This window comes from Halomonas sp. 3F2F, from assembly GCF_014897805.1.
Classification (GTDB): Bacteria; Pseudomonadota; Gammaproteobacteria; order Pseudomonadales; family Halomonadaceae; genus Vreelandella.
The window spans coordinates 1-56,475 of the sequence record NZ_JABUZE010000188.1; the positions used below are offsets into that span (position 1 = coordinate 1).

Annotated in this window: 56 protein-coding genes (1 of these 56 only partly in view); 26 read left to right on the forward strand and 30 right to left on the reverse strand. The window is 51.2% G+C overall.

What is annotated here, in order from left to right; genetic code table 11:
• From INT21_RS19040 to INT21_RS19050, 3 genes are all read right to left on the reverse strand, one after another.
• A partial coding sequence (locus INT21_RS19040; protein WP_226930697.1) for a helix-turn-helix transcriptional regulator occupies positions 1–749 on the reverse strand: 749 nt, incomplete at its 3' end.
• 45 nt (positions 750–794) lie between these two features.
• Complete coding sequence (locus tag INT21_RS19045) at positions 795–1,820, reverse strand: GlxA family transcriptional regulator (RefSeq protein ID WP_226912328.1); 1,026 nt, start codon at positions 1,818–1,820, stop codon at positions 795–797.
• Entirely contained in the window at positions 1,795–2,361 is a 567-nt protein-coding gene (locus INT21_RS19050; RefSeq protein ID WP_193067541.1) for an isochorismatase family protein, read from the reverse strand. The genes INT21_RS19045 and INT21_RS19050 overlap by 26 nt, the downstream gene beginning before the upstream one ends.
• Before the next feature lie 341 nt (positions 2,362–2,702).
• Between INT21_RS19050 and INT21_RS19055 the strand changes: the two genes are divergently transcribed.
• Positions 2,703–3,125, forward strand: a complete 423-nt coding sequence (locus INT21_RS19055) for a Replicative DNA helicase (RefSeq protein WP_095604212.1) — start codon at positions 2,703–2,705, stop codon at positions 3,123–3,125.
• Between the two features lie 10 nt (positions 3,126–3,135).
• A complete protein-coding gene (locus INT21_RS19060; protein WP_193067540.1) occupies positions 3,136–3,621 on the forward strand; it encodes a DUF1456 family protein in 486 nt (161 codons plus the stop codon).
• 79 nt (positions 3,622–3,700) lie between these two features.
• On the opposite strand, the gene INT21_RS19065 is transcribed toward INT21_RS19060, so the two are convergent.
• Positions 3,701–4,444, reverse strand: a complete 744-nt coding sequence (locus INT21_RS19065; protein ID WP_226912330.1) for a class I SAM-dependent DNA methyltransferase — start codon at positions 4,442–4,444, stop codon at positions 3,701–3,703.
• Between the two features lie 142 nt (positions 4,445–4,586).
• Complete coding sequence (locus INT21_RS19070) at positions 4,587–5,444, reverse strand: FadR/GntR family transcriptional regulator (RefSeq protein WP_226912327.1); 858 nt, start codon at positions 5,442–5,444, stop codon at positions 4,587–4,589.
• A 178-nt stretch (positions 5,445–5,622) separates the two neighbouring features.
• Here INT21_RS19070 and INT21_RS19075 point away from each other — a divergent pair, with 178 nt between their 5' ends.
• The 5 genes from INT21_RS19075 (at position 5,623) to INT21_RS19095 (ending at position 10,224) form a co-directional block, all read left to right on the forward strand.
• On the forward strand, positions 5,623–6,288 hold the full coding sequence (locus tag INT21_RS19075) for a DUF1028 domain-containing protein (protein ID WP_193067537.1): 666 nt from the start codon (positions 5,623–5,625) through the stop codon (positions 6,286–6,288).
• A 214-nt stretch (positions 6,289–6,502) separates the two neighbouring features.
• Entirely contained in the window at positions 6,503–7,756 is a 1,254-nt protein-coding gene (locus INT21_RS19080) for an allantoate amidohydrolase (RefSeq protein ID WP_193067536.1), read from the forward strand.
• A 71-nt stretch (positions 7,757–7,827) separates the two neighbouring features.
• Positions 7,828–9,237 carry a YfcC family protein gene (locus INT21_RS19085; protein ID WP_226916954.1) on the forward strand — a complete coding sequence of 470 codons (1,410 nt, stop codon included), beginning with the start codon at positions 7,828–7,830 and terminating at the stop codon, positions 9,235–9,237.
• Positions 9,238–9,407: 170 nt separating this feature from the next.
• Complete coding sequence (locus INT21_RS19090) at positions 9,408–9,815, forward strand: DUF4019 domain-containing protein (RefSeq protein WP_193067432.1); 408 nt, start codon at positions 9,408–9,410, stop codon at positions 9,813–9,815.
• A gap of 91 nt (positions 9,816–9,906) precedes the next feature.
• Positions 9,907–10,224, forward strand: coding sequence for an antibiotic biosynthesis monooxygenase family protein (locus INT21_RS19095; protein WP_193067434.1), 318 nt, complete (start codon positions 9,907–9,909; stop codon positions 10,222–10,224).
• Positions 10,225–10,692: 468 nt separating this feature from the next.
• Here INT21_RS19095 and INT21_RS19100 read toward each other — a convergent pair whose 3' ends face one another.
• Complete coding sequence (locus INT21_RS19100) at positions 10,693–11,304, reverse strand: LysE family translocator (protein ID WP_193067570.1); 612 nt, start codon at positions 11,302–11,304, stop codon at positions 10,693–10,695.
• A 142-nt stretch (positions 11,305–11,446) separates the two neighbouring features.
• On the opposite strand from INT21_RS19100, the gene INT21_RS19105 reads away from it, so the two are divergent.
• Positions 11,447–11,932, forward strand: coding sequence for an Lrp/AsnC family transcriptional regulator (locus INT21_RS19105; protein WP_193067573.1), 486 nt, complete (start codon positions 11,447–11,449; stop codon positions 11,930–11,932).
• Positions 11,933–11,976: 44 nt separating this feature from the next.
• Here the strand turns inward: INT21_RS19105 and INT21_RS19110 are convergent, their stop codons facing one another.
• Entirely contained in the window at positions 11,977–12,108 is a 132-nt protein-coding gene (locus INT21_RS19110; protein WP_226912334.1) for a DUF1206 domain-containing protein, read from the reverse strand.
• 111 nt (positions 12,109–12,219) lie between these two features.
• Between INT21_RS19110 and INT21_RS19115 the strand changes: the two genes are divergently transcribed.
• Entirely contained in the window at positions 12,220–13,134 is a 915-nt protein-coding gene (locus tag INT21_RS19115) for an AraC family transcriptional regulator (protein ID WP_226912333.1), read from the forward strand.
• Here the strand turns inward: INT21_RS19115 and INT21_RS19120 are convergent.
• A complete protein-coding gene (locus tag INT21_RS19120) occupies positions 13,099–13,692 on the reverse strand; it encodes a LysE family translocator (RefSeq protein ID WP_193067569.1) in 594 nt (197 codons plus the stop codon). The genes INT21_RS19115 and INT21_RS19120 overlap by 36 nt on opposite strands.
• A gap of 182 nt (positions 13,693–13,874) precedes the next feature.
• On the opposite strand from INT21_RS19120, the gene INT21_RS19125 reads away from it, so the two are divergent.
• Positions 13,875–14,735 (forward strand): bifunctional transcriptional activator/DNA repair enzyme AdaA, encoded by an 861-nt coding sequence (locus INT21_RS19125; RefSeq protein WP_193067568.1) that lies wholly within the window; start codon positions 13,875–13,877, stop codon positions 14,733–14,735.
• Positions 14,736–14,742: 7 nt separating this feature from the next.
• On the opposite strand, the gene INT21_RS19130 is transcribed toward INT21_RS19125, so the two are convergent.
• Positions 14,743–15,663, reverse strand: a complete 921-nt coding sequence (locus INT21_RS19130; RefSeq protein WP_193067567.1) for a glutaminase — start codon at positions 15,661–15,663, stop codon at positions 14,743–14,745.
• Positions 15,664–15,840: 177 nt separating this feature from the next.
• Here INT21_RS19130 and INT21_RS19135 point away from each other — a divergent pair, with 177 nt between their 5' ends.
• Positions 15,841–17,292, forward strand: a complete 1,452-nt coding sequence (locus INT21_RS19135; RefSeq protein WP_193067566.1) for a cobyric acid synthase — start codon at positions 15,841–15,843, stop codon at positions 17,290–17,292.
• Between the two features lie 20 nt (positions 17,293–17,312).
• Here INT21_RS19135 and INT21_RS19140 read toward each other — a convergent pair whose 3' ends face one another.
• A complete protein-coding gene (locus tag INT21_RS19140; protein ID WP_193067565.1) occupies positions 17,313–17,705 on the reverse strand; it encodes a RidA family protein in 393 nt (130 codons plus the stop codon).
• A 169-nt stretch (positions 17,706–17,874) separates the two neighbouring features.
• Between INT21_RS19140 and INT21_RS19145 the strand changes: the two genes are divergently transcribed.
• Positions 17,875–18,435, forward strand: coding sequence for a hypothetical protein (locus INT21_RS19145; RefSeq protein ID WP_193067564.1), 561 nt, complete (start codon positions 17,875–17,877; stop codon positions 18,433–18,435).
• Between the two features lie 121 nt (positions 18,436–18,556).
• Positions 18,557–19,087, forward strand: a complete 531-nt coding sequence (locus INT21_RS19150; protein WP_193067563.1) for a cytochrome b — start codon at positions 18,557–18,559, stop codon at positions 19,085–19,087.
• Between the two features lie 97 nt (positions 19,088–19,184).
• Here the strand turns inward: INT21_RS19150 and INT21_RS19155 are convergent, their stop codons facing one another.
• The 3 genes from INT21_RS19155 to INT21_RS19165 all read right to left on the reverse strand — a co-directional run bounded on the left by INT21_RS19155 (position 19,185) and on the right by INT21_RS19165 (position 23,311).
• On the reverse strand, positions 19,185–20,363 hold the full coding sequence (locus INT21_RS19155; RefSeq protein WP_193067562.1) for a vWA domain-containing protein: 1,179 nt from the start codon (positions 20,361–20,363) through the stop codon (positions 19,185–19,187).
• A 3-nt stretch (positions 20,364–20,366) separates the two neighbouring features.
• The gene (locus tag INT21_RS19160) at positions 20,367–21,221 is read right to left on the reverse strand and encodes an AAA family ATPase (protein WP_030069180.1); all 855 of its coding nucleotides are present in this window, start codon (positions 21,219–21,221) and stop codon (positions 20,367–20,369) included.
• Between the two features lie 104 nt (positions 21,222–21,325).
• Complete coding sequence (locus INT21_RS19165) at positions 21,326–23,311, reverse strand: sigma-54-dependent Fis family transcriptional regulator (RefSeq protein WP_193067561.1); 1,986 nt, start codon at positions 23,309–23,311, stop codon at positions 21,326–21,328.
• A 396-nt stretch (positions 23,312–23,707) separates the two neighbouring features.
• Here INT21_RS19165 and INT21_RS19170 point away from each other — a divergent pair, with 396 nt between their 5' ends.
• From INT21_RS19170 to INT21_RS19180, 3 genes are read left to right on the forward strand one after another with little or no spacing between them, the layout of a single operon-like run.
• Positions 23,708–25,522 carry an NAD(P)/FAD-dependent oxidoreductase gene (locus INT21_RS19170; protein WP_193067560.1) on the forward strand — a complete coding sequence of 605 codons (1,815 nt, stop codon included), beginning with the start codon at positions 23,708–23,710 and terminating at the stop codon, positions 25,520–25,522.
• Positions 25,523–25,580: 58 nt separating this feature from the next.
• On the forward strand, positions 25,581–26,357 hold the full coding sequence (locus tag INT21_RS19175; protein WP_193067559.1) for an SDR family NAD(P)-dependent oxidoreductase: 777 nt from the start codon (positions 25,581–25,583) through the stop codon (positions 26,355–26,357).
• A 26-nt stretch (positions 26,358–26,383) separates the two neighbouring features.
• Positions 26,384–27,433 carry a 2,3-butanediol dehydrogenase gene (locus INT21_RS19180; protein ID WP_193067571.1) on the forward strand — a complete coding sequence of 350 codons (1,050 nt, stop codon included), beginning with the start codon at positions 26,384–26,386 and terminating at the stop codon, positions 27,431–27,433.
• Positions 27,434–27,888: 455 nt separating this feature from the next.
• Here the strand turns inward: INT21_RS19180 and INT21_RS19185 are convergent, their stop codons facing one another.
• The 6 genes from INT21_RS19185 to INT21_RS19210 all read right to left on the reverse strand — a co-directional run bounded on the left by INT21_RS19185 (position 27,889) and on the right by INT21_RS19210 (position 34,390).
• Complete coding sequence (locus tag INT21_RS19185; RefSeq protein ID WP_193067464.1) at positions 27,889–28,245, reverse strand: hypothetical protein; 357 nt, start codon at positions 28,243–28,245, stop codon at positions 27,889–27,891.
• Between the two features lie 24 nt (positions 28,246–28,269).
• Positions 28,270–28,785 (reverse strand): AidA/PixA family protein, encoded by a 516-nt coding sequence (locus INT21_RS19190; RefSeq protein ID WP_089038077.1) that lies wholly within the window; start codon positions 28,783–28,785, stop codon positions 28,270–28,272.
• Between the two features lie 57 nt (positions 28,786–28,842).
• Entirely contained in the window at positions 28,843–29,358 is a 516-nt protein-coding gene (locus INT21_RS19195) for an inclusion body family protein (RefSeq protein WP_193067463.1), read from the reverse strand.
• Between the two features lie 30 nt (positions 29,359–29,388).
• Positions 29,389–30,786: a TULIP family P47-like protein gene (locus tag INT21_RS19200; protein WP_193067462.1), complete on the reverse strand. Its 1,398-nt coding sequence runs from the start codon at positions 30,784–30,786 to the stop codon at positions 29,389–29,391.
• A gap of 22 nt (positions 30,787–30,808) precedes the next feature.
• A complete protein-coding gene (locus tag INT21_RS19205; protein WP_193067461.1) occupies positions 30,809–32,971 on the reverse strand; it encodes a TULIP family P47-like protein in 2,163 nt (720 codons plus the stop codon).
• 66 nt (positions 32,972–33,037) lie between these two features.
• Positions 33,038–34,390 carry a TULIP family P47-like protein gene (locus tag INT21_RS19210; RefSeq protein ID WP_193085591.1) on the reverse strand — a complete coding sequence of 451 codons (1,353 nt, stop codon included), beginning with the start codon at positions 34,388–34,390 and terminating at the stop codon, positions 33,038–33,040.
• A 963-nt stretch (positions 34,391–35,353) separates the two neighbouring features.
• On the opposite strand from INT21_RS19210, the gene INT21_RS19215 reads away from it, so the two are divergent.
• A complete protein-coding gene (locus INT21_RS19215; protein WP_193067703.1) occupies positions 35,354–35,827 on the forward strand; it encodes a GAF domain-containing protein in 474 nt (157 codons plus the stop codon).
• 531 nt (positions 35,828–36,358) lie between these two features.
• Positions 36,359–36,967: an OmpW/AlkL family protein gene (locus INT21_RS19220; RefSeq protein ID WP_193067704.1), complete on the forward strand. Its 609-nt coding sequence runs from the start codon at positions 36,359–36,361 to the stop codon at positions 36,965–36,967.
• Between the two features lie 84 nt (positions 36,968–37,051).
• Here INT21_RS19220 and pepQ read toward each other — a convergent pair whose 3' ends face one another.
• From pepQ to INT21_RS19260, 8 genes are all read right to left on the reverse strand, one after another.
• Positions 37,052–38,341 carry a Xaa-Pro dipeptidase gene (pepQ, locus tag INT21_RS19225; protein WP_193067705.1) on the reverse strand — a complete coding sequence of 430 codons (1,290 nt, stop codon included), beginning with the start codon at positions 38,339–38,341 and terminating at the stop codon, positions 37,052–37,054.
• An 85-nt stretch (positions 38,342–38,426) separates the two neighbouring features.
• Entirely contained in the window at positions 38,427–39,338 is a 912-nt protein-coding gene (locus INT21_RS19230; protein WP_193067706.1) for a LysR family transcriptional regulator, read from the reverse strand.
• Between the two features lie 49 nt (positions 39,339–39,387).
• A complete protein-coding gene (locus INT21_RS19235; protein ID WP_193067707.1) occupies positions 39,388–40,449 on the reverse strand; it encodes an ABC transporter ATP-binding protein in 1,062 nt (353 codons plus the stop codon).
• Complete coding sequence (locus INT21_RS19240) at positions 40,446–41,462, reverse strand: ABC transporter ATP-binding protein (RefSeq protein ID WP_038483575.1); 1,017 nt, start codon at positions 41,460–41,462, stop codon at positions 40,446–40,448. Before INT21_RS19240 ends, INT21_RS19235 begins: the two co-directional genes overlap by 4 nt.
• Before the next feature lie 7 nt (positions 41,463–41,469).
• Positions 41,470–42,414, reverse strand: a complete 945-nt coding sequence (locus tag INT21_RS19245) for an ABC transporter permease (RefSeq protein ID WP_193067708.1) — start codon at positions 42,412–42,414, stop codon at positions 41,470–41,472.
• Positions 42,411–43,460: an ABC transporter permease gene (locus INT21_RS19250; RefSeq protein WP_193067709.1), complete on the reverse strand. Its 1,050-nt coding sequence runs from the start codon at positions 43,458–43,460 to the stop codon at positions 42,411–42,413. The genes INT21_RS19245 and INT21_RS19250 overlap by 4 nt, the downstream gene beginning before the upstream one ends.
• Before the next feature lie 151 nt (positions 43,461–43,611).
• Positions 43,612–45,183 (reverse strand): ABC transporter substrate-binding protein, encoded by a 1,572-nt coding sequence (locus INT21_RS19255; RefSeq protein WP_193067710.1) that lies wholly within the window; start codon positions 45,181–45,183, stop codon positions 43,612–43,614.
• Positions 45,184–45,508: 325 nt separating this feature from the next.
• Positions 45,509–45,895, reverse strand: a complete 387-nt coding sequence (locus INT21_RS19260; protein WP_193067711.1) for a glutaredoxin — start codon at positions 45,893–45,895, stop codon at positions 45,509–45,511.
• Positions 45,896–46,137: 242 nt separating this feature from the next.
• Here INT21_RS19260 and mpl point away from each other — a divergent pair, with 242 nt between their 5' ends.
• From mpl to INT21_RS19275, 3 genes are read left to right on the forward strand one after another with little or no spacing between them, the layout of a single operon-like run.
• Positions 46,138–47,523: a UDP-N-acetylmuramate:L-alanyl-gamma-D-glutamyl-meso-diaminopimelate ligase gene (gene mpl, locus INT21_RS19265; protein ID WP_193067712.1), complete on the forward strand. Its 1,386-nt coding sequence runs from the start codon at positions 46,138–46,140 to the stop codon at positions 47,521–47,523.
• Positions 47,520–48,185 (forward strand): flavin prenyltransferase UbiX, encoded by a 666-nt coding sequence (locus INT21_RS19270; protein WP_193067713.1) that lies wholly within the window; start codon positions 47,520–47,522, stop codon positions 48,183–48,185. Before mpl ends, INT21_RS19270 begins: the two co-directional genes overlap by 4 nt.
• A gap of 2 nt (positions 48,186–48,187) precedes the next feature.
• Positions 48,188–48,811, forward strand: coding sequence for a LysE family translocator (locus INT21_RS19275; RefSeq protein ID WP_193059891.1), 624 nt, complete (start codon positions 48,188–48,190; stop codon positions 48,809–48,811).
• 10 nt (positions 48,812–48,821) lie between these two features.
• Here the strand turns inward: INT21_RS19275 and INT21_RS19280 are convergent, their stop codons facing one another.
• Genes INT21_RS19280 through INT21_RS19290 form a run of 3 tightly spaced genes read right to left on the reverse strand, consistent with a single transcriptional unit; the run spans position 48,822 to position 52,023 of the window.
• The gene (locus INT21_RS19280) at positions 48,822–50,213 is read right to left on the reverse strand and encodes a bifunctional DedA family/phosphatase PAP2 family protein (protein ID WP_193067922.1); all 1,392 of its coding nucleotides are present in this window, start codon (positions 50,211–50,213) and stop codon (positions 48,822–48,824) included.
• Positions 50,214–50,240: 27 nt separating this feature from the next.
• A complete protein-coding gene (locus INT21_RS19285; RefSeq protein WP_193067923.1) occupies positions 50,241–51,173 on the reverse strand; it encodes a diguanylate cyclase domain-containing protein in 933 nt (310 codons plus the stop codon).
• A complete protein-coding gene (locus tag INT21_RS19290) occupies positions 51,166–52,023 on the reverse strand; it encodes a hypothetical protein (RefSeq protein WP_193067924.1) in 858 nt (285 codons plus the stop codon). Before INT21_RS19290 ends, INT21_RS19285 begins: the two co-directional genes overlap by 8 nt.
• Before the next feature lie 186 nt (positions 52,024–52,209).
• On the opposite strand from INT21_RS19290, the gene INT21_RS19295 reads away from it, so the two are divergent.
• The 5 genes from INT21_RS19295 to mrdA form a co-directional block, all read left to right on the forward strand.
• Positions 52,210–53,517 carry a glutamate-5-semialdehyde dehydrogenase gene (locus INT21_RS19295; RefSeq protein ID WP_193067925.1) on the forward strand — a complete coding sequence of 436 codons (1,308 nt, stop codon included), beginning with the start codon at positions 52,210–52,212 and terminating at the stop codon, positions 53,515–53,517.
• Entirely contained in the window at positions 53,514–54,173 is a 660-nt protein-coding gene (nadD, locus tag INT21_RS19300; RefSeq protein WP_193067926.1) for a nicotinate-nucleotide adenylyltransferase, read from the forward strand. Before INT21_RS19295 ends, nadD begins: the two co-directional genes overlap by 4 nt.
• A gap of 107 nt (positions 54,174–54,280) precedes the next feature.
• Complete coding sequence (rsfS, locus tag INT21_RS19305; RefSeq protein ID WP_038483599.1) at positions 54,281–54,667, forward strand: ribosome silencing factor; 387 nt, start codon at positions 54,281–54,283, stop codon at positions 54,665–54,667.
• The gene (rlmH, locus tag INT21_RS19310; RefSeq protein ID WP_038483601.1) at positions 54,664–55,131 is read left to right on the forward strand and encodes a 23S rRNA (pseudouridine(1915)-N(3))-methyltransferase RlmH; all 468 of its coding nucleotides are present in this window, start codon (positions 54,664–54,666) and stop codon (positions 55,129–55,131) included. The genes rsfS and rlmH overlap by 4 nt, the downstream gene beginning before the upstream one ends.
• Before the next feature lie 35 nt (positions 55,132–55,166).
• Positions 55,167–56,475: the 5' portion of a penicillin-binding protein 2 gene (gene mrdA, locus INT21_RS19315; protein ID WP_193067927.1), read on the forward strand. The gene runs 599 nt beyond the window's last position; the window shows 1,309 of its 1,908 coding nt (coding positions 1–1,309); it begins with the start codon at positions 55,167–55,169; its stop codon lies off the right edge, out of view.

The window sequence follows — 56,475 nt, forward strand, 5'->3', positions numbered from 1 at the left end:
ATTTTAGCGGGGTGGCAGAACGTCGCGGAATGGACGCTTACATAGTAGCCGCATTGCAGCGCTATTTCCGCTAGGGGCAGCGCGGTTTCAAGCAGTCTATGGCGGGCACGGTCTAGTCGGGCATAGGCGACTAATTGGCCTGGACTAACGCCCACCTCGCGTTTTAATTTGCGTTCCAGGGTGCGCCTAGTAACCCCTAATGTGGCACCTAACTGTTGGGGGGGAAGCTGTAGTTTTCCAATGGCTTGAACAATCGTGGGGGTACGGCTATTGACCAGTGGCTGGCTCTTTAGTTGGTGTAATAACCATGTTTCTAACAGGCGTAAACCCTGTTGTGCATCCAGGTGGTAGAGGTGCTCCACCACGGGCATTAACCCTTGTAACGCCGGTGTTTCAAGTTCGTTATCTAAGCGCTGCGGTTTATCTGCGAATGCTTCGGGTAGCAAGCCTAACAGGCAGTGAACGCCTGCTGCTTTAAAGCGAATCCCCAGGCAGGGAGTGTAGGCGTCGAGTGTTTCTATTAACGTGCGCCTGTTAAAGCAGAGCGTGATGATGGGGTGAGAGCTATCAAGCTTGATACTGAGACTAGCGCCGGCATCGGGATAGAATTTTTCGGTTCTGGGTTCAGTAACATCCCCTGAGCCACCCATTGACCAAAGGCACTGTACCCACGGGGCTAAGCGCTTATCAGGTAGGCGATGCCGAAAATTGAGATAGTTAGCGTGGCTTGGCAGGATAAGATCGGTCATGGGGGCAATCAGCGATATGTTTTCCTAATGGTAGCTCGTATTGTCTCAATCCAGCAGCTTTTGAGAACTGGACCGGCGCCATACACTTGGTGATACTTTCTCGTGGCGAGCCCAGATACGCCTTAGTTGCCGTTCATCACCAAATCCAGATGCTTCGGCAACCCTTGCTAGTGTCCATGGCGTCTCGGTCATTAATGTTTTAGCGCGTTGCAGGCGCAACCCCATAATGTATTCACCCACCAGCATACCGGTGAGGCTTTTGAACTGGCGCCGAAAATGGCGCTCACTCATGGCTGCTTGAGTCGCTAATGTTTCAATACGCCAGGTTTGCGAGGGGGCGGCACATATTGCATCTTGAACGCGATGCAGCCGTTCATCCACATGATTGCGGCCCTCAAGCCAGGCTCCCAACTGGGGCTCCTGTCCACTGCGGCGAAGATATAGCACCATCTCTCGCGCCACCGCTAGCGCTAATGAATGGCCGCAAGCGCGGGTAAGCCAGTAGAGCATGGTATCTATACCGGTTGAAATCCCCGCGCTGGTTAAATAGCGGCCATCTTCAATAAAAATACAATCGCTTTGCACCCTAGCCTTTGGTGCTTTGGCCTGTAACTGTTCGATTAACGTGTGATGCGTGGTGCAGCGTCGCCCCTCCAGCAAGCCTGCGTCAGCCAGTAATAGCGTGCCGGAGCAAACCGTCATCAGTGTGTCCGCATAGCATGCGTTTGCCTTAAGCCAACTAACACACTCTTGCTGTGCCAATGGCTCAACGCTATTGCGATACTGTCCTGGAATTAGCAGTAGGTGTTGAGGAGGAAGTTGTTCGGGTAACGGGTCAATGCCACTAAGCGTCAGCGGTCCTAACCACGGCATAGCGGTCTTTGGGCCGACATAGCAAACCTCAACATCGATTGAAAGCCGGTCGGCACACTGCAAGACCTGAAGAGGCCCGACCAAGTCAAGGGGCACTTGGCCAGGCATCATCAATACCGCAATCCGCAGGGTGTTGGCTCTTTGGGAGAGCGGTTGACTGTTTTGTTGCTCTTCACTCACGCGTGTTTTGCCACTCATTGATCAAGTCTTGTGTGCTGATAATACGCGCAAAACGGTCTTCAAGTACCAGTTCGGTACGTGCCTTAATATCATCAGCTGACCATGTAATGCCGTTACGCGTCATAGGGAACGTTAGCGTTGCATCGCTGACAAAATCAACGCTAAAACCTAAATCTGACGCTACCCGGGTGGTTGTCTCGCAGCATTGCTCTGTGCGAATACCGCTAATCGCAAGTTGCGTAATGTCGCGTTCGCGTAACCAATTTTCAAGCTCAGTATCGCTGAATGCATTATGAACACGTTTATGGAAGGTCACCGCCGCTTTATCGTCAAAACCATCAAGCGGGCGAATTAGGCCATTAGCGGGGTCAAAAGCGCCTTGGCTACCGGGTTCTTCATGAAAAATGCGCACAACAGGTATGTTATTTGCCTGCGCCGCGTCTAGCACTGCTCGTTGCTTGGGGCGCCATGCTTGCGCCAGAGATTCTACCCAATAATCGCGGGCCGGGAAGGAGGCTTGAACGTCAATTAATAGCAGAGCGGTTTTAGACTGGGTCATGGCTAATCTCATCGTGTTGAAGTGAGGCTACAGATTAGCTATTCCTATTTCAGCCAACGATACCTTGTGCGGTCTAAAAGCGGTCAATTTCGGCCAAGTATTGGCTGATGGCGGAAAGTGTCGGCAAGAAGTGAAAAGCCGCCTTGCGGATATCGAAAGCTGTAAAATGATCACCCGGTGGTGCGCTATCAAAGGCTATAATAGCGTGATTATGGTGGAATACCGCTACCGTGACTTTTAACTATCAAGCTGGCTTCCATGGTTTTTATCGAAGATACCTAGATAAGTCGGCTTGTTGGTTGATTTTGATGTTTGTTTTAATGAAAGGAAGGTGGCTGGTAATGATTAACACCAAAATATATAAAGCGGTTTATGAGCTAGCTGAGCGGCTAATGAAAGCTGCGGCTAAAGATGACAGAGAAGCGTTTGATCCGCTCTATGCCGAGTTGCAGGCGATTTGCACCGATAACGAAAACACCGATAAAGACCACCCAGAGCAGTGGGAAACCTTGGCTGACTTTACCGAAGAGTTAGAGGATGCGCTGCCGATTTACCAAAAGGCGCTTGAGAAAGCCATTGCTAAGAACTCGAAAGACCATATGGCCTCTATCGGTTTTTCCATGGCAACGTTGCAAGTACAGTTAGGTCAAACGGATGACGCCATCGAAAGATTGCAACATGCGAAAGCCAGCGCCGATGGCATTGAAGATGATGAGCTGAAAGCAGAAATCGATCAGCTGCTTGAAACGCTAACGACCAACTAGGAAGCCTATTTTGACGAATAATGATATTTTTCGCCGCATCCGCTACACCTTTGATTTAAAAGACAGCACCATCGTGGATATCTTCTCACTGGCTGACGTCAGTGTGAGTCAAGCACAGGTCACTGCTTGGCTGAAAAAAGACGAAGATGATGCTTTTGTCACGATGAAAAATAGAGAGTTGGCGGCGTTTCTGAATGGCTTTATCAGCTTTAAACGTGGCAAGCGTGAAGGCCCGCAGCCTGCGCCTGAAGCACAGCTAAACAATAATATGGTGTTCCAGAAGCTGCGCATTGCACTGAATTTAAAAGCAGACGATATCTTGGCAGTGTTTGAACAGGTGGGCTTACCGCTGAGCCACCATGAACTCAGCGCCTTTTTCCGTAAGCCAAGCCATAAAAATTACCGTGAGTGTAAAGATCAAATGCTGCGTAATTTCTTACTCGGTATTCAACGCCAGCTACGGCCTGGCTCGAACGACACAGGTTCTGAGTCTTAAGTTCAGCGCTTTACACCACGCTTTATGTCACACGGTAACGGTAGGAGAGGTAGTACAAGGCCTCTCTGCCTTATCGACGCTAACGCTTCACGCAGACGAAAATCGCATTGCCTGAAAGCTTATCCCAAGGGGTAATGGTCTGATAGTTGTGCTCAAATACATGCACCTCAAAATAAGGCGCCAGTAGGGCGGTTAATTCCGTAAAGCTGACCGCTACCATCGGATGCTCGTCGTTCCAGACTTGCGTGGCGCCTGCGGTGGTTTTTTCAATACTCAGCCTAAGCGACTGCTTTTCGCCGTGCCCGCCGTAGTGCCAACCTGAGCTGAACGTGAAGATATTGTCATCTTGTCTGGCGCTGTGTTTAACGCACAAATCGTTATTGATTTTGTTTTTATCGACCACGTTAAAATAGAAAACGCCGCCTGGTGTTAGCGCGCGATGGGCGCTGGAAATACACCCTTTTAGTTTTTCAATCCCATCGTTGTAGTGGATCGAGTACAAAAAGCAGGTGATCAAGTCGAGGGGTTCGCTGGTTTCGAATGCACTCATATCTTGCCGTGAAAAGAGCGCTTCCGGGCAACGCTTGGCGGCGATATCCAGCATGGGCTGGTTAATATCAAGACCACTGCTGAGATAACCAAAATCAATAAAATGGCGGACATGAGGGCCCGTGCCACAGGCTAAATCAAGGTGCGCATGCCCGCCGTTGCCGAAAATCTGATGGAGTCGACGAATGGCGTTGCTTTGCGCTTGGTAGTCGATATCGACGCACATCAAATCGTAGTAGCCAGATAGATCGGTATAGAGTGCGTTGGCGGACAGATTGGCGGACATAGTAGCCTAATGGTGGGCGCTAAAATATTGGGGTGGCGCATAGTAAACGAGCGAGCAAGGTTTTAGAAGCGAGGACAAGGCGACACCCGCTTTTTTTCAAAAAGCGGGAGATACCATAGGTAAATTGTGTTTATTTAAGAGAGTTACTGCCGCCATTTTGCTCAGCTAACTGCTTAGCTTGCGTGTACCCTGTTAGCGCTAGATAGTCACGATTGCTATCGATAGCGCCGTCATTGCCAGCTTTAAAGAAGGCTTTTTCAAGCATTGCCTCTCGAGCTTCCATAAGTGTTTGCGCCATCTGCATGTGTTCGCTGACAATCTTGCAGCCGAGCTCAATGTCTCCTTTACGCAACGCCTCTAATAATTGATGTTGATAATCATAGCCTTGGCGGCGTAACTCAGGGTTGGGCTGTGCGTAGATTCGCTGACAGACGGTCATATTCATCAGTAGGCGTACTGGAAATCGGCACATCAAGGCCAATAGAGGGTTAGGGCAATAATCAATCAGAACTAAGTGAAACTCCAATTCCTTCAATCGCTGCTCGCGCTCTTCTTCTAGCGATGCTGGCGGGTGGTCATAAAAGGTCATTACTGATGCCAGTCGATCAAAGGCATCCGCATCGAGCACACCCTCAAGACTCTTTACCAGGGCTGGCCAGAGCGCTTTACGTGCTTCATAGATGTTATGAATAGTGGGTGAGTGAAAGAAAAAATAGTTACCCAGCAAGGTCATCGCTCGATCATCACTGACTTCGCTGATAAAGGCACCGCCACCTGGGCCTGTTCGCGTTTGAACCAACCCCTGGGCTTCAAGCCCCTTGAGAGCTTCACGCACCGTGCCTTTGGATGCATCTAGCGCCTGGATCAGTTCTTGTTCCTGCGGAAGTCGATCGCCGGGCTTTAATTGATGTTGCGCAATGTATTCCTTTATCGCCTCACTGATTACGTCGGTACGCTTAGGCTTAGCAGGTTGGCGTGCTTGCTTCATGGTTGTCTCAGCTAACATTGAAAGAGGCTGTTTTAGTAAGAATCATCCCCTTGAAGTGGCGTGATGTCTAGCAAATGTCGCCTCGTGTATAGCTGCGTTAAGCCGCTAGAAGAGAGGTGAAAATAATTTATAATTATAAATTCCAGGCTTCTTAAATTTGCTAATTGAGTAACCCATCATGACCTACAGTTTGATCGCACTGGATAAACAATCTGACACTTTCGGTATCGCATGTGCCACCGGAGGGCCTGCACTGGGTGGTTTTGTTCCCCATTTGCTACCGGGCATTGGTGCCGCTATTACCCAGGGCTTTAGCACCAATGTATTCAGTGCAGAACAAGGGCTGCAGCGCTTAGCCAACGGCGAAAAGGTGGTGGATATTATCGGTAGCCTGCAACAACAGGACAAAGGCGCTGCGTGGCGACAGGTGGCGTTAATGGATCGGCATGGCGTTGCCGCAGGCTGGACAGGCGATGAAAACGTCCCGATTGCTGAGATGCGAATCAGTGATGGTTTGCTGATTGCAGGCAATATGTTGGCCAGTCGAGATGTTATTCCCGCCATGGAGGCGGCCTATCTTGAGACTCGTCAGCGTAATGACATGGCTAGCGCTTTGATAGCCGCGCTAAGTGCTGCTCAGCAGCAGGGCGGGGATCATCGTGGCACGCTCTCAGCGGCTCTGAAAGTACGCGCCCCAGGCGGATTGCCCTACGATTTGCGAATCGATTATGCCCCCAACGCGATTACTGCACTGAGCGAACTTCATTTACGTATCGAGCAGGATGGCGATTTTCAGTCATTTCTTGCTCGTCTGCCCACGGCTGACTATCCGCATCGTTATTAATCATCACTACATGATTTAGACATAAGTCTAAAAGCCGAGCATCCCCAAAAATTTAACCTTTTATTCTGACTGAGTTTTTTGTTTTCCCAGTTGGAATGCTTTCTCGTCCACCTCTTTAAGGGTTTGACAGCATGTTTGACGCTCTCATAGTCTATTTATCATGATAAATAGCCGTGCTGAGCAGCTAGCCAAACAATAACCCCTTGAGGCAACCATGACGCTTTCTTTAACCCAGGCCGGAGAACAGGCATGGAAGTGGCTGGAAGATGCCGCTAAGTTCAGTGAAACCGACAATATTGAACGCGATGGCGTTACCCGCCGCTGCGCCACCCCTGAACACCGCGCTGTGCTCGATGAACTTGCAACGTGGATGAAAAGCGCGGGTATGTCTGTGCGCATGGATAACGCCGCGAACCTGATCGGTCGTTATGCCAGCCCACACGCCGGTGCCAGTACGTTGTTGCTCGGCTCGCATCAGGACACAGTTCCTAATGGAGGCAAATACGATGGCATGATGGGCGTTATTCTGCCGCTTGCCTTGGTTAGCTACTTGCATGAAAACGCGATCGAAATGCCCTTTCACATTGATGTGGTGGCGTTTAGCGACGAGGAGGGGACACGTTTCAGTTCTACCTTGCTTGGTTCTAAAGTGCTGGCGGGCACGCTTAATCCAGAGATGCTTAAAGCCCGCGATAGTCAGGACATAACGCTTGGGCAGGCACTGGCTGACTTCGGTTGTGACACTCAACGAGTCGATGCAGATCGCTATCTACCGGAAGACGTGATTGCTTTTATCGAAACACATATCGAGCAGGGCCCTCAGCTTGAGCAGGCTGATGTGCCGGTGGGGGTGGTAAGTGCAATTACCGGGATCGAACGCCACGAGATAATGGTCAAGGGCATGGCAGGTCACGCCGGAACTGTGCCTATGCACATGCGCCAGGATGCACTGGTGGGTGCTGCCCACGTTATCCAGCTGGTCGATACGTTATGCAAAAGCACCGATGAACTCGTCGGTGTTGTGGGCAAGATTGAGAACGCACCTAATGGCGTCAATGTTATCCCTCAGACCACAACCTTGAGCATTGAGTTGCGCTCACCGGATGATGCACTTCGTCGTCAAGCAAGAACTCAACTGTTAAGCCAAATTGACGCGTCTCTGAAAGCCTTGAACCTTGGCTTTGAGCATCGTCATACCTATGAACAACCTGCTGTTCAATGTGCTCAGCACCTTATCGACACCATGCGGAGTGCGCTTAAGGATACGCGAATTGAGCCACGGGTACTGTTCAGCGGCGCAGGCCATGATGGGTTAGCCATGACTGACTTGTGTGACATCGGCATGTTGTTTGTTCGTTGTCGCGGCGGTATCAGCCACCACCCCAGCGAAGCTATCAAGCCTGAGGATCTCGTCGTTGCCATTGAGGTTCTCTTAAACACCTGCCAGCGACTTGCCCAAAAGCAATAGCTGGCAGCCTCGTATCACGACGTTTGTCCAACTAGCTCAACATAAAGCCACAAAAATCATAAGGGTTGATTATGAGCCAACAACAGCAAGTTTCAGACACAAAAGCTCCTGCATCAGGTAAGTGGTACAAACAAATACCGGACCCGATGGTGCTGATTTTCTTCATTTTGGTCGCCGCCTACCTAATGACGTTTATTGTGCCCGCAGGCGAGTTTGAGCGTCAGACTGTCGATGGTCGTACGACAGTTATTCCTGAATCTTTTATGTACTTGTCAGATGTTGCGAATCTGCATTTTTTCAAGATTTTTGTCGCCATACCGCAAGGTCTGATTAATGCGTCGCAATATCTGTTTATCGTGTTTATTGCTGGTGGGCTGTTTCATATTCTGCAAAGGACCGGTGCGCTGGAAAATGCCATTGGTGTCGCCGTTCATCGCGTCGGCGCTGAAAATAGCATTAAAAGCCGCAACCTGATTATTGCTGCTGGCACCTTTATCTATGGCTTCTTTGGCGTTGCGGTTGGTTTCGAAAATAATATTGCGCTCGTACCCATTGGTGTACTGATAGCTTCTGCCATTGGCTGCTCTCGCTTAGTCGGTGTTGTGATGGCCGTGGGGGGCATCGGCATTGGTTTCGCTTTGTCGCCGATCAATCCATACACCGTTGGCGTTGCGCAAGGTATTGGTGAATTACCTACGTTTTCAGGCTGGTGGTTACGTACGCTGATGGTTGTTGCGTGCCTGGCTACCTTGACGCTTTTTATCTGCCGTTACGTTGTCAAAATGGACTACCACGATGACAACCCTGCCGAGTTAACCAAGCGTCTCGAAGACTATACGTTGACCCGCCAGAACATCATTACATTAGCCATTTTTATTGCTGGCCTGATTATTATGCTGATCGGTGTGTTTACTCGTGGTTGGTACATCAATGAAATTGCCGCCATGTTCTTGCTGATGGCGATTGTTATTGGACTCACTAACGGCCTGGGAGCCAATGCGCTGGTAAGACAGATGATGGAAGGCGCCTCATCGGTAACCGCCGGTGCCTTAGTGATTGGTGTTGCAGCCTCTATTCAGGTCATCCTTAAAGATGCCCAGATTATCGATACGATTGTTAATTCCCTTAGCTCTCTGGTGGGGGATATGCCTACCGCCGTGGCGGCTGTCGCTTCAAGTGTTATTCAAGGCGTGATTAACCTGTTTATTCCGGGCGGATCGGGCCAAGCATTGGTTACCATGCCGATTTTGATTCCTTTGGCAGACTTAATTGGCATGAGCCGTCAATTAATGATCACGTCATTCCAGGTGGGGGATGGTTTGACTAACCTGATTGTACCAACGTCTGGTGGCACCCTTGCCATGCTGGCGCTAGGCCGGGTCTCTTATGCACAGTGGCTGCGTGTTATTACTCCTTTGTTGGTGCTGGTTTACGTTATGTGCTGGGCAGCGCTGGTATTAGGCTATTACGTGGGTTATTAAGTACTGTCGTTAGGCGGTTAACTGACGGTCGACGCAGCAGTGACGGGGGAGAATCCAGAAGAATTTTCCCCCTTCGTTTTGCTGTTATGTGGTTCGTTCCTAAAGAAATTCGGTCATTGTCCGATAATCACTTAACAGGTAAAAGCCACCAAGCCGTCACAGAGTCTGCCATGCCCAAATCACCTGCTTTCCTTCTTGCTGCGATACTGTTTAGCCTAGTCACCTATACTCAGGCGTTTGCAAATACGGCTGAATCAGCGGCGCTCGCGTGGTTAGAGTCAATTGATAATGGTGAGGTTGAACAAGCCTGGGAGAGCTCATCGCCGCTACTAAAAACGCCGCTATCGCCTAGCATGCTTAGACGCATTATTGAGTTAGCACGTAATGAGTTTGGGCCGGTAGAATCACGTCGACAAGTGCAAGTCTCTCACTACCGATCTATGCCGGGTGCGCCAGATGGCGACTATATGGTTTTTATCTTCCATACTCGGTTTGAAAATAAAGCGAGAGGAATAGAAACCGTAACACCTCATCTTGAAAATGGTGAGTGGCGAGTCAGTGGTTATTATGTTCAATAGTTCTTTATAATAGCTCTTTGTAATAGCGCTTTATAATAGGTATTTGTAAATGACTGATGCCGCACCCGGCGCGTACCAAAGTGGTGATGCTATGCCTAGTATTGCTAACACGCCCGAGCCGCCTTACTACGCCGTTATTTTTACCTCGCAACGCACCGAGATCGATATCGGCTATGACGCAATGGCGGCAAGAATGGTTGAACTTGCAGCACAGCAGCCGGGATTCTTGGGGGTAGAGTCTGCCCGAAATGAAGTGGGTGTGACGGTGTCATACTGGGCTGATTTGGCCTCAATAAAAGCGTGGAAAGCCCACGCTGAGCATCAGGAAGCTCAGCGACTAGGCCATCAGCAGTGGTACCAGCACTTTAAGACGCGCATTGCCAAAGTCGAACGAGATTATGGTATTTAAACTATTAACGCAGCCTAGGTATTATGCCTAGGCTGCGTTTTTTGTTTAATAAGTGCCTGACGGTGACTTCACCCCAGCCCTCCGAGCCGCCCTCGTCATTCCCGCAGGCCCTGCCACTTCGTCATTCCCGCAGGCCCTTAGCGGGAATCCATGTTGATCTGGGTTTTCGGGCTGCTGCAGGCCAAGGTCAAGGTGGATTCCCGATTACCCCACTCGGGAATGACGGTGTGGTGACTCGGGAATGAGGTGCGGTGACTCGGGAATGACGGTGTGGTGACTCGGGAATGAGGTGCGGTGACTCGGGAATGACGGTGTGGTGACTCGGGAATGAGGTGCGGTGACTCGGGAATGACGGTGTGGTGACTCGGGAATGAGGTGCGGTGACTCGGGAATGACGGTGTGGTGACTCTGCCAGTCAGCCTTAACTGACAGGCATTACAGCCTAGGCAGGCTTTTTGCTGATTAAGTTTAAGAGGCTAACCTCAGGGCAAAGCCAATAATTAGCGTTCCAAATACCCAGCGTTGCAGTGTTTGCCTTTTTTGATGGCTGGCAAACCAGCGTTGCATCTGCGCTCCCAAGCAGGCATATAGCGCATCGTACAAAAGCCCCACGCCCACTAGCACAGCCCCCAATAGAGTAAATTGAAGCGCAACGTCACCCTGTTGGGTGTGAACGAACTGGGGTAATAACACCGAACAAAACAGCAGCGATTTTGGGTTCAGCAGGTTCGTTAAAAGGCCCCGTCTCCAGGCTAAGTAATGGCTACCGGCGAGCGATGCTTGTGGGTGGTTAGTATCGGTGCGCCGTTTGCTACGAATCAGCTGTACGCCCACCCAAATCAAGTAGGCAGCACCGAGATAACGAACAGCATCAAAAAGCCACGGAGCGGCGACAAATAGGGCGGCCAGGCCCAAACCGGCTAACGCCACATGCAGCCCTCGGGCGATGGCTAGCCCTAGCGCAGTGGCTAGCCCATGCCCGCGGCCCAGCGTACTGCTGGTATGCAGCACCAACAGCATATCCGGACCTGGAATCAGGTAAACAATGGCCAATGCACTAATAAAAAGACCGATTTCCATGGCCGCTCCCTCAAGATTGCACGTAGTGACTTTATAAAGGGCATGGTACCGTTAAAGTGATGAGTGATTTCTTGCCATTTACGCTCATGAAACATCAATTATTGGTATTTTGTGCTAACTAAGAATAGAGAAATACTTGCTTATGCCAAGTGGTCAGTTAGATGCTATCGATCGACGCATTCTTGCGTTGCTACAGGGGGATGCTCGCTTAACCAATGTGGAGCTCGCAGAGAAAGTGAATTTGTCGCCGTCTCCCTGTTTACGCCGAGTGCGACGCTTGGAAGCAAGCGGCATTATTCGTGGCTACCACGCGGAGCTTGATCGTCGAAGCGTCGGGCTGGAGTTAACGGTGTTTGTGGGCATTAAGGTAGAGCGACATCATGAAGAGCAAGCCAATGCTTTCCGAGAAGCAGTGGTTAAACTGTCGGAAGTAGTCACTGCGCATTTGGTGTCTGGTGAATCGGATTTTCTGCTACAGGTGGTAGTGCCTAGCCTAGCAGCTTACGAGGCGTTTTTAACGGGGACGTTGCTGCGCTTACCAGGAGTAAGCGATATTCGCAGCAACTTTGCTATTCAGCCGGTGAAAGAGTATGGCACATTGCCGCTGGATAATAGCGATAAGGCTTAGTCCAGGCGAGAGATGGTGGAGGCATTTAAAAGCATCTTATGTCTCTACATTTCAGTATTAATGCGACGATAGACGGCCGCTAAAAGGCTGTAGAGACCAAACGCAAAGAGCCCCAGTGCGGCCAAGACAAGCAAGCACTGACCAAAGGGCTGGCTTCCGAAAAAGAGTAATAGCATCACGATGGTGGGTGCCTTTCCGGCGCGCCATACTGTGCGTGTGCTGTGCTATTGTTTAGCGTAGGCCAAGTTATCAGGCTATTCGCTATTTTTTGATGATGCGAGCAGAAGATGAGCCATAAGTCTCCAAGTGCTAAGTCTCCACATTCTGGGTCTCCACACTCTGGGTCTCCGCGTGCTGGGGCGCCGCCTGTTTTTTGGCGCGACTCACGTCTGCCTTATGTCGAACTGCGTAAAATCAGTGATGCGAGGCAAGTGTGCTACGCCCCTCATAGCCATGTTCACTGGTCGGTAGGGGCTATTACGTCAGGCAGCAGTACGTTTTTCTATCGGGAATCGACTTACCCCATTAGCGCCGGTGACTTGGTTATGATGAACCCTGACTGGGTGCATGCCTGTAACCCCATCGAGAACGAACCTTGGGCATATTTGATGCTCTATGTGGATGCACAATGGCTAGCGGATTTACGCTATCAAATAGGCACGCTTAGTTCCCCGACCTGGAGTGATATCGATACGGCGGTGGTCTCACAGCCAGCGCTGTATGCTCATTATTGTGAAATGGCGGCTTGTTTATTGGATAAGCAATGCGCTCTCGCTACCAAGCACGCGTCAGTTACCGGGTTTCTTACCGCATTGATGCTGGCATTAGCGCACGAGACAACCGTCTCTAGGCCGCAGCCACCGGATGGCTTGCAGGCTGCGGCTGCCTATTGTGACGTGAATGCGGCTTTTGATGTGTCATTGGAAACGCTATGTCAGTTAACCGGTTATAGCGCTGGTCATCTTATCCGTGCGTTTAAGCAGCACTATGGACTTACCCCCCATGCTTATCTGATTAATCGCCGTGTTCAGCTTGGCCAGCGGGCGCTTAGGCAGGGGGAGTCGATCGTTAATGCGGCTTTATTAGCCGGCTTTAACGACCAACCCCACTTCCAGAGAACATTTAAGCGGTTAGTGGCGGCAACACCCAACCAGTATCGCTATCCGCTACTCAAACAGCAGGAAAATAGCGCTGGCAGCTAGGCCAGCAGCCAGCGTGCGGTTAATGGTAAGCAGAACGAACGGACGGTGAATATAGCGTCTAAGAAAAGCGCCTGCATAAACCCAGCTGGCCAATGACAACCAACAAATGGGTAGGTAGAGAGCAGCGAACAGCCATAACTGGTAGGGGTCATTACTGCTGGTGTAAGCCCCAATACCAGCGGCAGACGCCAGCCACGCCTTAGGGTTTAACCACTGCATCATCGCGCCGGTCATAAAGCCCGGTGGCTTATCTGTACTCTGGCCGCGAACAGCGCCATCATGTTGGCAAAGCTGATAGCTTAAGTAAAGTAAGAAAAGTAGCCCCGCCCAGCGTAATATTTCCTCCAGTAGTGGCACTACGCTTAGCAGTGAGTAGAGCCCCGCGCCAATCGCCAGGAAAAGCACTAGAAACCCCAGGGTCGCACCCGTGACAAAAATAAGCCCTTTGACAATAGGGTAGTGGGTGCCGCTACTCAGGCAAACAAGGTTGACCGGACCTGGGGAAATAGACGCGGCAAGGGCAAATGCTGACATCGGTAACAGTAGTGAAACGCTCATTGTTGTCCTCCTAAACAGAATCAAGAGCTTGCAAGAGCGCGAGAAAAGAGTATTGAACAAAATTGAGATGCCACGATATTGCGCAAGATTCGGGTAGGCCGGATGGCACGGCCTGGTTAAGCTTGTTCTATGTTCAGAGAGCCCTGTGCTTTTCCTCGTTTAGCTCCGGTGAGAACGTCTTTATGAATGACTATGCCCGTATCGAAAAAGCGATGTCCTACATGGTGGCCAATGCCGCTAGCCAGCCAAGTTTGGAAACGGTGGCGGCTCAGGTGCATTTGAGTGCTTACCATTTCCAGCGGCTGTTTTGTCGTTATGCGGGTATCAGCCCTAAGCGTTTTTTACAGGCGTTGACCTTGGAACGAGGCAAACAACTGATCGCATCGTCAGAAAGCCTTACCAATACCGTGCATGCGCTAGGGCTAAGCGGTGGCTCGCGGCTTTATGACCACTTTGTGCAGCTAGAAGCGGTCACGCCGGGTGAATTTAAGCGCCAAGGGGAGGGGGTTGAGATTACCTATGGCGTGCACCCTACACCTTTCGGCGAGATATTGGTGGCGATGACGCCGAGAGGAATTTGTCGGATGGCCTTTGTGGCGTCTACCAGTCAGGAAGCGTTGCTGGCAGAACTCGTAAAACAGTGGCCACGCAGTACGCTATGCCATCGCCCTGATGCCACCGGTTATGCGGTAGAGGCACTGTTTACAACATCTGCAGAAACGACCACAAAAGCGACACCTACCACGCTATCGCTCCACGTGAGCGGTACTAATTTCCAGATTGCGGTATGGCGCGCGCTACTCACTATTCCTGAAGGGCAGTTGGCGAGCTACTCGCAAATTGCCCAGGCACTTGGCATGCCGAAATCCTTTCGAGCCGTCGGAAATGCGGTGGGCGCTAACCCTATTGCACTGTTGATTCCTTGCCATCGAGTGATTCAGCAAAGTGGTGCGCTAGGCGGCTATCGCTGGGGGATTAAAACCAAACAACAGGTCCAGGCCTGGGAAGCGGCACAGCATTCTCCTCAGCTTGAGCCGCATTAGCCCTGACTTAGTGTCCAAATACCGACCAGCCGGTTTCTTGGGCAAACATTTCCAGGGCACGAGTGCCCAGTAGGCTATTGCCGTATTTATCCAACCCCGGTGACCATACGGCAAGCGAACCACGCCCAGGTGCAATAGCCAAAATTCCACCGCCAACGCCACTTTTGCCGGGCAGGCCAACGCGGAAAGCAAACTCACCCGACGCATCGTAGTGGCCGCACATCATCATCAATGAATTAATCCGTCGCGCTCGTTGGGGCGATACCACGCGTAAATCACTTGGCTGATTGACACCGTCCGATGCCAAAAACAGCCCGGCGTGAGCAAGCTGTTCGCAACTCATGGCAATTGCGCACTGGTGAAAGTAGGTGCCGAGCACTTTATCGACGTCATGGCGCAGGCGACCAAACGCTTTCATAAAATGAGCCAGAGAAGCGTTGCGGTCTTTGTGCTGCATTTCGGAAGCCGCTACCTGATGGTCAAAACAGATACTGTTATCGTCGGCGATATAGCGCACAAAGCTAAGAATTTCCGCCAGTGTCTCTTTAGGCTCGTGACCCATCATGATGGCATCAACAATCGCAATCGCCCCAGCATTAATAAACGGATTGCGCGGTTTACCGCTTTCATGCTCAAGCTGCACGATAGAGTTGAACGGGTCGCCAGAAGGCTCACGCCCGACCCGCGACCACAATCCATCACCCCATTTGCCCAACGCAATGGTTAGCGTAAAAACTTTGGAAATGCTCTGGATTGAGAACGGTGTAGTGGCGCAGCCCGCAGAAAAGCGTTGGCCGTCTACCGTAGCTAAGCTGATAGCGAATTGGCTGGGGTCCACATGGGCAAGCTGGGGAATATAGTCAGCGACATTTCCCCGCTCGGTTTCAAGGGCAAGCTCGGCGGCAATCTTATTGAGTAACTCTTGCATGTAATACGAATTCGTTTGGCAGCGTGAGGCGCTACCCTAGCGGAAATTAGCAGGCTTGTCTGCTGGCAGTTGATACCGAAATGCCATGGCCTATGCACGTTGTTGAGAGGTCTTGTCCGTTGCTAACTATCTGTTCGGCGGCTACAGTTCGGCTACTTTCAGCAAGGGCCGACGGGCATGACCACATTAATGATTCAGGGAACTACCTCGGATGCGGGCAAAAGCACGGTGGTTGCTGGGCTTTGTCGCGTGTTAAAGCGCCGTGGTATTTCAGTCGCGCCATTTAAACCGCAGAACATGGCACTGAATAGCGCCGTGACCAGTGATGGCGGTGAGATTGGCCGCTCCACTGCGTTACAGGCGCAGGCGGCGGGTGTGGTTCCCCATAGTGATATGAATCCGGTGCTATTAAAGCCGGAGACAGATCGCGGAGCCCAAGTGATTTTACGCGGTAAAGTGCATGGCCATATGGATGCACTGGATTACCACGCGTTTAAGCGCACGGCGAAAGAGAGCGTCATGGCGGCATGGCAGGCCTTGGAAAGCCGCTTTGATGTGATCATTGCCGAAGGCGCGGGCAGTCCGGCGGAAATCAATCTGCGTAAAGGCGATATCGCTAATATGGGCTTTGCCGAAGCTGCCGACTGTCCGGTTTTGTTAGTAGGCGATATTGACCGCGGCGGTGTGTTTGCTCAGCTAGTAGGAACGCTGGCGCTATTAAGCGACAGCGAGCAGGCACGCACGAAAGGATTTATTATTAACCGCTTCCGGGGCGATATTGCCCTTTTAGAGCCGGGGCTTGAGTGGTTAGAGGCCTATACTGGCAAGCCAGTTCTGGGCACCTTACCTTACTTGCAGGGCCTACTGCTGGATGCTGAAGATAGCATTGGTCGGGTTCACGCTGAGAAAGCCAATCACACCCTTAAGGTGATTGTTCCCGCGCTGCCGCGTATCAGCAATCATACGGATTTTGATCCGCTGCGCTTACACCCTCAGGTATCGCTTACCTTTGTAGGGCCAGATCAACCGATTCCACCTGCTGATGTAATAATACTGCCGGGGAGCAAAAGCACCGCCAGTGATTTAGCCTGGCTAACACGCCAGGGTTGGAGAGACGCGATTGTTCGCCATTTGCGCTACGGCGGCAAGGTGCTGGGGATTTGCGGTGGTTTTCAAATGCTGGGTGAGTGGATAGATGACCCGGACGGCTTGGAAGGCGCGCCCGGGAAGGTAGCAGGCTTGGGGTTGTTGCAGGTATCCACGAGAATGGTCGCGGGCAAGCAGCTGCGCAATGTCAGCGGCGTTATGGTCGGGCAAGAAGCGGCTGTGACGGGCTACGAAATTCACAATGGTGTGAGCAACGGGGCTGCACTCAATCGGCCGCTGTTTAATTTAGGTAGCCACGTGGATGGCGCTATCAGTATCGATAACCAAGTGATGGGCACTTACTTGCATGGGTTGTTTGATCACCCTGAAGCCTGCCAAGCGTTGCTTACTACGTTAGGGCTAGCAAGTGCGGCACCCGTCGATTATCGCGCCCACCGCGAGCAAGCGCTTGATCGATTGGCTGATACGCTGGAAGCGCACTTGGATATTGATGCGGTGTTGGCGATGCTAAGGGCGCATTAAGCGCCCAGAATGCTGAGTGTTTATTCTTGCGGTGGGCGCTTTGCCATCAAAGTAATCTCGACGGTGCTGCCCCCGCAAATGTTTGGTGACTCGGTGCAGGTGCGTGCTGGGTAGCGGCCCGGTTCAAAAAACTCCGCGTAGATACTGTCTAATGCATTGATCTGCCTTAAGTCAGCAAGATGAATGTCGACTCTAACAATATCCGCCAGGCTGCCTCCCTGTTGTTTTAGCATGCGTTCAAGTTCGCGCATGACGAGGCGTGTTTCTTCTTTGACATCTCCACGGGTGGCTTTGCCGTTAGAAAGATCCGTAACCGTCAGCCCTGAAATAAACACATAGTGGTCATCGATAACCATGTGACTACCAGGGAAACTCGGTTTGGGTAACGTGGGATCGTCGATATACTGTGGCATTGGCTCTCCTTAGCGACAAATAAGCGAGTCGCGATGGGTGCGACTCTGCCACTAGCGTGTAGTTCCTTTGGGGCAGAGGGTGGTGCTGGCGAAAGCTTTGCTCTAGGCTGGCCAACTTTTAAGGTTTTCCCGTTGTTGATGTGATTTTAAATTCTCATGAGAGAGCGTAATGAAGGTAGTTCATATTAGTCAGAGCGCCCCGCGTAATGCGTGTTTGGCAACCTTGTGTGCCAAGGTATACGGCCAGCAAGCTGGGTTAACGCCGCTGGTAATTTTTACCGGCACGAAAAACGTGCTGTTTGACCAAGAGGCAGCCCGTCTGTTGGCGGGTGTCGATGGCGATGGTAAACCCCTGGCGCTAGCATTGCTGGTGTTGGATGAGGCTGGCGAGGGGATGACGGTAACCCACGCTTGCGAGTTTGTTGATGGTGCTAAAGCGCGTCTAATCAGCGAGTTAAGCCTCAAAGCCCCGCTGCGCGTTGAGGTAAGTGATGCCACCCAAGAAGCGTTCTATCAGCAGTGCGGGTTTAAGCGCTGGTTTGATGGCGAGAAGGGGCAACGCATTGGTTTAGGCGCCCGCCATCCTGCTAAGCATAGTAATGACCTGACGCCCACCTTGACCCTTGATGAAGCGCTAATACTGCGCCGATTTAAGCATGATCCTGCTGCATTTACTGAGGCCAAAGAGGCTTTTTTGTCAGGTTTAAACAACTTTCCGGCCACGCTGTAGGCTAAAAAACAACGAATCGTTCCATTTTATGCAACGAACTTGCACGCTGGTGTCATGATGTCGTCCACTTTCCTGGGTAAAATAGCGACAATATTTATCTTATATAAGAAGGGGAACCGATATGGCGCTGGCAATAATGGATACTAATATCCGCTATGGTGTCGTCAGTAAGGCGCTGCACTGGGGGATGGCACTGCTGTTTGTATGGCAGTTTTTGAGTGCCGGCGCGCATTTACTGTTGTCGGATACGCCCGTGGAAGAGTTTTTATGGGGTACTCACTACACCGTCGGAGTGTTGCTGCTGACGCTTGTAGTGATAAGAGCAGTTTGGTCACTACTTAATGCCTCCCGTCGCCCGCCATCGGTCAGTGTGATGGCAAAGCTAGGCCATCTGGCGCTCTACGGCTTGATGATTGCAGTGCCTACGATTGCACTGATTCGCCAGTATGGTTCCGGTCGTGCGCTGGATGTGTTGGGGGTTAACTTAATGTCGGGCTTTGACGGCGAGGAAATCACGTGGATGACAGAGCTCGGCGGCTTATTACACGGTGAGCTTGGTTGGACGCTACTGGCGTTGATTGTGGGCCATGTCGTGATGGCGATCTTGCATCGTAAATTAACCAATCACGATGTCCTATCGCGTATGTCCTAGCAAGAATCTGTTAGATGATTAAGTTTGTAAAAAGCGGCGCGTTCCATTGGACGCGCCGCTTTTGTTTAGAAGGCATGATGCCGCTACATAAGTAGCGCTACTTAGCTAACTCGCGCATTGCTGTTTCCAGTCCTTCCATGGTCATGGGATACATGCGGTCATCGATAACGTCACGAATTAACTGGGTCGAATAGGTGTACTCCCAGGCACGGGGTGGCATGGGGTTTAACCACGCCAAGCGTGGAAACGTATCAGCCAAGCGTTTTAGCCACACGCCGCCAGGTTCATCATTGAAGTGTTCCACGCTGCCACCCGAGTGAGTGACTTCGTAAGGTGACATGGCGGCATCACCGACAATCACCACCTGATAGTCCGCGCCGTAGGTGTGTAACACATCCATGGTTGGGATGCGCTCGTTCCCCCGACGCATATTGTTACGCCAAACCCCTTCGTAGAGGCAGTTGTGGAAGTAATAATGTTCCAAGTGTTTGAATTCGGAACGTGCCGCTGAGAATAACTCTTCGCAGACGCGAATATGATCATCCATCGACCCGCCGACATCTAAAAACAGCAGTACTTTAACCGCATTATGACGTTCGGGGCGCATTTGAATATTGAGTAACCCCGCATCCCGTGCGGTTTCGCGGATGGTGCTGTCTACATCAAACTCGTCCAGCGCTCCTTGGCGGGCAAACTTGCGCAGCCGCCGTAAGGCCATTTTGATATTGCGGGTGCCCAGTTCAAGCGAGTCATCGTAATCGCGAAAACGCCGCTCGTCCCAAACTTTGGTAGCGCGGCGGTGGCGCGAACCATCCTGGCCAATACGTATGCCTTCGGGGTTGTAACCATACGCCCCAAAGGGGCTGGTGCCACCCGTGCCAATCCACTTGTTGCCGCCCGCATGGCGCTCTTTTTGCTCTTCCAGGCGCTTTTTAAAGGTCTCAATCAGCTCTTCAAGACCACCTAACGACTCAATTTTGGCTTTCTCTTCGTCGCTGAGCTGCTTTTCAAATTCGCGCCGTAGCCACTCATCGGGAACGAGCGCCTCGATTGCCGAATCCATATCTTCAAGGCCTTTAAACCAGGCGGTAAAGGCGCGATCAAAGCGGTCAAAGTAGCGCTCATCTTTGACCATGACAGTACGCGCCACTTGATAAAACGCTTCCATATCGGCAAATACGACGCCACGTTCGACCACCGCGTGCAGGTCGAGCAATTCGCGCAGAGAAACGGGCACACCGGCACGTTTGAGGGCATCAAACAGACCAATAAACATGGCTTAGCGCCCCGTACTCTTTTGGCGACGCATCATAAACGCCAGGCGTTCTAGTAGGTGAGTGTCCTGCTCGTTTTTAACCAGCGCGCCTGCCATCGGCGGCAGAGCTTTGGCCGGGTCGCGGTGATACAGCGCTTCCTGGGCCAGTTCGTCGGCCATTAGCAGCTTGAGCCAATCCACCAGCTCTGAGGTAGAGGGCTTCTTCTTGAGTCCTGGGGCGTTGCGCAGATCGAAAAACACTTCCAAGGCTTCGCCGACCAGCTTGGGAGCGATATCCGGGAAGTGAACATCCACAATCGCCTGCATGGTCTCGCGGTCGGGGAATTCGATGTAATGGAAAAAGCAGCGACGTAGGAAAGCGTCGGGCAGCTCTTTTTCATTATTTGAGGTGATCACGATAATTGGGCGTTGTTCGGCGCGAATGGTCTCACCGGTTTCATAAACATGAAACTCCATACGATCCAGCTCTTGCAGCAGGTCGTTGGGAAACTCGATATCCGCTTTGTCGATTTCATCAATCAGCAGCACCACACGCTCGCCCGCGGTGAAAGCTTCCCACAGCTTGCCGGGCTTGATGTAGTTACCGACATTTTCCACCCCTTCAACGCCCAACTGGGAATCGCGTAGGCGGCTGACGGCATCATACTCATAAAGCCCCTGGGCGGCTTTGGTGCTGGACTTGATATGCCAAGTAATCAGCTTAGTGCCCAGGGATTCGGCGAGTTCCTCGGCCAGCAGCGTTTTGCCGGTACCGGGTTCACCTTTGATGAGTAGTGGACGCTGCAGCACAACCGCGGCATTGACTGCCTGTTTGAGTGCATCAGTTGCAATGTAAGAAGAGGTTGAATCAAACGCCATGGGGAGTGCCTCGGCTTGTCGAAACGAGTTGTTTAAAAATAGATTCAAACAAGTGTACGTGAGGGTAAACCCCAAGGCCAACTAGTCGATAGCGCGATTGGCTTTCAGCCCTGCCAGTTGGGGGGCACTATTCCCTGGCGCTGCATTTGCCGATATACCGTGGGACGCGAAACGCCTAGCTCACGGGCAACCGCGCTGATATTCCAGTGATGTTGCTTGAGTAGGTGGATAAGCGAACCTGAAAGGGCTTCGCTGGCGTTCGTTTCAAGTTGGGCCGACGCGTTGCGGGTAATTCGCTGGCTAAGGCACTGTTCTGGCAGATCGTGAACGGTGATTTCGTCACTTTCTGAGGTGGCTAGGGCAAAGGCGAGGGCATTTTTGAGCTGACGAATATTGCCGGGCCATGAATACGCGAGTAGCGCACTGATTGCATCTGCGCGTAGGCGTGGCGATATTTGCGTGGCGCGTTCGGCGGCGACGTCTTCAAACACGCGGCGAATAACAAACAGTTTATCGGCGCGTTCGCGTAGCGCTGGCAGTCGAAGCTGAGCACCGTTGAGCCGGTAATAGAGGTCTTCGCGGAATTCTCCTTGCTGGATCATTTCTTCGATATGGCGATGGGTGGCCGTAATAACACGAATATCGATTTTAACTGGCGTGTTAGCCCCCAGCGGCATCACTTCCCGTTCGGCCAGCACGCGCAACAGTCGGGTTTGCAGCGCTAACGGCATATCACCGATTTCGTCTAAAAACAGCGTGCCTCCATGGGCCTGTGGAATAAGCCCGCGCATCCCTTTTGAGCGGCCGCCGGTAAAGGCGCCAGGTTCGTAGCCAAACAGTTCGCTTTCGATCAGTGACTCGGGAATGGCCGCACAGTTGACGGCAATAAACGGTTGTTTGGCGCGGTTGCCGCTTTCGTGCAGCGCCCGTGCAACCACCTCTTTACCGGTGCCGGTTTCGCCGCTAATCAGCACGTTCACGTTAGCTTCATTACGCAAGCGGTCGGCCAATTTTTGTACTTTGCGCATCGCAGGGTCGTCGGCACCCAGCCGAGCTAAGGGTTCGGGCAGTTCAGAAGCAGACGGTGTTGTCCGTTGCACCATGCGGGGGCGGCGGGGTTCTAGCAGACTAATAAAGTGGATGGTGTTGCTGGCGCGAGCGCGGAAGGCACGCAATTGATCATCAGTACCGCTATTAATACTGAGTATATCGGCGATCTCACACTCGAATAGTTCACCCAGCATAGGGGTGTGATTTGCCGACCAAGGTGGCCAGCGGTGCTGGTGTTCGGCGATTAGCTCGCGGCCTACAGCGTTGGCAGCGATGACCTGTCCATTCTCTTCAATGGCGATTAAACCACGTCCGTTGACGTGGACAAATTCCCGCGATGTATCTAGACGCACCATCAGGCAGTCGCGGTAGCGTTGCAGAAAATAGGCATCCTCAATCATGCGCGCATAAAGCGTTACCAGCGATAGGCTGAAATTCTGGCTTTCGTGTTGCGTAGGCGATTGCAGCGCGGAGATATCTAACACGGCCATCACATTACCCTGAGGGTCAGCAATAGGAGCGGCGGTGCAGGTCAGCGAGATATGGGAAGCATCGAAGTGTTCTTGGCGGTGGCAGATAATGGCCTGGCGATCATGCAAGCAGGTACCGACAGCGCAGGTGCCTGCAAAGCGTTCATCCCAGTCAGCCCCCAGGTAGAGGCCTGCTTTGCGTAATTGCTGGTCCTGGTTGGGGTCGCCGCGAAACTCAACGGTAATGCCGCGGTGGTCGGTGACGAGTAGTACGTAGCCAAGCTGCGCTATTTGCCCATAAAGCTGATCGACACCGGCGCGGGCGACATGCAGTAACTCATCAACAGACTCGCGGTGCTCAATCAATGTTTGCTGCGGCACGACCCGTGCTGGGCGTGGATGAGTGGGGTCTAGCTGATACTCGTTCAGGCAGCGCAGCCAGGAGCGACGAATGGGGGCCTGCGCAGGCAAGCTGGGGGTATCTAGCCCTTCACCGAGCTGAAAAATATGCTCGATATGTCGACGTTGTTCAGATTGAAGCCGTGTAGGTGCAAGCGTGGAATGCAGCATGGCGTTACTCGTTGGGCGCTGTCGTTATTGTTCTTTCAGCCTATGCGCTTTACCCCCAGAGTCAACGTGGTCTGCTTACGCCGTTAGTCGTGCGTTACACCTGTAACGTCAAGCTGTAAACGGCGTGACAGGTGTACATGGCTCTCTATTGGTTACTCAGTAGGTGATAAGGCTAGGCGAGGGCGCTGTAAACCCTTCCCTGGGCGCTACTTTTGCCATCCATGGCAAAAGACCCTCGCTACGCCTTATCACTGCCTTGTATCTCATTAATGCTGTATTTTTTGTTTATTTTTCAGCTTGTTGATGTGCTTTTTGGGTTGTTTGGCACGGTAGCTGCTTAGGGTTGTGTGCATCACAGTTAACTCAACAATAACAAATGCACATGGAGTACCCGCTATGTCAAAGATAACGGCACAAGTCCAGCAATCCCCCACGGAGACTGTTCAAGCGTGGCTGCACGATTTCGATACTGCCCTTCAAACCCAGGATATTGAGCGAGTACTGTCTCTGTTTGGAGACGAGTGCTACTGGCGTGACTTTCTTACGTTTACCTGGAATTTAAAAACCTGCGAAGGCAAAGATGAAATTCAGGCCATGCTCAATGCCACGCTCAATAACGCACAGCCTACGGACTGGCAGTTAGACGGCGAGGCCACTGAAAACGGCGACATCTACGATGCGTGGTTTACTTTCAATACGGCGGTTGCCCGTGGAAAAGGCTATTTGCGCCTAAAAGAAGGCAAGTGCTGGACGTTGTTAACCACCATGCAAGCACTGAACGACTACCCCGAGCAGTGCAATCACCATCGCCCCAAAGGGGCTGAGCACGGTGCCAATAAGCAGCGTGAAACGTGGTTGGAGTCACGGCAGCGTGAAGAAGCGGAGCTGGGCTACACCCAGCAGCCTTACTGCGTGATTATTGGCGGTGGCCAGGGCGGTATTGGCTTAGGCGCACGGTTAAGGCAACTGGGTGTGCCAACAATCATCATTGAGCGAAACGAGCGCGCGGGAGACTCCTGGCGTAAGCGCTATAAGTCACTCTGCTTGCACGATCCAGTGTGGTACGACCACCTTCCCTATATCCCTTTCCCAGATAACTGGCCTGTATTCGCCCCGAAAGACAAAGTGGGCGATTGGCTGGAAATGTACACAAAAGTGATGGAGCTCAATTATTGGAGTTCCACCGAGTGTCAGAATGCTAGCTACGATGAGGCCGCAGGGGAGTGGGTGGTTAAGGTTAAGCGCAACGGCGAAGAGATCACGCTACGGCCCAAGCAGTTGGTAATGGCTACCGGTATGTCTGGGATGCCGAATGTGCCTAAATTCCCAGGGGCAGAAAACTTTGCAGGCGAGCAGCAGCACTCTAGCCAACACCCCGGGCCGGATGCCTATAAAGGTAAGAAATGCGTCATCGTGGGCTCTAATAACTCGGCCCATGACATTGCCGCCGCACTATGGGAGCACGATGCTGATGTCACCATGCTGCAGCGCTCATCTACCCATATTGTGAAGTCAGACTCACTGATGGAAGAGGTGTTAGGGCCGCTTTATTCGGAAGAGGCTGTGGCGAATGGGTTAACCCATGAAAAAGCCGATCTAGTGTTTGCCTCGATTCCGTACAAAGTATTACCGGATTTTCAGCGCCCCGCTTTTGAAGCGATTAAAAAGCGTGACGCCGAGTTTTACCAAAAGCTTGAGAGCGCAGGCTTTATGCTCGATTTCGGCGACGATGAATCGGGGCTGTTTTTGAAGTATTTGCGTCGCGGTTCGGGATATTACATCGATGTAGGCGCTTGTGACTTGGTGGCCAGTGGCGACATCAAACTGCGCAGCGGCGTGGGCATTGAGCGTATTAACCCACACTCCATCACACTGACTGATGGCAGCGAGCTTGATGCTGACTTGATCGTTTATGCCACTGGCTATGGCTCGATGAATGGTTGGGCGGCGCGGCTTATTTCTCAAGAAGTGGCCGATAAAGTCGGCAAGTGTTGGGGGCTAGGTTCCGACACCACCAAAGACCCCGGCCCATGGGAAGGAGAGCTGCGCAATATGTGGAAGCCCACTCAGCAAGAGGCACTGTGGTTCCATGGCGGCAACCTACACCAGTCGCGGCACTACTCACGTTATTTGGCGCTGCAGTTAAAAGCACGTATGGAAGGGCTAGATACCCCTGTCTATGGCCTGCAGCCAGTTCATCACTTGGGCTGAGCGTTTATGCGAGTCGGTATACCGGCTCGGTTCAATTAATTAAAGAGGAGAGACGCTCATGCAATTGAATGGAAAGACTGCATTAGTCACTGGCGGAGGGCGTGGCATAGGCCAGGGCATTGCTCTGGCACTGGCAAAAGCTGGTGCGGATGTGGCCGTCGCCGACTTGGATATCGAAATTGCAGAAGAAACGGCTGCTAAGGTCGAAGCGCTTGGCCGTCGTAGTATTGCGCTACAGGTCGATGTTTCGTCCTCCGAATCGGTGCATATGCTGGTACAGGCGGTGCAAGAATATTTCGGACAACTAGATATTGCTGTCAATAACGCAGGAATTATCAGTATTCATTCGGTTGAGGAGCTGTCTGCGCAGGAGTGGGATCGTGTTATGGCGGTCAATGCTAAAGGTACATTTCTGTGTACACAGGCTGAGTTAGAAGTCATGCGGCCACGCCGATATGGGCGGATAGTTAACGTCTCTTCCATCGCTGGCAAGGTTGGGTTTCCTAATCTTTCCCATTATTCCGCTTCTAAGTTTGCGGTCATTGGCTTTACCAATGCTGTCGCTAAGGAAGTCGCATCCGATGGCGTGACAGTGAATGCGCTATGCCCTGGGGTCGTCGGCACTGGTATGTGGCGGGGAGAAGATGGTCTTGCTGGGAGGTGGCGCGAAGAGGGGGAAACTGAGCAGGCCTCCTGGGAGAGACATCAAAAAACCTTACTGCCTCAGGGCGAAGCGCAAACGCCCGATGATATGGGGCAGCTGGTGGTCTATCTGGCTTGCGCCGAACACGTAACTGGACAAGCCATTGCAGTGGATGGGGGATTCTCTCTGTGACCTATAGCAAAGACGAAAAGAGCACTATGCAGGCAGCGGTTTGGTATGCAGCGAAAGATCTGCGTGTTGAGCAAATGCCGATACCAACGATTAACGGCCCTCATGAGGTAAAAGTTAAGGTGGCGGCGTGTGGTATTTGTGGTAGTGATTTGCACGAATACGCCGCTGGGCCGATTTTTATTCCGGTCGATAAGCCGCACCCAATTAGCGGTGAGCAAGCACCGATTATCATGGGCCACGAATTCGCCGGCGAAGTGGTTGAGGTAGGCGACAAAGTAACACGGGTGAAAGTAGGGGATCGCGTCGCTATCGAGCCGATTCTTTCACCTAATCAGAACGGCGCTTATCAGATGGAGCGCTATAACCTCACGCCGCTATTGGGTTTCCATGGCCTTTCTGGTGGCGGCGGTGGCTTCTCGGAGTTCACCGTGATGGGGGAGCATATGGTGCATAAACTGCCGGATGACCTCAGCTTCGAGCAAGGGGCACTGGTAGAGCCAGCGGCGGTTGCTTTGCATGCCGTTCGTCAAAGTAGTTTGAAGGCAGGGGATAGCGCAGCAGTATTTGGTGCGGGCCCGATTGGCTTAATGACCATCGAGGCACTAAAAGCGGCAGGTGCCGCTCAAATTTACGCCGTCGAGGTAGCACCTTCACGTAAAGCGAAGGCCGAAGCGCTTGGCGCTATCGTGGTGGACCCGCAGCAAGAAGATGCTGTGGCTAAGCTAAAAATGTTGAGCAACGGTGGCGTTGACGTAGCGTTCGAAGTGACCGGGATTCCGGCCGTACTGAATCAGTCCTTGCACAGCACTCATGAAGGCGGAGAAGTGATCGTGGTCAGTATTTGGGAAGGAGAGGCCAGTTTCCATCCCAACGATCTAGTCATTAAAGAGCGTACCATGAAGGGCATTATTGCCTATCGCCATGTTTATCCGGCGGTAATGGCACTCATGCAGCGAGGCTATTTCCGCGCTGAAGATATGGTAACCCAACGCATCCCGCTAGCAGATATTGTTGAAGAGGGATTCGAGGCGCTGTTGAGTGATAAAGCGCAGGTGAAAATAATCGTCACGCCGTAGCGCTATACGGGCATCGACCAAAGGCCATCCTATGATGGCCTTTTTTACACCTTTGGCGCATCGCGCTTATTGAAGTGGGAGGGGACCCGATCCATACTTCGATAACGTGATCGCTAAAATACACAGCACTAGACTAGACTGCCAGTCAGTTAAGGCTTACTGGCATTATCCCCAAGCCCCATATAACAAAGCGGCCACCTCCCAAAGCGATCGCCGCACGTCATTCTCGAGTCACCACACCGTCATTCCCGAGTGGGGTAATCGGGAATCCACCTTGACCTTGGCCTGCAGCAGCCCGAAACCCCAGGTCAACATGGATTCCCGCTAAGGGCCTGCGGGAATGACGAGGGCGGCTCGGAGGGCTGGGGGGAGTCACCGTCAGGCACTTATTAAACAAAAAAACCAGCCCATCGGCTAATGCCAGCTAGGCTTAACTGACTGTCATTAGCACTAGGCTACGTCTTTTTTTGGAATATCTTGGGCAGCGAATCAAGTTCGTTGAAGAAGGAGTCTGGCAGGTCAGGTATCGCCAGCTTCAAGGCGCTGACAGGGTCATTCATAAATTGCTCCATGTGTGATTCGCTAGCCCCTAGCCATGCGAAAAAGCGCTTTTCATGTGTCAATAGTTCCTGGATTAATTGCTCCACATTGCTGGCTGCTTTGGAGTCAGTTTCTGCCAATTTCTGGACTAATGGATGATCTTGGGCAATTTGTAGCGTTTTAGGCGTTCTAGAGCTGAAGGTGATGTACTGCTCCTTCAGATTTGGGCTTTTCAATCGATATTTTACGAAGTGAGTAGAATCAGTTGCCATGACAATATCCTTCTGCTGAAGTTGTTAAGCAGTGACCTGAATAAATGGATCCCACGAGTAGTAGCCCTGAACAATGTTGTCCCGATCTGTGAGCATAAAATTGAACGCGTAGGTAATTTCCCCTTCAGCAACCGCTTGTGCCGACCAAAAATAACTGTTGATTGTTTGAGTCACAGGGTGAAGAGGATCACCAGGAACAGGAAGCGGGGTTTTGACTTCTGCGACAACTGGATAAGGTGTTGACAGAATGTTCTGTTTTCCACCCACGGGTTCGTATTGGTACAGAATTGCTGAGTATGTCGCATTTGCAGAAAGTGATGTCTCTCGCCATCTGAGGGTGTCTAGTGTACGAGCAGTTACTTTTAGCTCCCCCGTTCCCTCCCCGAAGGCCCCATTGTCTTGCCGGACGATCAAGTAAATCATCGTTTCGTCAATCGGCGTTGGCTTGGATGGGGTTCCAGGGAGGTAGTTTGATGCGATGGTATCCGCGTCGACCGCCATCAATATATCGATGATTTGTGGCGTGGTGCTTCGTTCCATGCAGCATTCTCCTTGTTGTATTTGTCCTCTTGGTTGAAAGAGGTTCAGAGAATAAAATCAGTCAGTGATCTGAATGAAGGGATCCCACCAATAGTAACCCTGTACATTATTATCACGATCAACAATCATGAACTTGAAGTGGTAGGTTACATTTCCGGCTCTGGTGACCGTGCAGTTCCAGAAATAGTCATTGATCGTCTGGGTTGATGGATGAAGGGGATCAGAAGCAACCGGTAAGGGGGTATCTACCTCTACAGTTATGGGCTGGGGAGGGGTGATCAGGCCGTCGCTATTGGTCGAATCGAACTCATAAAGTATGGTTGAGTAAGTGCCGTTTAGCGTCAACGAAGTTTCTCGCCAACGAATAACGTCTAGTGTCTGGGCCGCAATGGTCAACTCCGCGCCGCCGTTTCCAGAAACCGCTTCGTCACTACGCACAATCATGTAGATAAAATTCGCGCTGGTAGCGATCTGCTGAGGGTTATCAGAGTCTGTATTAGCTCCGTACTTTTGAATGACTGACTCGGCATCAATAGCGATCAGTACATCAATGATTTTTTCAGTATCAGCCATCATGGTTCTCCTGAATTAGCGTTGCGTGTGTTATACGAAGAGTGGATCTCCGCCCAGCTGTAAGGAAATATTTGGGTGTACATAATCAAGCTTGAACGAGTCACTTCCCGTCCATTTGATAGGATCAACGGCATTAATCAAAAGCAAATCCACAGAAGGTGATGTCTCTTTATTGACCGACTCAATGGCACCTGTTGCAATTTCTGAAGCACCCAATAGCAGCCCAATCACAAGCCCACCAATCACGAGTGATGCCCCCTCCGTCAGAGGGGCGCAAATCAAGGCCACTAGGCCGACAATGATCGATATGATGATCTCGGTAACGACGACCCCCGGATCCTGGTGAACTGTATACTGCTGGTCAGTTGGTTGTGTTTGTACGAAATTGATGGTTTGCCCATTATTTGAGCTACCGAGATTTAGCGTGTACCAGTTGGTTGCGGTTGTCTCTGATGTAATGCCAAAAGTGATGTAGGTGCTGGTTGTGCTGGTTACGATGAATGTTTCTCCATCGGTTTCTACTGTAAGGGATGTGAGTATAGGGTGATAAGTTGAACCATCATGTTCAACTGGAGGCATATCCACTGATACCCCCTGATCCAGATAAAGTTTGGTTTTATCATTGCTCATCAGGAAGTTATCGCTATTCAGCCCAGGGTAGGCAACCATGATGGCGGGTCGTACCAGATCGTATAAGGTTCTTTCCTGGGAGACGAGAAAACCGGCTTCGCTATTCGCTGGGATGGCATTAGGAGAAACCTGCTCGCTCAACGATTGCCCGGTTCGATCACCTGTCATCGTCAGCACGCCAAGAACGCTGTTGCCAAGCGAATTGCCATCTAGGTAAGCGTACTCTGTATAATTTGGTGTTACGAACCCCCACTGTCCCTGGTCAATCATTCGGTTGATATCAACCACTGAAAATACATGGTTGAACTCGCTTAAATTAGCGCAGATCCAATCTAAAAGGGCTTGGCCAAATACGGCCTGAGTGACACTTCCAGGGTTGGGGGTGAGTGATACCTCTCCCACCAAAGCGGCTACTGGAGTTGAGGCATTGTCTGAGCTGGTTTTTGCAACCAGAGCAACCAAGTTCGATGAGTCGTCATTCGCGGCACTGTGGGGAATGTAGTGAAGGTTGATTTCTATCGTTGCGTTGCCAGCATCAACGGTAACCTTACTGCCACTGGTGTAGTCAACAATGATGTTGCTCATGGGGATGGAAATACGGATGTTTTTGCCATCCCCACCCATACAGACTTGCCAGTCCGAGAAATCAGCGGAGGCTGTGTAAGAACCTTCTGCCGTAACCGAGAAGCTTTGCGGTGATGACTGCTGATCCACAATGGTTTTATTGACGTCAGGAATCGGAATAGCAAAAGCGGTATCCCAATTATAGGTATTTGCGGCAGCATTTTGGGTGGACATGGCTGCTTTCCTTTGTCGCTGTTTACTTGGTTTTCAGGCCAATTTGTAAAGAATCGGCGAGCCATGCTGATTTGAGCTCATATCCATTGACACCTGGGAAGGTATAAGGCGCGATGGCATCGTTGGCAAACTCGTCAAAGCCAGGCACGTTTTCCCAATCGTTTTTGTATACAGACTCCAAAATAGCCGCCACGGTCATTTCAACACCATACGCTGCAGTCAAAGCTGCTGTGACACCACCGAATACTTTCCAGCGAGTCGAATTGAAAGCATTTTTGATCCGCGTCATTCGCCCTGTAGCTTGTTCAGCACCATTCGCCAGCGCATCTTCTTCGTTGGCGACATTTTGTTCTTCGCTCTCGCTGTCCTCACCAAGTGCACTGAAAAAGCTTTCTTCATCAAGAAGGGCCGAGCCTTCATCAACACTGGCAACTGTCACTTCTGCAGAGGCAGCAAGGCCATCCACAACCGGGCCAATAACAGCAATCAATGCGAGGGACGCGGTGACCGCTCCCATGACAATTTCAAAGTCTATTTCGGCTTGGGTTTTTGTGACATTGACCGTCATATTGCGTACGGACTGGGTGAAATTGAAAATCTGTTTCGTGTCTCCGGAAGACGTCGTGACCGTTTTCAGACCTAGGCTCACCTGCTCGGTATAATTAATATGGACGTCGTATTGCCAACTTTGGTGGTAGGTTAAGTCAATGAATTTGATTTCCAGAAAACTGTGTTCCAAATTCATTTCAAACTGATTAGCTTCAATGGTGACTTGGGTGGCGGTGTATAATTCGAGTTTGCCGTCATTGAGATCTACGATGTACTCATCCCCGTTACCGCTTAGGAACCATTGACTTCCCTTGATGTTGACTTTAACTGAATCGTTTCGGAGGTCAGGGTTATAAATATATCCATACTGGCCCTGAGTCTTGAAGGCATTTACCAGCCCCTCAGGGAGAATCCCTTCGTCTAGTTGAGAGGAATAACCGTCGTCTGCCGTTGTGGCAGACGGGTCGTCATCCATCTTGAAGTAGCCGTAAGTCAACTTATTGACGTTTTTTACAGACAGACCATCATTAAATGTAGTGAAATCCTCGTCTGTCGCCTCGTCAAAGAGGTTCTTGGCACCCGCTAGGATCATATTCTTCACAAAGTTCGGGCCGCTAATCAGCAAGCCTGTATCGGCCCCGTTGGCATCCTCGCCTGTTGGAATGGCATTAGGTGACACCTGATGATTTGATCCGGGAGTATTGTTCTGAATCATCGTCAATACACCCATCACTGAACTTTCCATGGTCTGCTCGTCCACCACGGCATAACTGGTGGCTGTGGGATCAATCCAGGTATAGTTGGGAGACTGGCCGAGCTGGGGAGTCAGATCTATTACTGAGAAAACGAAGTTAAAATAGCCAATATTGGTATTGAACCACTCACTAAGAAGCTCTGGTAATACCGCGTTACCGATACTGCCAGCATCTGGTGGATTGACGATGTTCATAACGACGACGGCAGCTGTTCCGCCAGCTTCCTGACTAAGGGCACGAAGCTGGCTCTGGAAGGAATCAGTGTATTGATAGACAGAGAGAAACTTATCCTGATCCTTGTCTTCACTATAAAACATGTAATAGAAAGAGCTGTCCTCCGCGGTCACCACCCAAGCGGCGCCTGGCGTAACGGTAGACAGCGCAGAATTACTGCTAATCGTGACACCGTTAGTTGCAAAATCCTCGATAAGCGCAGCATCCACAACGCTATTATCGAGATCGGCAACGATGGCACCAACCCCTTCGTTGATCACAAAAGCCTTCTGGTCTGGGTCTGGAATCCAATCCATATTAATTTGGATAATAACGCTCATCCCAAGCCCATCCAGTGAGTAACTTTGGCCACCTGCTAGGTAGTTACCACCAGAAACTGGAACGCTCATATTGATGTTCTTGCCATCGCCTCCGGTAGACAGCTGCCAAGCGTCCAAACTGGCTGTGAGTTGGTAGCTTGGATCATCGCTGGCTGACTGTGAGATGTTCTTGGCTCTATCATCAACACTGCTCCAGTTGTCAGTAAGTGCTCGGTTGGTCGTGTCAAAATGCAGTGCTACAACGGTATCCCAATTGTATGTCTCGGCAACCGCACGGGCGTCAATTTCCTTTACAGCAACTGGGGCAAGTGAAGTGCTATCAGTCATGGTATTTCTCCTTCGTCACTATGAGTATTCACTCCAACTTATGCTCAGATCAGCTAAGAGGGGTGGTCAGGAAAGGTTTCCACGGAAATAGAAGGCTCCGTCTAGGCCTCCCTCGGTCAAGCTGAACGACTGTCCATCAATTTGCCAGTCGAGAAGGCTGGCTACGTTGACGACATCGTTATCAAAAGTTGATTGCACGGCGGCGTTAATATTAGACATGCCCACAGCATTCACTTGGTCGCCATAATGGTTGACCGCATCGGTTATATCGGCAATCAGACCGGGTAGCGTTAAACCTAGACCAACAAGGATGATGTAGTCATACCAAGGAATATCCTGATCATGCGTCGCCTGTGGACTAGGGTCTTCTTCAAAAGTCATCACCCCGGTCGAATAATTTAAAGAAAGCGGATTGACAGTTTTTGACGTCCAGCTATAGGTGGCATCTGGCAGGTCGGCTAGGCCAAAAAGGAAGGTAAGCGGGCCTCCGCCAGCAGAGGATGTCTGGAGCCCGTCACCAGCATCGGAAGGCCAAAGAGAAAAGGAGTTGGTGTTAATATTGTCGCCATCTATCTGCGCATCAAACGCCCCATTACTAGAAATAACCGAATGCTGGTTGGTTTGGTGTACAGCAAATGTTCCCTTGGGAAAGGTGTCTTCAACGCCGGGCAATAGCGTGTTTTTAAAAAAAGCTTGTTGAGAAATCAGTGCAACAGCGTTACAACCAGACGTCAGCGCTGTGGAATCAAACGCAGGGGTGGCAGGAAATGGCGAATCATCGAGCATCGACAGAAAGCAAAGTGCTTCAATATCACCAGATGCAACAAAGTATTGCCACTTATATGGGCGTAACCATGTGGTCGCCCCAGCAGGCACCGGAACGACACCTGCGAAGATGTACTGCAGATTATCCCGGCTTTCATAAAATGCTTGTTGCGCAATTTGTTTTAGCATACCGGTGGCGGCACTTGTCATCTGTCCTGATGGGTCTGTTACAGTGAGAATAGCGATATAGCCGGGGTCATTGGGTGTGCTGGCTTCGGAGGGAGAGAAGACTAAGCTGGTCAGCGAGCCTTCGCCATCGAGTTCTTGTTGATTTCCGGGCCCAAGCCAGCCGAGCGTAATTTCCACCAGCAGTGAAACCCCAGTCATATCCCAACTGCCATTAACGCCTGGCAGGCCCGATATACTCATAAAACCTTCTTTAATCGGTATATTGAGCTTCATTAATCTGTTCTGCCCCCCATCTGCCATGCTCCATACGTCGAGGTTGACATTAATATTGGTAACAGCACCTGTGACAGAGTCATGGTCTGTATAAACAAGGGGCATCGAAACCGATGCAAGGTTGGTACTCATGATGTCATTGACCTTGTCTTTGGTCAGTGCATAAGAGTAGTCGTACTGATAGGTATCCATGCACACTCCTTTATTGTGACCGACTCTTTTTTATATCCCACGCCACATAATTAAAATTAATCAAATGCTTAGTTAGGTAAGCCTTTAACAATCGATAAGGTTCTTCGGAAATGTAACCGAGTGAAAGTAAGATGTTATGTGTCTCAATAAAACCTTATAAGAGAAATAAAGTAGACATAAAAAATTATTTTTCGCCCTAATGAGAAGATCCAAAATGCTTAGAATAAAGCTGTTTGAACAGACAGTTATCTCCGCAGGCTTAAGTAGCTGCCGATTAGAATTCTGGTGATTCCAAATAGTTAAAAAGTATTAAGACTTAGCGTAGACCATCTTATTGTATTTTCCAGTGTTTTGGCTTTGCATTATTAAATTTAGTTGGTGGTAATGATTTATCGTAAAAATAACAGCCAATTAGGTCGATGGCTGTCTGTAAATTCAACTTAGGTTGTCGCTTGGTCGACGTGATTAAAGGAGTAAGTTTTGTATCCAAGTTGTTTAAAGGTAAGGTTTTTTTAGATTGAAGATGTCCGCGAGAACAATTTTTTCAATTAAGTGATTGCAAACGCTTTATGTGTGGTTGGAGAGCTCTGGGTAGGGGATACGCCGGTAGTTAAAGATTTGCAGCCTAAGCAATGATATCGGGGCAAGACAATTTACCGTTATATGGTGCGTTTTTTGCTAACCCGAGGGCCTAGCTGAACGGCTCTATGCATAATTGTGGGGTTAAATTAATTATTGGCGCGAGAATAGACATTTTGAGTGTTATCTTGAAAGGATGTGAGGGTTGATTTAAGTTAATGATTATAAAGTGATAGTTATCAGAGTAGGCCGAGTGTAAGTGCAGAATAATTGTCTAATCAGCGACAAAAGATGAATTAATGCATACATTTTACTAATCAAAACGATCTAAGCAGCATTGCTGCATGAATGACGCTATCCATTACCTAAGAAGAGGGTGTTGCCATGGTAAAGGGTGAGCAAGCAAGGTTACAGGCATTGCGCCAACTAGCGCTTTTGGATACCCCGCCAGAAGAGCGTTTCGATAGGATTGCTCGGCTGGCAATCCAGTTTTTTGGTGTAGAGGCTGCGCTGGTAACGTTAGTCGATGAAGATCGCCAATGGTTTAAATCCCGACAAGGGATCGCGCTTACCCAAACGTGTCGAGAAGAGTCGCTTTGTGCCCATACCATTCAGGAAGAAGGAATTTTTGAGATTGAAGATGCCAGCCAAGACAGTCGTTTTAAAGACTTTGTTTTGGTAAAAGTACATAGAGGCATACGCTTCTACGCGGGCATACCAATGACAACGGTGGATGGCTTCAGGATAGGAACGCTTTGTATTATTGACTCCGTGCCACGGCGTTTAAATGAGCAGCAGCGTCAGGTGTTAAAAGATTTAGCAGCATGTGCTGAAGACGAGATCAACCGATCACGCTAGAATCACTTCTCTGCTCAACGTGAAACGGAATTTCCAATTGAGCGATTCGTTATGAGGCAAAACCAACCTGTCATGCGCATAGCATGCGCATAGATGGTGCGCTTTGGCATTGGCAACAACACCTTTTGATAAGTATTCAGTTTTAATTTTTAATAAGATATTGTTTTTATTCATTAAAAATTAAATTGGCACGTAGTTCGCTATATATTAGGTAAGAAGCAAATGAACAGAGTTCCAGGCGTTCAATTGGTGTCTCTTCCTTCTTTGCTACATCGCCCCGACAGAGATTGGTAAGCGATACACTGAGTGAGCTGGCGTGCTCCACCTGGGTCCCCTTCGGGGGACTTTTTTTATGTCTGTCCTTTGTGCTTGACTTTTATAACCGATTCTGTTTTTCGGCAGTGCTTGATATGTAAAACTTATATTAAAATAACACAATAAGTTTGGAAACACTGTTCGATTGGTATATATTGTATAGGTAGCTGGAGTTACCGGCACCAATCCCGAGTAAGATGTAAGAGGATGATCCTGATGAGTAAATTAAAATTAGTTTCTGCTGCTGTTCTTACCGCTAGCGCCTTGATCGCCAGCCAAGCAGCACTCGCTCACGCAGCAGGTGACGTTTTCGTACGTGGTGGTGTCGCCCAAACGGATACGGGTTCTGGAAATGGCAATGTTGGCGCGGCAGACCTAAACGTACAAAGCGCGCGAGGATTTACGTTTGGCGCGGGTTACCTGTTCACCGATAAGCTTGGCGCTGAACTGAACAGCTCCGAGAAGTTTGAACACGACCTCAACACCAGTCCTGGTGGCAGCGCAGGTAGCGTAGACCGCCTGCCGATTAATCTGTTGGTTAACTACTATCCGATGGGCGGTTTAGACTCTAAGGTTCAGCCTTATGTAGGCGTTGGCTTGAACTATACTCGCTTCTCAGGCGAGCCCACTGGCTTAAGCGTTGACGAAAGCTATGGTGCGATCGGTCAGGCAGGTGTTGATTTAGCGGTTACCGATAACATCATGTTAAACGGTTACGTTAGCTATGCAGACGTGAATGCCGACATCAATGCAGGTGGTAACAAGGTCGGTAAAGTAAACATGGAACCCGTTACTATCGGTGGTGGCGTTACCTACCGCTTCTAACGAGAAGTGCGCAGGGTGATCTTGCCCTCGATCTGATAGTCGCCCGGCCTGAGGAGTTACACCTTGGGCCGGGCGTTTTGTTGGTCAGGGGGTCAAGTTTTTGAAGCCACTCTCTGTGACAACGACGTTATCTTCAATACGGATGCCGCCACAGCTGGCTAACGAATCAACGACTTTCCAGTTAATCGGTAGTGCCTTGTCGCGCAATGGGGCCAGCAACATAGGGATATAGTAGAACCCGGGCTCTATCGTTACTACCATGCCAGGGCGCAGCGTACGGGTTAAACGTAGCGCTGGGTGCTGCTCAGGAGCGGGTGAGGGCGTTCCATCTGGATGGCGAAGCCCTGCCACATCATGAACCTGCAGCCCCAACGAATGCCCTAAACCGTGTGGGCAAAAAGCTCGCGTGATTCCCTCATCAATTGCCTGTTCTGCGCTGCCCTGAAAAAGGTCATTGGCAATAAGGATATCTGCCAGCAAACGATGCAATTGCTCATGTAGCGCAATGAACTCGACGCCTGGAGCAACGCTTTCGACTAGCGTGTCTTTTACCTGGTGAATACCGTCAATTAAATCACGATAGATGTCTGGCGCGTCAGGGCCTGCATAAGTGCGTGTAATATCTGCGCAGTAACCGCGAAAACGGCGGCCAGCGTCAACCAATAGGCTATGTCGTTGCGTGGGACTGTTTAGGTCATAGTGTTGGTAGTGTAATACGCCCGCATGATCATTTAGCCCAATAATGTTCTGGTAGGGGACATCAGACTCCCGCTGTCTGCTGGCAGCTAGGTAGGCCAGTTGAATATCTAACTCAGCCGATGCGCCAATAAAAGCAGCCTGCGCGGCTTGATGTCCTGCTATGGCAAGCCGGTTGGCTTCGCTTAAGCAGGCTATTTCATAAGCGGTCTTCAACATGCGCAGTTCATCGAGGGCCCTAACCAGCGGTTCGGGCTGATACTGCGCGTCTAATGCTTGACGTGTGGTGGCCTCAATATCACCGATCACTGCCGCGCGACCCGCTAGCGTTGGTGTGGTCTTTTCGCTACACAGGTGGATATCAAACTCAGTTACCCATGGCTCTTCAGGCAGGCGAGTGGGCAAATGCCAGAAATCTGCCGGCGCATACAGGTACAGCTGCGGGCGCTTGCCGGGTTGAATCACTAGCCAACTGTGCTGAATATCGGCCATGCCTACCCAGTGCATAAAATGGCCGTAAGTTTGGAAGGTTGGCGTTTGGTCGTCGCCAAAGTGTGCGCTGGCGTGGCCGCTATAGATGGCTAAGCTATCGAGACTGTGACTGGTTAACAGGTCTGCATAAGCTTGCTGTAAATGCGCTAAGTGTTCGCGCTGTAAGTTAAACAAAGAGGCTGACATGCAGGTGGTGTCCTTTTTTTCAATGGCGACTTGGCTAGTGGCTCAGGGTACGGTATCAAGTCGGGCTATTGCTTTAACTACGGGCTTAACTGCGCGGTGGAGCGAGCTCACTCCACAGGCTATCCAGCTCTGCGTGATGCTGGTTTTGGTGCCGATATAGTCGTAGCTCCATCGGGACATCCCAGCGGCTATCGCCGGCTCTGATTAATGTGCCGTTGGAGAGCTCAGCGGCTATGTTGCGTTCGGGTAACCAGCTCATGCCGTAGCCGAGCAGCACTAGCTCTTTAATACCCGCCGCATAGAGGTTTTCACTTTGCGCCGTGAGGTAGGTGCTCTGCGGTAAGCGAGCGAGATGCGCCTTTACCGCTGAGCCCAATAAGCCGCGTTTTGGATAGGCCAGACAAGGCGCGGGTTGCTGGCGCGAGCCGGGTAGCAACGCGCAAGGTGTGCCATTCGCATCGAGGCCTGTGACAGGAATCAAGCGCTCGTGGCCAATGATCCGATACGTGCAGGCACTGGTATCGATATCTAAATCGCAACGTCCGATTGGCCAATAGCAGATAGCAAGATCGCACTCTGCCCGACCAAGTGCTTGAAAATAGTCGCTCGCCGCCCAGCCGGTTGCTCGCAAATAGGGCTGTATGCGCTCCTGCCAACCCGTAGCAGCCAGCCATTCTGGCAAAAACTGCGGGAGTAAGCTCTGTGGAGCAGCCACCATGATACGGCGCTGCTGTCCGGCGCTGATTTCGCGCACGCGGTCACGGGTTAAGCGCACACGATCAGTTACCTGTTCGCACAGTGTCAGGAACTCCTCTCCCGCCGGGGTTAGCGAAAGTGGCAACGTCTGCCGGTTGATCAGCGTCACGCCCATCTCTTCCTCTAGCAATTTAATGCGTCGGGAAAAGGTGGGCTGTGTGACGTGCTGTTCATCCGCTGCGCGAGAGAAGTGTCGCGTTCTGGCCAGGGCGATAAAGTCTTCTAGCCAGCGAATTTCCATGCCTTACCTCGTCGTGCTGCCAAACGTGATGCTGTCGTTAAAATTGGCGTCATAGCCGACCTTCTTCAACAGCGTGGCACGCAACGCGAGTGCCGTCACCCTGTGTTTGCAGGGTAGGGATTTCCTGATGACAGCGGGCGTTGGCATGGGGGCAACGGCCATGGAAGACACAACCGCTCGGTAAGTTGACCGGCGTGGGCACTTCTCCGGTAAGACGAATATGCTGGGGGCGGTCATCTTTTAAGCGAGGAATAGCGGATAGTAGTGCTTGGGTATAGGGGTGGCGCGGTTTCGCAAATAGCGTTGCCGTTGTAGCCACTTCACACACCGTGCCTAAATACATCACCGCTACGCGGGTGCCAAAGTGCTCGACCACTGCCAAATCGTGAGTGATAAATAGATAGGTCAGGTTACGCGCTTGTTGCGCTTCCATCAGCAGGTTGAGTACTTGTGCCTGAATGGAGACATCCAGTGCTGATATGGGCTCGTCGGCAACAATAAACTCAGGGTCAACGGCTAGGGCGCGTGCTATGGCGATACGCTGGCGCTGACCACCGGAAAACTCATGCCCAAAACGCTTGCCCCAATCGGGGTCTATTCCCACCGACCCCATAACGTTTTGGACCTTGTCGAGTATCTTCTCACGGTTCCAGTCTGGGTGGTGCAAACGCAGCGGTTCTTCCAGCGTTTGTTGAATCGTCATCCGTGGGTTAAGCGAGGCATAAGGATTTTGGAAAATCATCTGCATGCGCTTGCGATAAGGTAATAACTGGCGAGAGCTCAAATTATCAATGCGCTGCCCGTCATAGCGAATCTCACCCTCTGTGGGGGTGAGTAAGCCCATTACTGTGCGTGCCACGGTGGACTTGCCGCAGCCAGATTCACCGACCACACACAGCGCTTCACCGCGTTTGATATCAAGGTTAACGCCATTAATCGCGTGTACATGCTCTTGATGACGCACCAGCTTGCCACCTTTAAAGCGCAGCTGTTCCAAAAAATCCCCTGATAATGAAAAGCGCTTCTTAAGGCCACGAATTTGTAGTAGCGATTCGCTGCTCTCTTCATTTTGCGTGGGCGCAGCGTGGCGAGTTTCGACCTGAGCACTCATTGTGTTTCCTCCTTCAGGCGACGATCTTCAAGCATTTCAGCCACCATATGGCAGGCGACACGGCAATTGCCGGATTCGACAAATTCAGGCACTTGCTGGGTGCAGGCAGGCCGTGGTTGACCATCTGCTCTATTGATGAAGTCGCAGCGAGGATGAAACGCGCAGCCGCTAGGTAAGTTAGAGAGTGATGGCATGCTGCCACGGATCTGGTTGAGCTTTTCACCTGGGGTCGCCATTTGCGGTAATGCGTTGATCAGCCCTTGGGTATAGGGGTGCTGAGGATCGTTGATGATTTCCCGTGTGAGGCCTTGCTCAATAACGCGACCGGCGTACATAACCAACATACGCTGGGTGACCTGACTCACTACCCCCAGATCGTGGGTGATGAGTATCAGACCCACGTTGTGCTGTTCGCATAGCTCAAGCAACAGCGCCATGATTTCCGCTTGGATAGTCACGTCCAGGGCGGTAGTCGGTTCATCGGCAATGATAATATCGGGGTCGAGCAGTAGGGCGATGGCGATAATAATACGCTGACGCATACCACCAGAAAGCTCGTGGGGATATTGATCCAAGCGTGTTTCTGGCGATGGGATTTGTACCTGTTGCAGCTTGTCCAGTGCAATCGCGCGGGCTTCTTTGGTGGAGATCCGTCGATGGGCTTTTAAACACTCGACCATCTGCTCACCAATCGAGAGCACGGGGTTCAGCGTCATCATCGGATCTTGGAAGATCATCGAGATGCGGTTACCGCGTATTTTGCGCAGGCCGCGCTCAGACATGGTGTTAAGCGTCTGACCTTCAAACGTTATGCTGCCACCCGCTATAAAGCCTGGTTTGGCGATTAGGTTAAGTAGCGAGAAGGCGGCCACAGATTTACCCGCGCCAGACTCGCCTACGATGCCTAAGCGCTCGCCGCGCTCCAGGGTGAAGTTGACATCGCGTAGAGCACGCACTTCACCTTGGCGAAGGGCAAAACGTACATCGAGTTGAGAGACTTCAAGTAGTGCCATGGTGTCCTCAGCCTTTATAGAGTCGTGGGTTCATGACATCACGTAGCCAATCGCCCAATAGATTGATAGACAGCACCAGCACAATGAGTACTGCTCCAGGAATCAGAGTGATCCACCAAGACCCCGATTGGATATAATCAAAGCCCGATTTGATGAGTGACCCAAGCGAGGGGTGGGTTTCGGGCATTCCCAAGCCTAAAAATGACAGCGCAGCCTCTGAAATAATCGCGTTGGCAATTTGCACCGTTGAGATAACAAAAATCGGCGACATGGTATTAGGCAGCACATGGCGGAACATAATGCGTTTGCTACGTAGCCCCATGACGCGTGCGGCATCGACGTACTCTTTGTTTTTCTCAGCCAGTACTGAGGCGCGCACCGTACGTGCATACTGAGGCCACTCGGCTAACCCGATAATCAAAATAAGCATGAGTACGGCATATTGGCTGTAGAACGCGCTGCCCATGGTGGCTTTCACTAGCGCGCCCACGACGATAGCGACCATCAGGGTGGAAAATGACAGCTGGATATCGGCTAAGCGCATTAAAAAAGCATCAATGCGGCCACCTAGGTAGCCTGCCATTAAGCCGAACGTTACGCCGAGCAGTGCTTGAAGTATGACCGCGCCAAAGCCAATCAATAACGATACGCGGGTGCCGTAGAGAATAATCGACCATAAATCGCGCCCCTGGGCATCGGTGCCTAGACTGTAACGTTCATCGGCACCATCAATCCAAAAGGGTGGCAGCTCGGACGACATAATGTCGATATGACGTAGATCATAAGGATCAGTAGGGGCTAGCAATGGCGCTGAAAAGGCTGCAATAACTAGGCAAATAAACATCGCGAGGCACAGTTGAGCCGTGCGGTCGCGCTTAAAGCTGTACCATAAGTAGGAGTCGCGCAGGCGTTCCCAGCGGCTAGGTGCAGTCGTTGTTGTGGGCGTTGTCATGCGGGCTTACCTGTCAGTTTTACGGTGGGGTTAACGAAGCCGTAGATCAAATCCACAATGGTGTTCGTCACCACGAAAATGACGCCGACAATCATCAGGTAGGTAACAATCAGCGGTATATCGGCTCGGTTAATAGCATCAAGAAACATCAGTCCCATGCCCGGCCATTGGAAAACGGTTTCGGTCAAAATGGTGTAAGCCACCATGGTGCCGATCTGTACGCCGCCAACAGTGATAACCGGCAGCATGGTGTTTTTAAGCGCGTGCACAAAGTAAACGCGTCGCATTGAAATGCCTTTGGCTCGGGCGTACTTCACGTACTCTGACTGCAGCACTTCCATCATTTCTGCGCGAATCAGGCGGATAAACAGCGGCAACATAATCGAGGCTAGTGAAATCGCGGGCAGTACCAAATGCTGTAAACCGTTCCACGTGGCTAAGTTGGTGTCCCAGTGGCCTACCACATGTACTAAATCATAGCCACGGCCAAACGATGGCATATTGCCTTCTGTCGACAGCAGGCCATTTAGCCAAGCTCCCCAACTGGTACTTTCAGGAAACAGGGTGATGGTGATTCCAATCGAGAAAATTTGAATCAGTAAAATGGCGGTCAAAAACACCGGTATCGAAATGCCGATGATCGAAGCGCCCATAAAAAAACGTGATATAGGAGAGCGAGGTTTTATTGCGCTATAAACGCCGATTGGCACTGAAAAAAGCACAATAATCAGCGTGGCGGCGAACACCAGTTCAAGGGTTGCGGGTAAGTGTCGAGCAATCACTTCCAGCGCAGGTTCGCGGTAGAAGTAGGAGTACCCAAAATCGCCTTGCACCGCATTTTTAGCAAAGCGTACATACTGAACTATAAACGGATCATTTAAGCCTAAGCGCTCGCGAATGGCTTCACGCTCGCTTTCGGGAACCGACTGACCGACCATCTGTTGTACAGGGTCACCCAGGTTATCCTGGATGGCGAAGGCCAGTACACTGATGACAAACATCACCAATATCGCGTGCATCAGGCGCTTGATTAAAAAAGCAATCATGGCGTACGCCACCTATGTCATAGGTTTAATAGAGAATTAATTGCAAGTTAGGGCGAAGCCTATGATGAGGCTGTTAACCACATACAACGCTTCGTCCCCCAAAGCTTTGGGGAACGAAGCATCCTTGCACGTGTGAAAGTAAGCGTGGTAATTAGCGACTAATTACCAGATCACCTAGGTAGGGGAAGTCTAGGGCGTTAACAACCGGCTCGATATCGATGCCGTTAGCTGCACCGTAGGCAAGGTTCTGCCAATGCAACGTGATGTAGCCCACGTCTTCATAAAGCATGGCTTCGGCTTCACGCAGCATTTCATTGCGTTTTTCGAGATCGGTTTCGCTATCTGCCGCAGTCACAAGTGCGTCGATTTCTTCGTTGCAGTAGCTGCCATAGTTGTACTGACCAGCGCCAGTCTCATCATCAATGCAGAAAGAGAGGTACTGGAAGAAGTTGGCGGTGTCTTCGGTGTCAGCGTGCCAGCCAATCATCGCCATGTCGGAAGCACGCTCATCATACTCAGGCCAGTATTGAGCGAGGGGCATCGTGCGCAGATTAACGTTAATGTTAATTTGTGCCAGCATGTTTGCCACTGCTTGAGCGATCTGAGCATCGTTCACATAGCGGTTGTTGGGCGCGATCATGTCAACGCTGAACCCTTCCTCGTAGCCCGCTTCTGCCATCAGCTCTTTGGCGCGTTCAACGTCATAACGAGGCACTAAGTCAGGGTTGTGGCCGGAATAGCCTGCGGGAGAGAACTGGCTTGCAGGCGTGGCGAAGCCGCGCATTAAGCGGTCGGCAATACCCTCTTGGTTAATCGCCAGATCAACGGCTTGGCGCACACGTGCATCCTGGAAGGCTTCAACGCGCTCTTCGTTCATTTGGAAGCCAATGATGCGCGTACCATCCACTTCTACTAGGTTAGCGTTATCGGCTTCGCGAACACGGTCCAGATCGTTGGGTGGTACGGCATCGATAAAGTCAACGCCGCCTGACAGTAGTGCCGCCACGCGTGAGGCATTCTCAGCAATAGGGGTCAGGACAATTTTAGAAACGTTGCCTTCGCTTTCGGTATCCCAGTAATCCTCAAAGCGTTCAAAATCAACGCGGACACCTTGGCGGCGTTCAGTGATAATAAATGGGCCTGTGCCCGATGCATTTCGCGATGCAAATGAGTTGCCCGCTTTTACGATTTCTGCTTTTTCATTGCCGCTTTCCGTTTCTCCCGTGTAGAACTCGCTATCCATAGGGAAAATGTAAGTCGCAAGGTTGAGCAGTAGCGGGTAGGGCTCAGTGGTGGTAATTTCGACAGTGTAATCGTCAACTGCTTCGGCGCCTGCGACGGGCTCAAAAATAGCGCGATAATCGGGGCTCTCTTTCAGGCGCTCAATGGTCCATACCACGTCTTTGGCGGTGAAATCGTTACCTGAGTGAAACTTGACGCCTTCACGCAGCGTCATGCGTGTCGTAGTTTCGTCTACCTGTTCCCATTCGGTCGCCAGGCGCGGCTCAAACTCGAAATCTTTTGTCCAACGTACCAACGGGTCAAACGCTAAGTGTGAGAGGCGCAACATGCCGCCAGATAACTGCTCGTGGATATCGAGGGTTTCAGGATCGGCAGAGTAACCAATGCGCAGGGTTTCTGCGCTCGCGGTCATGGGCAGCATCGTCGTGCCTGCAACCACAGCACCAATAACAGAAGCCAGTAGCGTTTTCTTAAACGTCATAATGTTTCCCTTTGTATTGTTTATTGTTCACTTTGCTGGCCAAAGCAAGTGTGTTTAAAACAGTGTGTTTAAAACTAAGTGCTCTTAAAAACCAGCAAAACAGACACGGTCAGCTTGTCAGCTGTTCTAACAATATTCTGTTCGCTATAAACATAGAGAGTGTGGGGCGCGTCATACAATCGAAATAATGAGAGGTATCATTCATCTGCTGAATGACTGGGCTGGGTACGGCCTTGCAAGGAGGGGAGGTTAGACGAAGGTGGAGGGAGTGTGAGCCGCTATTAAGGCGCTTCTGCTCAATAGCGGCATCTGTATAAAGGTGTTTTTAAGCGAAATTTTGGTGTAACCAGCGGTTAATGGCATCTGACTCGTAGAGCCACTCTTCCTGGCCATCTTCATGATTAATTTTTAAGCAGGGAACTTTGACTTTGCCACCGCCTTCTTGAAGGGCTTTTTTATGGGCAGGGTCTAGCTGAGCATCGCGCAGTTCGATCTTTAGGCCCAGCCGAGCGATTTCTTTGCGTACTTTGATACAGAAAGGGCATGTCCGGAACTGGTAGAGAGCCAAGTGTTCACAGGCGGCATCGACTTTAGCTTGCTCTTCCTCGGTACGCTCGACCGATTTAGGGGTTGAAAGCTTCTCTGAGATCAACATGACGGGGGCTAGAATAAGGCGAACACCTCTGAAGAAATAGCGAATTAAAACACGCATTGTAAGCTCCCTCGGCAACACTGAGATTGGTCAGCGCTAGGATGTGTATGAATGATCGTATCTAAAAGATCATGAGCAAAAAGGTAGCCGCATCCTGCATCAAACTGGGCGTTTTGTCACTTCTGAACGAGCTTAGGCGCTAGTTTTAAAGCCAAGACCTACCTTGAACTAGATGAGCTAGTTAACGTTGCATGCTAGTCTCAGCAGCTTAGTTAACTGGTTAAGTAAGGAGCGCTTCACCTATGCGTCTGCATATTATGGGTATCTGCGGCACTTTTATGGGGAGCCTGGCTTTGCTGGCGCGAGAGTTAGGGCATCAGGTGAGCGGCTCAGATACGAATGTGTATCCTCCCATGAGTACCCAGTTGGAAGAGGCAGGGATCACCTTGATGGAAGGGTATCGCGCCGAAAACCTTGCTGGTCAGCCTGCACTTGTCATTGTAGGAAATGCGCTATCGCGGGGTAATCCGGAAGTCGAGGCGCTGCTAAATAGCGGTTTGCCCTATACCTCAGGCGCTCAGTGGCTGGCTGAACATGTACTGCCTGGCAGGCAAGTCATTGCCGTTGCTGGTACTCACGGTAAGACCACCACTGCCAGCCTTTTAGCATGGCTATTGGAAAGCGCTGGCTTAACGCCTGGGTTTTTGATTGGCGGCGTGCCGCGTAATTTTGGCGTGTCGGCACGCTTAGGTCATCACGACAGTCCCTTTATTGTCGAGGCTGACGAGTACGATACGGCGTTCTTTGATAAGCGCTCTAAGTTTGTTCACTACCGCCCCCAGATTGCGGTGATGAACAACTTGGAGTTTGATCATGCCGATATATTTCCTGACCTTGCAGCGATTGAGCGCCAGTTTCACCATTTGGTGCGAACTGTGCCGAGCCAAGGTTGCTTGCTGGTTGCTGATCAACAGCCAGCGCTGGAGCGTGTTCTGGAAATGGGAGCATGGTCGTCGGTCGAGCATTTCGGCACGTTAGAGAGTAGCGAGTGGCAACTGCGTTTGGAACGTGAGGATGGTAGTCGCTTTCAGGTACTCCACATCGGGGCAAACAGCGAAGAAGACGGCGTAGTCGAGTGGGCGTTAACCGGTGAGCACAACGCGCGTAATGCACTCGCGGCACTTGCTGCAGCGAGCCGTTGTGGTGTGAATCTCGCTCGTGCTTGTGCTGCTCTCGCGCGTTTTAAAACGCCCCGTCGACGTCAGGAAATCATCGGTGAAGTGGACGGTGTGCAAGTCATTGATGACTTTGCTCATCATCCAACAGCGATTGCAGCGACGTTAAAAGGGCTGCGCGCAGCCACCACCAAAGGGCGGCTGCTCGCAGTGATTGAGCCGCGCTCCAACACCATGCGTTTAGGCGCTCTACGTGCTCGACTAAACGAGAGCGTTGCCGATGCGGATGCAGTGTTCTGGTTTCAACCAGTAGGGCTTGACTGGTCAATGGAGGCGTTAGTGGCTGAACAAGGCGAACGCGCTGAGCTATATAGCGATATCGATGCACTTGTTAAGGCGGTTGTTGCCCACGCGTCACCACTCGACCGTATCGTTGTGATGTCTAACGGCGGTTTCGAGGGCGTTCACCAGCGTCTATTGAGTGCGTTGTCTGCCAAGGAGCAAACTGAGTGACAGACTTTAAACCTCCGGTGACGGTGGCGCTGACAGGTGCTTCAGGGGCGCAATATGGCCTGCGCTTGATCGACGTACTGGTGGCCTCAGGGCATGAGGTGTGGGTAATGATCTCCAAAGCGGCACACATGGTTATTGCCACTGAGACGGATGTGTCGTTACCCGCTCAGCCAAAACGCTTAGTAGAGGCGCTTACTGAGCAGAGTGGTGCCAAGCCCGGTCAAATCCGCTGTTTTGGGCGTGAAGACTGGATGGCGCCCGTGGCATCGGGGTCCGGTGCTCCCTCTGCGATGGTAATTTGCCCCTGCTCTACAGGTACGTTGTCTGCCGTCGCAACTGGCGCGAGCAATAACTTAATTGAGCGTGCTGCTGACGTTGCCATCAAAGAGCGGCGGACATTAGTCATCGTGCCGCGTGAAAGTCCATTTTCCCCTATTCATTTGGAGCACATGCTGGCGCTAAGCCGCCTGGGTGTCGTGATTTTGCCTGCGGCCCCCGGCTTTTATCATCGCCCAGAACGGATAGAAGATTTGATCGACTTTGTGGTTGCCCGGATACTCAACCAGTTAGGTATTGCCCACCGCCTGGTACCGCGTTGGGGAGAGGAGCATGAAACCACGTCGAGCGATACAGATAACGAAGTAAACAACACGGAAGAGTAATGATGATGTCATGGGCGACGCTGTCAGTGTTTGTACCCACTTTTTTGTTCGTTTCACTAACGCCGGGGATGTGTATGACGCTGGCCATGGTGCTGGGCATGACCCAGGGAGTGAAGCGAACGCTGTGGATGATGATAGGCGAGTTAGTGGGTGTTGGTATTGTGGCCGCCGCTGCAGGTGCTGGTGTGGCCGCGTTAATGCTACGTCAGCCAGAGCTGTTCATTGCGTTTAAGTGGGTAGGCGGCGCTTACTTAGCTTATTTGGGCATTATGATGTGGCGCTCTAGAGGGCGTATGGCTATTCCTGCCGAACTGAATGCCGGGCCTGCTGCAGGACGTGTGCAGTTGGCCACTCAGGGATTAGTCACGGCAGTGGCCAACCCTAAAGGCTGGGCTTTTTTCATGGTGCTGTTGCCGCCGTTTTTAGATGGCAGTCGGCCACTTGCGCCTCAGTTAACCCTGCTGATTGCGGTTATTCTAGTGATCGAGTTTGCCAGCATGCTGGTCTACGCAACAGGGGGAAAAACGCTGCGTAATGTGCTGGGCAAAAGTGGCAATGTAAGGTTGCTTAATCGCATTGCCGGGACATTAATGATAGGCGTGGGAATCTGGCTGGCCCTGGGATAGCAGCGAATGGTTAGACAGGTGGTATCAGGATAATCCGCAGGACTACCAACGCGATGGTGGATGCCATTAGCCTGCCCCATGGGCAATGAGGTAAAGGAGCTCTAACGCGTCGCTGCCAATTCAGCCGAATGAGGGCGCATACCAGCAAGCCCAAGAGGGCGCCGCCGATGAGATCACTTAGCCAATGAACGCCTAATATCAAGCGCGATAACGCCATGGGTGTTGCTAAGATAATGGCCAGCCAATAAACCCAAACGCGTTGTTTGCGGTGCAATTCTGCCGCAATAAAAGCCGCTGCTAGCCCTACAATAACAACCGTTGTGGAGGTGTGTGCACTTGGGTATGAAAATGAGCCAATTAAGTGCTCTGGTGTTGCTGGTCGAGTACGCTCAAAAACCATTTTTCCTATTGTATTGAGCAGCGCAACGCCACCGATGGCAAAGACCCAATGGCAGAGAGCATCGATGCGTTTATGGTGGATCAGCCAAACGGCCAATGGCAAAAGTAGTGCGCTAACCCCAAGTGCATCCCCTGTTTTAGCTAAGGCTACGCTGATTAATTGAAGTGGTTCATTGGTTAACCAGTTAAACAGTCGCTGTGCTTGTAGGTCTATCGCCAGCGGGCCTTGGTGATTGATTACTAGCAGAGTCCAGGCGGAGACACTGGCCAACGTGATCAAAAACAGCAGTAACGAGGCTAGCGGCACTTCATCATTAAGGCTCATTGAGAGCCACGACCGACGCATAAAGGGGATGCGGCGAATAAGACGTGCTGTTGCCAAGTAGATGAAACCGTGGCGTCCAACTTGGGCTCTTCCCCAGGAAAAAATCACTGCAAGCACGACGATACAGGCGCTTAATGTAATGATTGCCGTTTCTATATTTGGGGGGAGGTTGAGGTGCTGTTGCCAGGTTCTTCCTAGTAAGTAGCCAGGCAACACATAAGCGGGAGCCCACAGGGCTGCGGAGGTGATATTGGCCCACAAAAAAGTGCGCTTTGGCATCCGCATCATACCTGCAATAAGCGGAATAATGGGGCGGACTGGACCTACAAACCGACCAATAAATACTGAATGGATACCATAACGGTTAAAAAAACGTACGCCGCGTTCAAGCCATTCTGGGTGCATGGATAAAGGCCAGCGGTTAGTGACCTGTTCACGATGGTGGTAGCCGAGCAGGTAGCTAATGCTATCCCCCAGAATGGCGCCTATTAACGCAGCACAGATTAGCCATGGCAGGGCAATGGCTTCATGTCCCGCCACGGACGAAGCGGCGGTAATCAATACAACACCAGGGACCAATAAGCCAACCAACGCAAGGGATTCAAGCAGCGAAATCAGTGTAACCATCAGGAGTAACATGGCTGGCGAGAGTGACAGGGCAAAAAGCGTATCAGCCATGAAAAATACTGCTCCATTTAATCCGCATTAGGCGATAGATAATGCGTTTGCACGAGCTTCCAGGCGATTTATGTAGCGTTCAAAGCTCTCATTTCGGCATGGTAGGCAAACAGCAATACGGGTTTCTAACTGCCCCGTTTCTACTAGAACACGTTGTGATAGTGCGCGTTGAAGCCGCTCGCGCACCAACATAGCACCGCTCTCACTTGTGTCGGGCAGTACTAACCAGAACGTGGCGTTGCCTGCCCGGCCTAACAGATCGTGGTCGCGGCAACGGCTATTGACTTCGTTACAGAGCGCACCCAGCAGCGCCGTTTTTGCGCGTGAACCAAATTGCTCTTCCGCCATATCAAGTTGGGGTAAATGCATCACTAAGACTGCTAAGCGCTTGTTGAGCATTGCAGCGCGCAGAAACTCATTGTGAAGCCGCTCTTTTAGCGTATCAATATGGTAAGCATTGCAATCATTGTCGTTTGGATCTGTCGCCCTTAATAATGCTCTCTGTCGTGCGTGCTCCCATGGTGGTAAGGCCATCAGCAGAATGAGAGCGGTATAAGCAATAACTGTCTCTGAGGATGCATCGCTGTGACGGGTTAGTATCCACCACAGGGGGCTGGAAAATACCGTTAGTAAGAAAGCGCTCGATAGCGGTAATAAAAAAAATGCAGCGGCCGTGGGCAGTCCGATCCAAATTGTCGAAATGCTAGGATAATTGTAGAAAGTGGCCAGGGTAATGACATAACTGCTACCCAGCAAAATAGCGCGGGGAATAACAGGGTTTAACGCCTGGCTGTGGTGCATTAACAACGCAGTAAGTAGCAGCAGTGTCACAAACATTGGCACTAAAAGGTCGTGATAATTGCCCATGCCATAAAGCCAGAATGTGTACCCTGCTACTAGGATCACACTCGCACTGTAGGCAAAAGTCATCAGGTGTCTGTGCCGCAGTTGGTCAATCATCGTTACCTTCCCGTTGTTGAGGCGGGAGCTGGACTAGCGCCTCGACGGATAGACCCGATAGCTCTATATCCATTAGTGGTAGGTGGTGGGAGTGCTGTGTTTCTGGGAGGCCTGCGCAGAGAAGCTTGCGGCGTTGGGCGGCTTCCTTTGGGTTATGCGACAACATCAAGGCGGCAAGTGTCTGATTATTTAAGCGATAAACGTGTTCGAAGCTGTATATGAGGCTGCATAATTTTTGCCCCGACGACCAAAGCTGATGGCGTTTTACTTGGATAATTAATAACTCTGCATAGATGGCTTCACGTTCAGAACGGGTTTGTTCGCGGCTGAGGTCTCTCAGCAGCTGCCCGCTAGGCCATAGATTTAACCCGGGGATTAGCCGAAGGCGTTTGCGAATGGAGCCGTTAATATCGATTAACTGGCACGCTTTTGCGCTGGACAGCACGCCTAGTGTGATCAATGCCGCCAACAGTAGCAGCGCTTCGGGTAAGCTAAGAAGAGGGGCGATTAATGACCAGCTCATCAACGCGGCGCACGTATTGAACACGGCCACCCAGCGTTTCTGAGGCAGCATAAACATTGCCGCCCAAGCCCATATTAAAAAGCTATGGCGCTCTGGAGCCACGGTAATAAGTCCCAGTAGTAGCGCCCCCGTGAGTACTTGCCAAGGTAGGCCTTTAGAACGACGATGGCTAAAGTCGAGCAATAGCGCAGTAACAAAAAGCCAGCCTACAGACAACCAAAGTACTAGCGCAGCCGCTGGCTGCGCCATATATGTCCAGGACGCTAATGCTAACGCCGCTGCGAACAAGTTGGCTCTTAGCAGGCGTATTTTGTACTTGTTTTGCATGGTGGCTTACTATTCACCTTTAATTCAAGATTGCCCATGGAGCACTTTGACTAGGCGTGGGCGTCAATATGTATTCATTAACAGCGTCAGTATAACGCCCTAATGGCGTAACATACTGCCAAACACCTAGTACCACTACCATAGAATGCAACTTGCCTTGCATACGCAATAAGACAGGGAGAAAGTATGAGCGGTTCAAACGCACGCCAAAACATAGCCCTACAGCAATTAGCTGCGGGGAATGTGCCCGCTTATATCCAGGTGCTCGGTCAAGGCGCTAGGGCAGCTGCTCGAGAGCTACGTCGTGCTGATACGGGATTGAAAAATCGTGCGATCGAGGCAATGGCGTCGCGCCTGACAGCCTCTAGACAGTTAATACTGGAAGCTAATGCGCTTGATTTGCAGCGTGGCAAAGAAACTGGCCTAGACGCTGCACTGCTTGATCGTCTGGCGCTTAATGATGCGCGAATTGATGCCATGGTCGAAGGCCTTCACCAAGTGGCTGCGCTGCCAGATCCCGTTGGCGAAATTGACGATATGCGCTATCGCCCAAGCGGAATTCAAGTTGGCAAAATGCGCGTGCCGCTAGGGGTTATTGGCATTATTTATGAATCTCGCCCGAACGTTACCCTTGAGGCAGCAAGCCTGTGCTTAAAATCGGGTAATGCTTGCTTGCTACGCGGCGGTTCTGAGGCCAGTGCGTCAAATGCGGCGATTAGCAGTTGTATCCAGGAGGGGCTAGCCGATGTTGGCTTGCCAGCTGAATCCGTCCAGATTGTTGCCACCACCGATCGCGCTGCAGTGGGTGCGATGATTAGCATGCCCGAGTACGTCGACGTCATTATTCCAAGAGGTGGTAAGTCTCTGATCGAGCGCATTTCCCGCGAAGCAACGGTGCCGGTCATTAAACACCTCGACGGGGTTTGTCACGTTTACATCGACACTACGGCAGATCCCGCTAAAGCGTTGGCCATCGCGGTAAACGCCAAAACGCATCGCTATGGCACCTGCAATACGATGGAAACGCTGCTGGTGGATGCACCGATTGCCGATCTCGTGCTGCCAGAGTTGGCTCGTGCCTACGCCGAGCACCATGTAGAGCTACGTGGCTGCGAGCGTACACGAGCATTGCTGCCCCAAGCAGCGTTGGCCACTGAAGAAGACTGGGGCGCTGAGTACCTTGCGCCGATTTTAGCGATTAAAGTCGTCGATGGAATGGATGAGGCGATTCAGCATATCGAGCAATATGGCTCCCATCATACCGATGCCATTGTGACTCAAGACATCAGTCTCGCGAGACGCTTCATGGCAGAGGTCGACTCAAGCTCAGTCATCGTAAATGCCTCTACGCGCTTTGCTGATGGCTTTGAGTATGGACTGGGCGCAGAAATTGGTATCTCAACTGATAAGCTGCATGCGCGAGGGCCGGTTGGATTAGAAGGGCTTACAACGCAGAAATATGTGGTCTTTGGTGATGGGCAAATCAGGCAATGAGTTCAACACCCATGCGAATAGGCATGCTGGGGGGCACATTTGATCCTGTGCATCTGGGGCATTTGCGAAGCGCCGTTGAGGTTCGTGAAGCCCTTGGGCTTGATCGTTTGCACATGATTCCCGCACCTCAGCCGCCTCTGCGTGATACGCCTCAGGTGTCGCCGGAACAGCGTTTTGAGTTGTTAAGGCTAGGCATTAGCGACACACCAGGTGTGATGGCTGATGATCGAGAACTACGCCGCGAAGGGCCTTCTTATAGTGTGGATACGCTTGCTGAATTGCGGCAAGCGTATGGCGATAGCGCGTGTCTAGTGATGATCATTGGGTTCGATGCTTTTCTGCGGTTAGCCAAATGGCACAAAGCTAGTCAGATATTCTCTTTAGCACATCTCGTTGTGATCGCTCGACCTGGCTATAACGCGCGTTGGCCTGAGGAATTAAGGGAACTGGTGGGTAATCGTGAAGTCGATAGTGTAGATGAACTGATGCGAAGCCCTAATGGTAATGTTCTGACGCTGGCCTTGCCCTCCATGATGGCGATTTCAGCTACTTATATAAGAGAGCGTTTAGAAAAGGGCAAAAGCGTTCGTTATCTACTGCCTGAGGCCGTCGAGGAAGCCATTCTGCGGCACGGTTTCTATCATTCTGGTGAATAGCGCTGGCAGTCAGGAAAGAAGCCGTTACAATGTCCGGCTTATTGACTGAATATCACTGAGCTTGCTTTTGCTGAGCTTGCGACAACAAGGGGTTGCCTTTAGGAGCCATGCACATCGATACACTTAAAAATCTAGCGGTTGATGCCCTAGAAGAACTTAAAGCACGAGATATTACGCAGTTAGATGTTTCCAAACTGACTGAAGTTACTGATTTGATGCTGATCGCCAGTGGTACCTCTACTCGTCACGTGGCTGCCTTAGCGCAAAATGTTGTGGAAAAGGCCAAAGCGTCAGGCCTTGCGCCCCGAGGTGTTGAAGGTGGCGATAATGCTGACTGGGTATTGGTCGATTTAGGCGATGTGGTTGTCCATATTATGTTGCCTGAAGCGAGAGCCCTCTATGATCTTGAGCGCTTATGGGCAGACCTACCCAATGATGCTGGGGCTATTAGTGAGTCGCTCAAACGGTTTGAAGAGCGAGCCACGATGTCATGAAGATCCGGCTGTTAGCGGTGGGCACCAAAATGCCTGCGTGGGTTGAGGAGGGCATTGAGACCTACCGCAAACGGCTGCCTCGAGACTTCTCGCTTGAAATTGAAGAGATTCCACTGGGTCAGCGTGGCAAAAATGCTGATATAGCCAAAGCACGTGCGCAAGAGGCTCAGCGTATACGTGACAAGCTTCGTGGCGACGAGTATATCGTGGCACTTGAGGTTAAGGGTAAAACCTGGAGTACCGAGCAACTTGCTGACGAGGCCGACGCTTGGCGCATGTTGGGCAAAGATATTGTGTTGTTGGTGGGAGGACCTGATGGCTTAGAGCCATCCCTTTCAGCAATGGCCGATAAAGCATGGTCTTTATCGCCTCTCACGTTGCCTCACCCACTGGTTCGTATAATGCTGGCTGAGCAACTTTACCGGGCGTGGACCCTGCTAGTAGGTCATCCCTATCATCGATAATTGCTTTTTGTCTGATTTGAGAGTCATCGTTACCCATGCCTAAGCGCCATGACACGCTTAAAAACCCTGAGCAAGAATTGCGTATTTTTCGTGTCAGGGCGCTACTTGCCGTCTTAGTGGTGGTTGTTTTGACGGGATTGCTGACTGGACGATTAGCATATTTGCAGATCGTTCAGCACGATTTATACAGTACTCGCTCCGAAAAAAACCGTGTCCGTGTCGAACCGCTGCCCCCCAATCGGGGGTTGATTTATGACCGCAATGGCGTCCTCCTTGCCGAAAATCGCCCTACCTATAACCTCACGTTGGTGCGCGAACGCGTTGATGATTTAGATGAAACGCTGGCGCTGTTAGTTGAGCTTCTAGACTTGCCCGAAGATGATATTGAAGCGTTCAATGTCCGTTCCCGGCAACGCCAACGCCCGTTTCAGCCTGCGCTTTTAATGAGTGATTTGAGCGAAGACCAAATCGCACGGTTAGCGGTGAATCGACATCGTCTACCTGGGGTAGAAGTAGAGGCGCAACTGCTCCGTTATTATCCTGATGCCGAAATGATGGCCCATTCGCTGGGCTACGTAGGGCGCATCAACGCAGAAGAGATGCAAACCATAGATGCTGGGCGATATGCGGGAACACACTTTATTGGTAAAACGGGGATTGAGCGTTTTTACGAGACGGAGCTGCACGGGCAGGCGGGGCTGCGTAAAGTTGAAACGAATGCGCGTGGGCGTGTACTTAGAGAGCTTGGCCGTACTGATCCGGTACCTGGGGAAAACCTTACTTTAACGCTTGATAAGTCAATGCAAATGCTGGCTTACGAGCTGTTAGATGGTCGGCGTGGATCTATCGTCGCGATCGTTCCTGGGACGGGTGAAATCCTCGCCATGGTATCGACGCCTGGCTTTGATAGTAATCAGTTTGTGACGGGAATTGATGTCGCTTCTTATCGCGGCTTGCAGGAAAATATCGACCTCCCGCTGTTTAATCGAGCAATTCGTGGCCATTATCCGCCAGGTTCAACCATTAAACCTTTTTTGGCGCTTGCGGGGCTAGTCGAGGGTGTTATCACTCCCGATAGCACGATTAATGATCCTGGTTTTTATCAGTTGCCCAACGACTCTCGCCGCTATCGCAACTGGCTGCGCTGGGGGCATGGCCGGGTAGATATGGAGCGGTCTATTGCCGTTTCAAACAATACTTATTATTACACCCTAGCCCATGATCTGGGTATCGATAATCTGCATGAACAAATGACCAATTTTGGCTTTGGCCAACGTGTTGCTCATGACGTGCAAGGCGAAAGCACCGGCCTGATGCCGTCTCGTGACTGGAAGCGGGCGCGTT

Excerpts from the sequence above, each read along its gene's own strand:
- INT21_RS19140 (WP_193067565.1), bottom strand. The coding sequence starts at position 17,705 with ATGCCACAGTATATCGACGATCCCACGTTACCCAAACCGAGTTTCCCT.
- INT21_RS19070 (WP_226912327.1), bottom strand. The coding sequence starts at position 5,444 with ATGAAGCAAGCACGCCAACCTGCTAAGCCTAAGCGTACCGACGTAATC.
- INT21_RS19240 (WP_038483575.1), bottom strand. The coding sequence starts at position 41,462 with ATGGCACTACTTGAAGTCTCTCAACTCGATGTACGTTTTGCCCTTCGC.
- mpl (WP_193067712.1), top strand. The coding sequence starts at position 46,138 with ATGCGTCTGCATATTATGGGTATCTGCGGCACTTTTATGGGGAGCCTG.
- INT21_RS19255 (WP_193067710.1), bottom strand. The coding sequence starts at position 45,183 with ATGACGTTTAAGAAAACGCTACTGGCTTCTGTTATTGGTGCTGTGGTT.
- INT21_RS19045 (WP_226912328.1), bottom strand. The coding sequence starts at position 1,820 with ATGAGTGGCAAAACACGCGTGAGTGAAGAGCAACAAAACAGTCAACCG.
- INT21_RS19145 (WP_193067564.1), top strand. The coding sequence starts at position 17,875 with ATGAAGGTAGTTCATATTAGTCAGAGCGCCCCGCGTAATGCGTGTTTG.
- INT21_RS19120 (WP_193067569.1), bottom strand. The coding sequence starts at position 13,692 with ATGAGCGTTTCACTACTGTTACCGATGTCAGCATTTGCCCTTGCCGCG.
- INT21_RS19285 (WP_193067923.1), bottom strand. The coding sequence starts at position 51,173 with ATGATTGACCAACTGCGGCACAGACACCTGATGACTTTTGCCTACAGT.
- INT21_RS19235 (WP_193067707.1), bottom strand. The coding sequence starts at position 40,449 with ATGAGTGCTCAGGTCGAAACTCGCCACGCTGCGCCCACGCAAAATGAA.
- INT21_RS19220 (WP_193067704.1), top strand. The coding sequence starts at position 36,359 with ATGAGTAAATTAAAATTAGTTTCTGCTGCTGTTCTTACCGCTAGCGCC.
- INT21_RS19105 (WP_193067573.1), top strand. The coding sequence starts at position 11,447 with ATGCCAAGTGGTCAGTTAGATGCTATCGATCGACGCATTCTTGCGTTG.
- INT21_RS19200 (WP_193067462.1), bottom strand. The coding sequence starts at position 30,786 with ATGTCCACCCAAAATGCTGCCGCAAATACCTATAATTGGGATACCGCT.
- pepQ (WP_193067705.1), bottom strand. The coding sequence starts at position 38,341 with ATGTCAGCCTCTTTGTTTAACTTACAGCGCGAACACTTAGCGCATTTA.
- INT21_RS19055 (WP_095604212.1), top strand. The coding sequence starts at position 2,703 with ATGATTAACACCAAAATATATAAAGCGGTTTATGAGCTAGCTGAGCGG.
- INT21_RS19180 (WP_193067571.1), top strand. The coding sequence starts at position 26,384 with ATGCAGGCAGCGGTTTGGTATGCAGCGAAAGATCTGCGTGTTGAGCAA.
- INT21_RS19260 (WP_193067711.1), bottom strand. The coding sequence starts at position 45,895 with ATGCGTGTTTTAATTCGCTATTTCTTCAGAGGTGTTCGCCTTATTCTA.
- INT21_RS19215 (WP_193067703.1), top strand. The coding sequence starts at position 35,354 with ATGGTAAAGGGTGAGCAAGCAAGGTTACAGGCATTGCGCCAACTAGCG.
- INT21_RS19230 (WP_193067706.1), bottom strand. The coding sequence starts at position 39,338 with ATGGAAATTCGCTGGCTAGAAGACTTTATCGCCCTGGCCAGAACGCGA.
- INT21_RS19175 (WP_193067559.1), top strand. The coding sequence starts at position 25,581 with ATGCAATTGAATGGAAAGACTGCATTAGTCACTGGCGGAGGGCGTGGC.
- INT21_RS19245 (WP_193067708.1), bottom strand. The coding sequence starts at position 42,414 with ATGACAACGCCCACAACAACGACTGCACCTAGCCGCTGGGAACGCCTG.
- INT21_RS19185 (WP_193067464.1), bottom strand. The coding sequence starts at position 28,245 with ATGGCAACTGATTCTACTCACTTCGTAAAATATCGATTGAAAAGCCCA.
- INT21_RS19195 (WP_193067463.1), bottom strand. The coding sequence starts at position 29,358 with ATGGCTGATACTGAAAAAATCATTGATGTACTGATCGCTATTGATGCC.
- INT21_RS19250 (WP_193067709.1), bottom strand. The coding sequence starts at position 43,460 with ATGATTGCTTTTTTAATCAAGCGCCTGATGCACGCGATATTGGTGATG.
- INT21_RS19115 (WP_226912333.1), top strand. The coding sequence starts at position 12,220 with ATGAGCCATAAGTCTCCAAGTGCTAAGTCTCCACATTCTGGGTCTCCA.
- rsfS (WP_038483599.1), top strand. The coding sequence starts at position 54,281 with ATGCACATCGATACACTTAAAAATCTAGCGGTTGATGCCCTAGAAGAA.
- INT21_RS19165 (WP_193067561.1), bottom strand. The coding sequence starts at position 23,311 with ATGCTGCATTCCACGCTTGCACCTACACGGCTTCAATCTGAACAACGT.
- INT21_RS19125 (WP_193067568.1), top strand. The coding sequence starts at position 13,875 with ATGAATGACTATGCCCGTATCGAAAAAGCGATGTCCTACATGGTGGCC.
- INT21_RS19110 (WP_226912334.1), bottom strand. The coding sequence starts at position 12,108 with ATGCTATTACTCTTTTTCGGAAGCCAGCCCTTTGGTCAGTGCTTGCTT.
- nadD (WP_193067926.1), top strand. The coding sequence starts at position 53,514 with ATGAGTTCAACACCCATGCGAATAGGCATGCTGGGGGGCACATTTGAT.
- INT21_RS19100 (WP_193067570.1), bottom strand. The coding sequence starts at position 11,304 with ATGGAAATCGGTCTTTTTATTAGTGCATTGGCCATTGTTTACCTGATT.
- INT21_RS19190 (WP_089038077.1), bottom strand. The coding sequence starts at position 28,785 with ATGGAACGAAGCACCACGCCACAAATCATCGATATATTGATGGCGGTC.
- INT21_RS19295 (WP_193067925.1), top strand. The coding sequence starts at position 52,210 with ATGAGCGGTTCAAACGCACGCCAAAACATAGCCCTACAGCAATTAGCT.
- INT21_RS19090 (WP_193067432.1), top strand. The coding sequence starts at position 9,408 with ATGCCCAAATCACCTGCTTTCCTTCTTGCTGCGATACTGTTTAGCCTA.
- INT21_RS19205 (WP_193067461.1), bottom strand. The coding sequence starts at position 32,971 with ATGACTGATAGCACTTCACTTGCCCCAGTTGCTGTAAAGGAAATTGAC.
- INT21_RS19150 (WP_193067563.1), top strand. The coding sequence starts at position 18,557 with ATGGCGCTGGCAATAATGGATACTAATATCCGCTATGGTGTCGTCAGT.
- INT21_RS19075 (WP_193067537.1), top strand. The coding sequence starts at position 5,623 with ATGACCTACAGTTTGATCGCACTGGATAAACAATCTGACACTTTCGGT.
- rlmH (WP_038483601.1), top strand. The coding sequence starts at position 54,664 with ATGAAGATCCGGCTGTTAGCGGTGGGCACCAAAATGCCTGCGTGGGTT.
- INT21_RS19170 (WP_193067560.1), top strand. The coding sequence starts at position 23,708 with ATGTCAAAGATAACGGCACAAGTCCAGCAATCCCCCACGGAGACTGTT.
- INT21_RS19155 (WP_193067562.1), bottom strand. The coding sequence starts at position 20,363 with ATGTTTATTGGTCTGTTTGATGCCCTCAAACGTGCCGGTGTGCCCGTT.
- INT21_RS19080 (WP_193067536.1), top strand. The coding sequence starts at position 6,503 with ATGACGCTTTCTTTAACCCAGGCCGGAGAACAGGCATGGAAGTGGCTG.
- INT21_RS19130 (WP_193067567.1), bottom strand. The coding sequence starts at position 15,663 with ATGCAAGAGTTACTCAATAAGATTGCCGCCGAGCTTGCCCTTGAAACC.
- INT21_RS19290 (WP_193067924.1), bottom strand. The coding sequence starts at position 52,023 with ATGCAAAACAAGTACAAAATACGCCTGCTAAGAGCCAACTTGTTCGCA.
- INT21_RS19160 (WP_030069180.1), bottom strand. The coding sequence starts at position 21,221 with ATGGCGTTTGATTCAACCTCTTCTTACATTGCAACTGATGCACTCAAA.
- INT21_RS19095 (WP_193067434.1), top strand. The coding sequence starts at position 9,907 with ATGCCTAGTATTGCTAACACGCCCGAGCCGCCTTACTACGCCGTTATT.
- INT21_RS19210 (WP_193085591.1), bottom strand. The coding sequence starts at position 34,390 with ATGGATACCTATCAGTACGACTACTCTTATGCACTGACCAAAGACAAG.
- INT21_RS19275 (WP_193059891.1), top strand. The coding sequence starts at position 48,188 with ATGATGTCATGGGCGACGCTGTCAGTGTTTGTACCCACTTTTTTGTTC.
- INT21_RS19135 (WP_193067566.1), top strand. The coding sequence starts at position 15,841 with ATGACCACATTAATGATTCAGGGAACTACCTCGGATGCGGGCAAAAGC.
- INT21_RS19280 (WP_193067922.1), bottom strand. The coding sequence starts at position 50,213 with ATGGCTGATACGCTTTTTGCCCTGTCACTCTCGCCAGCCATGTTACTC.
- INT21_RS19085 (WP_226916954.1), top strand. The coding sequence starts at position 7,828 with ATGAGCCAACAACAGCAAGTTTCAGACACAAAAGCTCCTGCATCAGGT.
- INT21_RS19050 (WP_193067541.1), bottom strand. The coding sequence starts at position 2,361 with ATGACCCAGTCTAAAACCGCTCTGCTATTAATTGACGTTCAAGCCTCC.